General features: G+C 37.3%; 50 protein-coding genes and 1 tRNA gene (2 of these 51 cut by a window edge). 33 read left to right on the top strand and 18 right to left on the bottom strand.

What is annotated here, in order from left to right:
• The 6 genes from rho to ACFIQE_RS00455 form a co-directional block, all read left to right on the top strand.
• A protein-coding gene (gene rho, locus ACFIQE_RS00480) for a transcription termination factor Rho (RefSeq protein WP_015857121.1) crosses the window boundary here: on the top strand, positions 1-905 show its 3' portion. 361 nt of this gene lie to the left of the window's left edge; only the last 905 of its 1,266 coding nucleotides appear in the window; its start codon lies off the left edge, out of view; the stop codon is at positions 903-905.
• A 31-nt stretch (positions 906-936) separates the two neighbouring features.
• Positions 937-2,244, top strand: coding sequence for a tRNA uridine-5-carboxymethylaminomethyl(34) synthesis GTPase MnmE (gene mnmE / locus ACFIQE_RS00475; RefSeq protein ID WP_375707184.1), 1,308 nt, complete (start codon positions 937-939; stop codon positions 2,242-2,244).
• Between the two features lie 106 nt (positions 2,245-2,350).
• Positions 2,351-4,219, top strand: a complete 1,869-nt coding sequence (gene mnmG, locus ACFIQE_RS00470; protein ID WP_375707183.1) for a tRNA uridine-5-carboxymethylaminomethyl(34) synthesis enzyme MnmG — start codon at positions 2,351-2,353, stop codon at positions 4,217-4,219.
• On the top strand, positions 4,219-4,866 hold the full coding sequence (gene rsmG, locus ACFIQE_RS00465) for a 16S rRNA (guanine(527)-N(7))-methyltransferase RsmG (RefSeq protein ID WP_375707182.1): 648 nt from the start codon (positions 4,219-4,221) through the stop codon (positions 4,864-4,866). Before mnmG ends, rsmG begins: the two co-directional genes overlap by 1 nt.
• Positions 4,867-4,872: 6 nt before the next feature.
• Positions 4,873-5,670, top strand: coding sequence for a ParA family protein (locus ACFIQE_RS00460; protein WP_273790170.1), 798 nt, complete (start codon positions 4,873-4,875; stop codon positions 5,668-5,670).
• A 41-nt stretch (positions 5,671-5,711) separates the two neighbouring features.
• A complete protein-coding gene (locus tag ACFIQE_RS00455) occupies positions 5,712-6,608 on the top strand; it encodes a ParB/RepB/Spo0J family partition protein (RefSeq protein WP_375707181.1) in 897 nt (298 codons plus the stop codon).
• A gap of 21 nt (positions 6,609-6,629) precedes the next feature.
• On the opposite strand, the gene ACFIQE_RS00450 is transcribed toward ACFIQE_RS00455, so the two are convergent.
• The 7 genes from ACFIQE_RS00450 to dapF form a co-directional block, all read right to left on the bottom strand.
• Complete coding sequence (locus tag ACFIQE_RS00450; RefSeq protein ID WP_375707180.1) at positions 6,630-7,097, bottom strand: hypothetical protein; 468 nt, start codon at positions 7,095-7,097, stop codon at positions 6,630-6,632.
• A 196-nt stretch (positions 7,098-7,293) separates the two neighbouring features.
• Positions 7,294-7,791, bottom strand: coding sequence for a hypothetical protein (locus tag ACFIQE_RS00445; RefSeq protein ID WP_375629108.1), 498 nt, complete (start codon positions 7,789-7,791; stop codon positions 7,294-7,296).
• Positions 7,792-7,793: 2 nt separating this feature from the next.
• The gene (gene gloB / locus ACFIQE_RS00440; protein WP_375707179.1) at positions 7,794-8,555 is read right to left on the bottom strand and encodes a hydroxyacylglutathione hydrolase; all 762 of its coding nucleotides are present in this window, start codon (positions 8,553-8,555) and stop codon (positions 7,794-7,796) included.
• Between the two features lie 62 nt (positions 8,556-8,617).
• Complete coding sequence (locus ACFIQE_RS00435) at positions 8,618-9,304, bottom strand: septation protein A (RefSeq protein WP_375629102.1); 687 nt, start codon at positions 9,302-9,304, stop codon at positions 8,618-8,620.
• Positions 9,301-10,554, bottom strand: coding sequence for a signal recognition particle-docking protein FtsY (gene ftsY, locus ACFIQE_RS00430; RefSeq protein ID WP_375707178.1), 1,254 nt, complete (start codon positions 10,552-10,554; stop codon positions 9,301-9,303). Before ftsY ends, ACFIQE_RS00435 begins: the two co-directional genes overlap by 4 nt.
• Positions 10,555-10,568: 14 nt before the next feature.
• On the bottom strand, positions 10,569-11,852 hold the full coding sequence (gene mtaB / locus ACFIQE_RS00425) for a tRNA (N(6)-L-threonylcarbamoyladenosine(37)-C(2))-methylthiotransferase MtaB (protein ID WP_375620902.1): 1,284 nt from the start codon (positions 11,850-11,852) through the stop codon (positions 10,569-10,571).
• Positions 11,852-12,703: a diaminopimelate epimerase gene (gene dapF / locus ACFIQE_RS00420; protein ID WP_375620903.1), complete on the bottom strand. Its 852-nt coding sequence runs from the start codon at positions 12,701-12,703 to the stop codon at positions 11,852-11,854. The genes mtaB and dapF overlap by 1 nt, the downstream gene beginning before the upstream one ends.
• Positions 12,704-12,927: 224 nt before the next feature.
• Here dapF and ACFIQE_RS00415 point away from each other — a divergent pair, with 224 nt between their 5' ends.
• The 8 genes from ACFIQE_RS00415 (at position 12,928) to lpdA (ending at position 24,055) form a co-directional block, all read left to right on the top strand.
• Complete coding sequence (locus ACFIQE_RS00415; RefSeq protein WP_375620904.1) at positions 12,928-13,473, top strand: AprI/Inh family metalloprotease inhibitor; 546 nt, start codon at positions 12,928-12,930, stop codon at positions 13,471-13,473.
• A 98-nt stretch (positions 13,474-13,571) separates the two neighbouring features.
• On the top strand, positions 13,572-14,771 hold the full coding sequence (gene zapE, locus ACFIQE_RS00410; RefSeq protein ID WP_375620905.1) for a cell division protein ZapE: 1,200 nt from the start codon (positions 13,572-13,574) through the stop codon (positions 14,769-14,771).
• Positions 14,772-15,059: 288 nt separating this feature from the next.
• Entirely contained in the window at positions 15,060-16,022 is a 963-nt protein-coding gene (gene mdh / locus ACFIQE_RS00405) for a malate dehydrogenase (RefSeq protein WP_375611328.1), read from the top strand.
• Between the two features lie 86 nt (positions 16,023-16,108).
• Positions 16,109-17,305 carry an ADP-forming succinate--CoA ligase subunit beta gene (gene sucC / locus ACFIQE_RS00400; protein WP_375707177.1) on the top strand — a complete coding sequence of 399 codons (1,197 nt, stop codon included), beginning with the start codon at positions 16,109-16,111 and terminating at the stop codon, positions 17,303-17,305.
• Between the two features lie 3 nt (positions 17,306-17,308).
• Complete coding sequence (gene sucD, locus ACFIQE_RS00395) at positions 17,309-18,211, top strand: succinate--CoA ligase subunit alpha (RefSeq protein ID WP_375620907.1); 903 nt, start codon at positions 17,309-17,311, stop codon at positions 18,209-18,211.
• A gap of 162 nt (positions 18,212-18,373) precedes the next feature.
• Entirely contained in the window at positions 18,374-21,373 is a 3,000-nt protein-coding gene (locus ACFIQE_RS00390) for a 2-oxoglutarate dehydrogenase E1 component (protein WP_375707176.1), read from the top strand.
• Positions 21,374-21,405: 32 nt separating this feature from the next.
• Positions 21,406-22,617: a 2-oxoglutarate dehydrogenase complex dihydrolipoyllysine-residue succinyltransferase gene (odhB, locus tag ACFIQE_RS00385; RefSeq protein ID WP_375611324.1), complete on the top strand. Its 1,212-nt coding sequence runs from the start codon at positions 21,406-21,408 to the stop codon at positions 22,615-22,617.
• A gap of 31 nt (positions 22,618-22,648) precedes the next feature.
• Positions 22,649-24,055 carry a dihydrolipoyl dehydrogenase gene (lpdA, locus tag ACFIQE_RS00380; protein ID WP_375673660.1) on the top strand — a complete coding sequence of 469 codons (1,407 nt, stop codon included), beginning with the start codon at positions 22,649-22,651 and terminating at the stop codon, positions 24,053-24,055.
• Positions 24,056-25,055: 1,000 nt separating this feature from the next.
• On the opposite strand, the gene ACFIQE_RS00375 is transcribed toward lpdA, so the two are convergent.
• Both ACFIQE_RS00375 and ACFIQE_RS00370 read right to left on the bottom strand, forming a co-directional pair.
• The gene (locus ACFIQE_RS00375; RefSeq protein ID WP_375620911.1) at positions 25,056-26,294 is read right to left on the bottom strand and encodes a saccharopine dehydrogenase NADP-binding domain-containing protein; all 1,239 of its coding nucleotides are present in this window, start codon (positions 26,292-26,294) and stop codon (positions 25,056-25,058) included.
• 54 nt (positions 26,295-26,348) lie between these two features.
• The gene (locus ACFIQE_RS00370) at positions 26,349-27,446 is read right to left on the bottom strand and encodes a carboxynorspermidine decarboxylase (protein WP_375620959.1); all 1,098 of its coding nucleotides are present in this window, start codon (positions 27,444-27,446) and stop codon (positions 26,349-26,351) included.
• Positions 27,447-27,613: 167 nt separating this feature from the next.
• Here ACFIQE_RS00370 and ACFIQE_RS00365 point away from each other — a divergent pair, with 167 nt between their 5' ends.
• The 7 genes from ACFIQE_RS00365 to mnhG all read left to right on the top strand — a co-directional run bounded on the left by ACFIQE_RS00365 (position 27,614) and on the right by mnhG (position 34,391).
• Entirely contained in the window at positions 27,614-28,111 is a 498-nt protein-coding gene (locus ACFIQE_RS00365; protein WP_375620912.1) for a BA14K family protein, read from the top strand.
• A 228-nt stretch (positions 28,112-28,339) separates the two neighbouring features.
• Positions 28,340-31,261, top strand: a complete 2,922-nt coding sequence (locus tag ACFIQE_RS00360) for a monovalent cation/H+ antiporter subunit A (protein ID WP_375620913.1) — start codon at positions 28,340-28,342, stop codon at positions 31,259-31,261.
• On the top strand, positions 31,261-31,602 hold the full coding sequence (locus ACFIQE_RS00355; RefSeq protein ID WP_273790150.1) for a Na+/H+ antiporter subunit C: 342 nt from the start codon (positions 31,261-31,263) through the stop codon (positions 31,600-31,602). Before ACFIQE_RS00360 ends, ACFIQE_RS00355 begins: the two co-directional genes overlap by 1 nt.
• Positions 31,602-33,224, top strand: a complete 1,623-nt coding sequence (locus ACFIQE_RS00350) for a monovalent cation/H+ antiporter subunit D (protein ID WP_375620914.1) — start codon at positions 31,602-31,604, stop codon at positions 33,222-33,224. Before ACFIQE_RS00355 ends, ACFIQE_RS00350 begins: the two co-directional genes overlap by 1 nt.
• Complete coding sequence (locus tag ACFIQE_RS00345; protein ID WP_375611318.1) at positions 33,221-33,706, top strand: Na+/H+ antiporter subunit E; 486 nt, start codon at positions 33,221-33,223, stop codon at positions 33,704-33,706. Before ACFIQE_RS00350 ends, ACFIQE_RS00345 begins: the two co-directional genes overlap by 4 nt.
• Positions 33,703-33,984, top strand: a complete 282-nt coding sequence (locus tag ACFIQE_RS00340) for a K+/H+ antiporter subunit F (protein WP_375620915.1) — start codon at positions 33,703-33,705, stop codon at positions 33,982-33,984. Before ACFIQE_RS00345 ends, ACFIQE_RS00340 begins: the two co-directional genes overlap by 4 nt.
• A complete protein-coding gene (mnhG, locus tag ACFIQE_RS00335; RefSeq protein WP_375620916.1) occupies positions 33,981-34,391 on the top strand; it encodes a monovalent cation/H(+) antiporter subunit G in 411 nt (136 codons plus the stop codon). The genes ACFIQE_RS00340 and mnhG overlap by 4 nt, the downstream gene beginning before the upstream one ends.
• Positions 34,392-34,407: 16 nt before the next feature.
• Here mnhG and ACFIQE_RS00330 read toward each other — a convergent pair whose 3' ends face one another.
• From ACFIQE_RS00330 to ACFIQE_RS00315, 4 genes are all read right to left on the bottom strand, one after another.
• The gene (locus ACFIQE_RS00330; protein ID WP_375611316.1) at positions 34,408-34,800 is read right to left on the bottom strand and encodes an MliC family protein; all 393 of its coding nucleotides are present in this window, start codon (positions 34,798-34,800) and stop codon (positions 34,408-34,410) included.
• Between the two features lie 17 nt (positions 34,801-34,817).
• A complete protein-coding gene (locus tag ACFIQE_RS00325) occupies positions 34,818-35,213 on the bottom strand; it encodes an MliC family protein (RefSeq protein WP_375707175.1) in 396 nt (131 codons plus the stop codon).
• A gap of 415 nt (positions 35,214-35,628) precedes the next feature.
• Positions 35,629-36,762 (bottom strand): 3-dehydroquinate synthase, encoded by a 1,134-nt coding sequence (gene aroB / locus ACFIQE_RS00320; protein WP_375707174.1) that lies wholly within the window; start codon positions 36,760-36,762, stop codon positions 35,629-35,631.
• Positions 36,737-37,369, bottom strand: a complete 633-nt coding sequence (locus tag ACFIQE_RS00315) for a shikimate kinase (RefSeq protein ID WP_375606223.1) — start codon at positions 37,367-37,369, stop codon at positions 36,737-36,739. The genes aroB and ACFIQE_RS00315 overlap by 26 nt, the downstream gene beginning before the upstream one ends.
• Positions 37,370-37,629: 260 nt before the next feature.
• Here ACFIQE_RS00315 and ACFIQE_RS00310 point away from each other — a divergent pair, with 260 nt between their 5' ends.
• The 3 genes from ACFIQE_RS00310 to ACFIQE_RS00300 all read left to right on the top strand — a co-directional run bounded on the left by ACFIQE_RS00310 (position 37,630) and on the right by ACFIQE_RS00300 (position 40,393).
• A complete protein-coding gene (locus ACFIQE_RS00310; protein WP_375611313.1) occupies positions 37,630-38,568 on the top strand; it encodes a site-specific tyrosine recombinase XerD in 939 nt (312 codons plus the stop codon).
• Between the two features lie 78 nt (positions 38,569-38,646).
• A complete protein-coding gene (locus ACFIQE_RS00305; RefSeq protein WP_375611312.1) occupies positions 38,647-39,603 on the top strand; it encodes an acetyl-CoA carboxylase carboxyltransferase subunit alpha in 957 nt (318 codons plus the stop codon).
• Between the two features lie 40 nt (positions 39,604-39,643).
• Complete coding sequence (locus ACFIQE_RS00300; protein ID WP_375620918.1) at positions 39,644-40,393, top strand: L,D-transpeptidase family protein; 750 nt, start codon at positions 39,644-39,646, stop codon at positions 40,391-40,393.
• A gap of 892 nt (positions 40,394-41,285) precedes the next feature.
• On the opposite strand, the gene ACFIQE_RS00295 is transcribed toward ACFIQE_RS00300, so the two are convergent.
• From ACFIQE_RS00295 to ACFIQE_RS00285, 3 genes are all read right to left on the bottom strand, one after another.
• The gene (locus ACFIQE_RS00295) at positions 41,286-42,347 is read right to left on the bottom strand and encodes a CobW family GTP-binding protein (RefSeq protein ID WP_375620919.1); all 1,062 of its coding nucleotides are present in this window, start codon (positions 42,345-42,347) and stop codon (positions 41,286-41,288) included.
• Positions 42,348-42,752: 405 nt separating this feature from the next.
• Entirely contained in the window at positions 42,753-43,850 is a 1,098-nt protein-coding gene (locus ACFIQE_RS00290; RefSeq protein WP_375611309.1) for a D-alanyl-D-alanine carboxypeptidase family protein, read from the bottom strand.
• Between the two features lie 692 nt (positions 43,851-44,542).
• Positions 44,543-45,349 carry a lysophospholipid acyltransferase family protein gene (locus ACFIQE_RS00285; RefSeq protein WP_375620921.1) on the bottom strand — a complete coding sequence of 269 codons (807 nt, stop codon included), beginning with the start codon at positions 45,347-45,349 and terminating at the stop codon, positions 44,543-44,545.
• A gap of 130 nt (positions 45,350-45,479) precedes the next feature.
• On the opposite strand from ACFIQE_RS00285, the gene thiD reads away from it, so the two are divergent.
• Positions 45,480-46,334 carry a bifunctional hydroxymethylpyrimidine kinase/phosphomethylpyrimidine kinase gene (thiD, locus tag ACFIQE_RS00280; RefSeq protein ID WP_375620922.1) on the top strand — a complete coding sequence of 285 codons (855 nt, stop codon included), beginning with the start codon at positions 45,480-45,482 and terminating at the stop codon, positions 46,332-46,334.
• A gap of 1,750 nt (positions 46,335-48,084) precedes the next feature.
• On the opposite strand, the gene ACFIQE_RS00275 is transcribed toward thiD, so the two are convergent.
• A tRNA-Gly gene (locus tag ACFIQE_RS00275) sits at positions 48,085-48,159 on the bottom strand.
• A gap of 186 nt (positions 48,160-48,345) precedes the next feature.
• Between ACFIQE_RS00275 and ACFIQE_RS00270 the strand changes: the two genes are divergently transcribed.
• The 7 genes from ACFIQE_RS00270 to ACFIQE_RS00240 all read left to right on the top strand — a co-directional run bounded on the left by ACFIQE_RS00270 (position 48,346) and on the right by ACFIQE_RS00240 (position 56,773).
• Complete coding sequence (locus ACFIQE_RS00270; protein ID WP_375620923.1) at positions 48,346-49,323, top strand: ABC transporter substrate-binding protein; 978 nt, start codon at positions 48,346-48,348, stop codon at positions 49,321-49,323.
• 63 nt (positions 49,324-49,386) lie between these two features.
• Positions 49,387-50,283 carry an ABC transporter permease gene (locus tag ACFIQE_RS00265; RefSeq protein ID WP_375620924.1) on the top strand — a complete coding sequence of 299 codons (897 nt, stop codon included), beginning with the start codon at positions 49,387-49,389 and terminating at the stop codon, positions 50,281-50,283.
• On the top strand, positions 50,276-51,070 hold the full coding sequence (locus ACFIQE_RS00260; protein ID WP_375620925.1) for an ABC transporter ATP-binding protein: 795 nt from the start codon (positions 50,276-50,278) through the stop codon (positions 51,068-51,070). The genes ACFIQE_RS00265 and ACFIQE_RS00260 overlap by 8 nt, the downstream gene beginning before the upstream one ends.
• Before the next feature lie 4 nt (positions 51,071-51,074).
• Positions 51,075-52,115, top strand: coding sequence for a DNA polymerase III subunit delta (holA, locus tag ACFIQE_RS00255; protein ID WP_375620926.1), 1,041 nt, complete (start codon positions 51,075-51,077; stop codon positions 52,113-52,115).
• Positions 52,116-54,070: 1,955 nt separating this feature from the next.
• Positions 54,071-55,000 (top strand): prephenate/arogenate dehydrogenase family protein, encoded by a 930-nt coding sequence (locus ACFIQE_RS00250; protein WP_375620927.1) that lies wholly within the window; start codon positions 54,071-54,073, stop codon positions 54,998-55,000.
• Between the two features lie 411 nt (positions 55,001-55,411).
• Positions 55,412-56,266, top strand: coding sequence for a YihY/virulence factor BrkB family protein (locus ACFIQE_RS00245; protein ID WP_375612213.1), 855 nt, complete (start codon positions 55,412-55,414; stop codon positions 56,264-56,266).
• A gap of 30 nt (positions 56,267-56,296) precedes the next feature.
• Positions 56,297-56,773: a YaiI/YqxD family protein gene (locus ACFIQE_RS00240; protein ID WP_273790302.1), complete on the top strand. Its 477-nt coding sequence runs from the start codon at positions 56,297-56,299 to the stop codon at positions 56,771-56,773.
• Between the two features lie 2 nt (positions 56,774-56,775).
• Here the strand turns inward: ACFIQE_RS00240 and ACFIQE_RS00235 are convergent, their stop codons facing one another.
• Positions 56,776-57,471, bottom strand: a complete 696-nt coding sequence (locus ACFIQE_RS00235) for a TlpA disulfide reductase family protein (RefSeq protein WP_375620929.1) — start codon at positions 57,469-57,471, stop codon at positions 56,776-56,778.
• A gap of 32 nt (positions 57,472-57,503) precedes the next feature.
• Here ACFIQE_RS00235 and argH point away from each other — a divergent pair, with 32 nt between their 5' ends.
• Positions 57,504-57,671, top strand: the 5' end (the start) of a protein-coding gene (gene argH / locus ACFIQE_RS00230; RefSeq protein WP_375645309.1) for an argininosuccinate lyase. 1,233 nt of this gene lie beyond the right edge of the window; 168 of the gene's 1,401 nt are visible here — the first part of the coding sequence; it begins with the start codon at positions 57,504-57,506; its stop codon lies beyond the right edge, outside the window.

The raw sequence follows: 57,671 nt of genomic DNA, 5'->3' as shown, positions 1-57,671 counted from the left end.
CAATTAATTTCGAAAAACCTGAAAAGATTCGTTATAAAATCCACTTTGATAATCTTACTCCTCTTTATTCAAATGAACGTTTCCAAATGGAAATACAAGATCCTACAGAGAAAGATATGTCATCACGTGTGATTGATTTGATATCTCCATTGGGAAAAGGACAAAGAGGATTAATTGTAGCTCCTCCTCGGACGGGAAAAACAGTTTTACTTCAAAATATTGCTCATTCTATTACCACTAATCATCCTGAATGTTATCTCATTGTTCTTTTAATTGATGAACGACCAGAAGAAGTTACTGATATGCAGCGTTCAGTAAAAGGAGAAGTGGTTTCTTCTACTTTTGATGAACCTGCAATACGTCACGTACAAGTGGCAGAAATGGTTATTGAAAAAGCCAAACGTCTCGTTGAATATGGGCGTGATGTTGTTATTCTTCTCGATTCTATTACACGTCTTGGGCGTGCATATAATACAGTTGTTCCTTCTTCGGGTAAAGTTTTAACAGGTGGTGTGGATGCAAATGCCCTCCAGCGTCCAAAGCGTTTTTTTGGTGCAGCACGTAATATTGAAGAAGGCGGATCTTTAACCATTATTGCAACGGCTTTGATTGATACAGGAAGTCGTATGGATGAGGTTATTTTTGAAGAATTTAAAGGAACAGGTAATTCGGAAATTGTTCTTGATCGAAAAGTTGCTGATAAACGTATTTTCCCTGCTATGGATATTTTAAAGTCAGGAACGCGTAAGGAAGAACTGCTGGTAGAACGACAAGATTTACACAAAATTTTTGTTCTTCGTCGTATTTTAGCATCTATGAATGTAACAGATGCAATTGAATTTTTGATTGATAAATTAAAGCAAACAAAAAATAATAGTGAATTTTTTGATTCAATGAATACGTAAAGTCATTAAAGTTTTTATTAGGATAAAACCTGTGGATACAATCTTTGCTGTTTCGAGTGGATTGTTACCTTCAGGGGTTGCAGTCATTCGGCTTTCTGGTCCTCATGTTGTGGATATAGTTAAAACGCTTTGTGGTCGTTTACCTAAAGCACGTTTTATGCATTATGGAAATCTTACTGCTTGTGATGGTAGTTTTTTAGATTCTGGTTTAACTGTTTTTTTTCCTGCTCCTCATAGTTTTACGGGGGAAGATTGTGCAGAATTCCATTTACATGGAGGAAAAGCAGTCGTTAATCGTTTTCTCGATGAATTGTCGACATTTTCTGGATGCCGTATTGCAGAAGCAGGTGAATTTTCACGTCGTGCTTTTATGGAAGGAAAATTAGATCTTGTTCAAGCAGAAGGTCTTGCTGATTTAATAGAAGCAGAAACGGAAAGCCAACGGCGTTTAGCTGTTATGGGTACAAGTGGACATTTAACGACGCTTTATCGTGATTGGCGTCATAAGCTTATGAAGGCGCGTGCTTTTATTGAGGCAGAACTTGATTTTGTTGATGAAGCAGATATTCCCAACGCAATATCTGATAAAGTTTGGAAAGATGTTGAGGATCTTTGTACTTCTATTCGGGAATATATTACTGAAGGAGAACGTGCAAGTATTTTACGTGATGGATTAAAAATTGTTATTGCTGGTGCTCCAAATTCTGGAAAATCAAGCATTATGAATCGTCTTTCAGGAAGATCTGTTGCTATTGTAACGGAAGAAGCAGGAACAACCCGTGATGCTTTAGAAATGAGAATTATTCTTGGTGGTTTACCTATTTTTTTAACCGATACTGCTGGTTTTAGAAAAACAGAAAATAAAATAGAACAGATGGGAATAGAAATTGCTAAACAGCATGTTAGGGAAGCTGATTTGGTTATTTTGGTTTATGATATAGGAAATCCTAAGCAAGTTGATTTACCAGAAACATCGGCTGAAATATGGTGTGTTGGCAATAAACTTGATCTTTATGAAAAAAATGATCAGCGTTGGTCTATACAATTTTCCGCATTAACTGGTTTAAATTTTGATTATTTTATAAAAGAACTTGAATTATTTTGTCATCATCGTGCTTCTGAAATTGGAAATATTGTTCCAGCACGTAAAAGGCAACTTCAATTATTAAAGCAGGCTGTTAAAGAGATTGAATTTTCTCTTAGTTATCATTCTCTTGATCTCAGTTTACGTGCAGAACATCTCCGTTGTGCAAGTGATTTTCTTGGGAAAATTACAGGAGATATTGATGTTGAAGATTTGCTTGATATTATTTTTTCAGAATTTTGTGTTGGTAAATAATGATTCACGTGAAACATTGATTATTTCATAGACAGATTATAAAGATTATGTAATTTATATACTGTTTCACGTGAAACCTTAGAATATTTTCTACGGAATGAATTAAATGCAATCATATGATGTTGTTATTGTTGGTGGTGGTCATGCTGGCTGTGAAGCGGCTTCAGCTTCAGCACGTGTAGGAGCCAAAACAGCGCTTGTTACATATAAAATATCAGCACTGGGAACAATGTCGTGTAATCCTGCTATTGGTGGACTTGGAAAAGGGCATCTAGTTCGTGAAATAGATGCGTTAGATGGTCTTATGGGAAGAGCAGCGGATGCTTCTGGAATTCAGTTTAGACTACTTAATAGACGTAAAGGACCGGCAGTAAGAGGACCACGGACACAGGCAGATAGACAACTTTATAAAAAAGCAATTCAAAAATTATTAAAAGAACAAGAAAATCTTACTCTTATTGAGGATGAAGTTATTGATCTGGTTGTTAAAGATAATTGTGTATCAGGTGTTATTTTAAAAAAACAAGGAACAATTTTTTCTGGTGCTGTTGTTTTAACAACAGGTACGTTTTTAAATGGCTTTATTCATATTGGTAATAAAACATGGGCTGCTGGTCGTATGGGAGATCAGTCAAGTGTAAAACTTGCTGAACATTTGAAAAAATATCATATAAAACTTGGACGATTAAAAACAGGAACCCCTGCTCGTTTGAGTAAAAAAACAATTGCTTGGGAAGCTCTCCAAAAACAACAAGCAGATGAAAATCCCATACCCTTTTCTCTTTTAACAGAGAAAATTGAACAACCACAAATTGAATGTGCAATAACACGTACAAATGAGAAAACACATCAAATTATTCGCGAGAATATTTATCGCTCTGCTTTATATTCTGGAAATATTGAAGGGTTAGGACCACGTTATTGTCCTTCTGTTGAAGATAAAATTGTGAAATTTGGAGAACGTGATGGGCATCAGATCTTTCTGGAACCAGAAGGATTAAATGATGATACTGTTTATCCAAATGGTCTTTCTACTTCTCTTCCTGAAAATGTACAAATTTCTCTATTGAAAACCATTGAAGGATTGGAAAATGCTATAGTTTTGCAACCTGGTTATGCTATTGAATATGATTTTGTTAATCCACAACAATTAACGAGAAGCTTAGAATTACGCTCTTTACCAGGTTTATTTTTAGCAGGCCAAATTAATGGTACAACAGGATATGAGGAAGCAGCAGCACAAGGACTTTTAGCTGGATTAAATGCTGCATGTAAAGTAGGTAAATTAGATGAAATACTTATAAGTCGTTCTACTGCTTATATTGGTGTTATGATTGATGATTTGGTTTCACGTGGTGTTTGTGAACCTTATAGGATGTTTACATCACGTGCTGAATTTCGTTTATCTTTACGATCTGATAATGCTGATACGCGTTTAACACCTTTGGCACAAAAATGGGGTATTGTAAGTAAAATACGTTGGGAATGTTATCAGAAAAAACAACAACGGCTTGATCAAGCACGATCAATATGTCAAAATCTTTTTTTAACACCCAATGAAGCTTCTGCTCATGGATTACATGTTAATCATGATGGAATTCGGCGTTCGGCTTATGATTTTCTTGCTTATCCTTATATGACCTTAGAACGTCTTTCAGATTTTTGGCCACAATTACAAACAATTGATTCTAAAACAGCAGAATCTTTAGAAATTGAAGCACAATATGCCGTTTATTTAGATAAACAAGCACAAGATATTGCCTCTCTTCAGAGAGATGAGCGTTTAGAAATTCCTTCTTCTCTTGATGTTCAGTCAATTTCAGGTCTTTCAAATGAACTTAAATCAAAAATTCAAGAAGTGTCGCCGCGTTCAATTGCTGATGCACAAAAAATTGATGGTATGACACCCGCCGCGTTATCGCTTATTATTACACATATTCAACGTCAACGACGTGAAAAGGCTAAAACAGCTTAATGAATTTTTCTACAGAAAAAAAATATCAACAATTATTAAATATTATTCCTTCTGTTTCACGTGAAACGATGGAAAATTTAATTCAGTTTGAGTCTTTAATACTTCAGTGGAATGCACATATTAATTTGATATCTGCTACAACTATACCAGATCTATGGACACGACATATTCTAGATTCAGCACAAATTTTTCCTTTGTATGCTCATTCTTTACATTGGTGTGATTTAGGATCAGGAGGAGGTTTTCCTGCAATTGTGATTGCTATCTTTTTGAAAGAAAAAAAAGCAGGACATATTAATCTTGTTGAAAGTAATGGGAAAAAAGTTGCTTTTTTGCGAACAGTTATTGCTCAACTTAATCTTCCAGCAACGGTTTATCACGCTAGAATTGAAGATATATATCAAAAAATTCCCATATCTGATATTATAACGGCACGGGGATTAGCGCCGCTTGATACTCTTTTACAACTCATTTTTCCTTTATTAACAGAAAAAACAATAGCTCTTTTGCAAAAAGGTCGGGATTACGCTACAGAAATAAAAAATGCCTCTGCCAATTGGCACTTTGATCTGTTAAAACATAAAAGTAAAGTTGATGAAAATTCTGTTATTTTGGAAATTTCTCATATTCGATCATATAGAGGGTAGAGCAAAATGAGCGAAACACGAATTATCGCTATTGCAAACCAAAAGGGTGGAGTCGGAAAAACAACCACAGCAATTAATCTTGCTACAGCTTTAGCGGCTATTGGTGAAAATGTCCTTATTATGGATGTTGATCCACAAGGTAATGCTAGTACAGGTTTAGGGATTGATCGTAATAGCCGTCCTTTATCTTCTTATGATGTTTTGGTTTCGGGCGTTTCAATTACACAGGCGGCTTTAAAAACAGCCGTACCCAATCTTTATATAGTTCCCTCTACACTTGATCTCTTAGGTGTGGAAATGGAAATTTCTTCATCAAAAGATCGCATACAACGCTTACGTAAAGCTCTCTATGATGATCCGGAAATGGAAAAAAAATTCAATTATATTTTAATTGATTGTCCTCCCTCCCTTAATCTTTTAACACTTAATGCTATGGGGGCTGCGGATTCTGTTTTAGTGCCTATGCAGTGTGAATTTTTAGCACTTGAAGGTTTAAGTCAATTACTTGAAACAGTAAAACAAGTGCGATCCGTACTTAATCCATCTTTAGAAATCCAAGGTATTGTTTTAACAATGTATGATGGACGTAATAACCTTTCAAATCAAGTTGTTGAAGATGTACGTTCTTTTATGGGAGATAAAGTTTATCGTACTGTTATTCCACGAAATGTAAGAGTATCAGAAGCGCCTTCTTTTGGTAAACCTGTATTGCTTTATGATCTTAAATGTGCTGGGAGCCAAGCTTATTTGCGTCTAGCATCAGAAATGATTCAACGTGAAAAACAAGCACGTGCTGCTGCTTAAAAATGTAAAAATTTTTGTAAGAAAACTCAAAGAGCAAAATTATGAACGATGATCTATCAAAAAAAAGACTAGGACGTGGATTAGCGGCATTGATTGGAGATATCAATTTAAACAACAATATTGCACGTTCATCAAGCTTTGATAAATTAAATGAATCCGGTAGTCTTTCTGAGCGATTTATTTCTATTGAATCTATTTCATGTAATCCTCACAATCCTCGGCGTCATTTTACTGAAACAGAGCTTGATAATTTGACACAATCAATTCGTCAACACGGTGTGGTTCAACCGGTTATTGTGAGGCCTTTAAGAGATCATCCTCATCAGTTTGAATTGATTGCGGGTGAACGGCGCTGGCGTGCAGCAAAACGTGCAAATTTAAGTCAATTACCCGTTATTATTCGTGATGTGGACGATAAAACGGCTTTGGAATTGGCAATTATTGAAAATGTTCAACGTGCAGATCTTAATCCTATCGAAGAAGCAAAGGGATATGATATGCTTCTAAATGAACATGATTATACGCAAGTAGATTTAGCGCAAGTTATAGGAAAAAGTCGTAGTCATGTTGCAAATACGCTTCGTTTGTTAAAACTTCCAGAAAAAGTACAACAATTCTTAACTGATGGACAACTTTCTGCAGGTCATGCACGTTGTCTTATAACCGTTGATGACCCACAAAATTTAGCTGAGAAAATTATTCGTGAAGGGCTTTCTGTACGTCAAACAGAAATACTTGCATATGAGCAAGCTAATCCTAAAACTAAAAAACGTACCAATTTGGAGAAAGATGCTGAAACAAAATCTTTAGAAAAATTACTTGCAGATGTGATAGGAATGAAAGTTATTATTCGACATGGTAAAAAAGGTGGAGATTTAAAAATACATTACTCTTCATTAGAACAATTAGATGAAATTTGTCGGCGTTTACAAAGTTAATCAATTGTTCTAAAAAGTTTTTTAACAGTTATCTTTTAAAATTTTTATTATTCTATACATATGCTCTTTAGCAAATTCTATATTGCTTGAAGGTAAAAATTTTTTTTCATAAGTAGAATTTTCTTCATCAGTAAGTACATACAATGTCGCTTGAAGTGCTAGGTGAGCAATAACAAACTCTTTCGGTGTTATATTATTTTCTTTTAAAATATTCACAAGTTTTGGATTATTAGAAATATAGGCAGCGTATTTTTCAATATTATCATTATAATTATTGAAATCACTTTTTTTATTTATTTGTTCTGGTTCTGAAGATAAATTTTTACATTCTATTTTGATTTTTTCCAGCTTTAAAAGAAGATCTTCTGTTAAGGGATAATTTGCAATGAAAGGCGGTATAAAAGAAAGATCATCTATTTCTTGTTTTTTTTCTTGAGCGTATGATGCAAAAGGAAAAATGAAGAAAAAGCACAAAAGAAGTTTAAACATGACTAAAAATTATCCTTTCTTTTTTGAATTTCAATAAATATTTTTTCGTCTGTTATTCTTTATTTTTATAAAAACATTTGTTAAATATAGTCGAAATAAACACAATTATTAGGAATGATAAAAACACGGTGATTTTTTAATGCACGGACTTTTTTATTAGATTAATGGGATGATATTTTTAATGTGTCATAGCTGATTAGTTGCTCAAAATGAGTTTTTCACAGCTATCTAAAAGAATTGTCGCTTTAAAAAAATGTTTTTTAACAAATTCAAGATTGTTTAGAAATATAGTATTTTTCTCAGTAGAATATTCCTTTTCAGGTACAAATATGAGAAGCGTTGATATTTCTTTAAGAGCTAAGGTTCCTGAAGCAAAATCTTTCGATGTTATATTATTTTCTTTTAAAATATTTACAAGTTTTGGTTTACTAGAAATATAGGTAGTGTAATTTTCAATACTAGAGTGGATACTAGAATCATAAGTTATAAGATTATTTTTTGTTTCTGGAAGTAAGTTTTTACATTCTTTTTCAATTTTTTCCAGCTTTAAAAGAAAATCTTCTGTTAAGGGATAATTTGCAATGAGAGATGATATAAGAGAAGAATTATCTGTTTCCTTTTCCTCTGCCCTTGTTAGTTGAATATGTATCACGAAAAGAAAAAGGAGGAACAAACGTAATACGAACTTAAGCATGGTTAAAAATTATCCTTTCTTCTTCGAATTTCAGCAAAGACTTCTTCATCTGTTTCTTCTTCCATTACAAGGTTTCTTCGCAATACACTATCATCCCAGCGGAGAAAGGGATTGGTGGCTTTTTCTTGCCCTAAGGTTACTGGTAAAGTCATAGCGTTTTTTGCACGTAGCAAAAAAACTTCCTCTATTCTTTGGTGGAGTTTTTTATTATGTGGGTCAATTGTTAGTGCGAAAAGAGCGTTATTTTTTGTATATTCATGTCCACAATAAAGAAGTGTTTCATCAGGAAGTTTACGAAGTTTTTTTAAAGAATTCAGCATTTGTGCTGGTGTTCCTTCGAAAAGACGTCCACAGCCCAATGAAAAAAGTGTATCTCCAGCAAAGAGTAAATTCTTTTCAGGAAAATAGTAAGATAATGCGCCTAGAGTATGACCAGGTGTTGAAAGAGCTAAAAGAAGGTGTGAGCCAAAAGAAAAACTTTCATCAGGTTGAAGTGTTTTATCAAGATGATCAATCTTTTCTTTTTCTGCTTCTGGTCCGATAACCGTAGTGTTGTAAACTTGTTTTAATTCTGATAGGGCTTCTACATGGTCGTGATGATGATGAGTTACAAAAATAGTGTTAAGTGTCCAATTGTGGCGCTTTAAGGCGTTGTGAATCGCTTTGCCTTCAGGAGCATCTATTGCAGCTGTCATATCACTTTTTTCATCATGAAGGAGTACACCGAAATTGTTTTCTCGACAAATAAACTGTTCAATCAACATATTTTTTCTCCCGAACAGTGTTTGGCGATGAATCTATAAAATAATCGGTAGTGATGATTTTTTTAAGAATCAGATTTGTCCTCTTCTGTAAAAAGTCCTTTTGAATGTTTTATAATTATAGGCATTTGGGTAAGCATGAAAAGGACTGTTATAGGCATGACGCCAAATACTTTGAAACTTGTCCAGAAATTATCGCTAAAATTACGCCAAATTATTTCATTCAAAATGGCAAGAAAAATGAAAAAAAACGCCCAACGATAGGTAAGTTTTTGCCAACCTAAATCATCAAGTTTTAAGGTAGAATCAAGAGCATAACGTAAAAGTGGTTTTTTAAAAAACATCCCACCAAAAAGTATAAAAGCAAATAAGCTATTAATGATTGTTGGTTTCATTTTTATGAAAGTTTCATTATGAAGCCAGAGAGTTAGAAAGCCAAAAACTAAAACAAATATTCCTGAAATAAGAGGCATAATAGGAATTTGTCTTGCAAGGATCCATGATAAGTTTAGGGAAATAATAATAGCTACCATAAAAATAGCTGTTGCAGGGAAAATAGGCTTACTAAAATTTTGAAAAAATCCAATGTTTTTTATCAGCCATTCTCCCTTATAATTGGCAAAAAAGAAGGCAACCAATGGACCCATTTCCAAAAGAAACTTAAGTGTTGGTGAGAGAGAATTTTTTTTATTGTTATTCATCTTTTTTTCAGAATTATTGTGTAAATTAGGATTAGATAAAGGCTGTTTCATGCGTGTTTTCCTGCAATAGTTTCGGCAAAGTCAGAAGCAGAAAAGGGTTGAAGGTCTTCAATATCTTCTCCTATACCGATAAAATAAACGGGTAATTTATATTTTGCTGCGATAGCGACAAGAATTCCTCCTCGTGCAGTTCCATCTAGCTTTGTCATAACTAAACCATTAACACCAGCAATATCACGGAAAATGTCCACTTGGTTGAGTGCATTTTGTCCGGTTGTTGCATCAAGAGTTTGAAGGATTGTGTGGGGTGCTTGGGGGGTGTGTTTTTTTAAAACACGAATAATTTTTGCCAACTCATCCATTAATTCAGATTTATTTTGTAAACGCCCTGCTGTATCAATAATTAATACATCACTGTTTGTTTTTTTTGCTTTTTCATAAGCATCAAATGCTAAGCTGGCGGCATCTGCACCCAATTTTGTCGAAATAACAGGAGAATTGGTACGTTCACCCCAAATGTGTAGTTGCTCAATAGCAGCGGCTCGGAAAGTATCACCTGCTGCCAGCATAACTTTTAATCCCCCTTCTGTTAATTTGGCTGAAAGTTTTCCAATAGTTGTCGTTTTTCCAGTGCCATTTACACCTACCAGCAAAATAACATGAGGTTTATGGCTGAGATCAAGTTCTAATGGTATTGCAACAGGTTCCAGAACTTTTTTGACCTCATCAGCTACAATAGTATGAATATCATCTGGGGAGAGGTTTTTTCCGTAACGACTGGAAGCTAAAGTATTTGTGATGCGTGTTGCCGTCTCTACACCTATGTCAGCTTGGATAAGAATATCTTCGAGCTCTTGCAATGTATCTTCATCAAGTTTTCTTTTAACAAAGAGATCGGCAATTGATCCGCTTAGGCGTTGTGAAGAAAGGGATAGGCCTTTTTTAAGGCGCCCAAACCACGCTGTTTTTTTTTGTTCAACAGAAGGTTCAGATAAAATTTCTTCATTCTTTTTTTCACGGATGTTGTCTGTGACAATAATTTTACCAGAAAAGGGAATTTTATCAGAATGGGATTCTAGAAATGGAGATTTTTCATCATATTTTGTAAGTATTGACTCTGGATTTTTTGTTTGTTCTTCTTTTTCTGTGTTTATAGAGATTTGATTATTTTTTGTCTTTTCATTTTTGTCTTTATTTTCTTCTATTATATCGCTTTTATCAGGAATAGAAATCTGTTGTTCAATTTCTTCCTCTTGAGATTTGTTAAAAGAGAATATTTTTTTTATAAAAGATTTAGTCATAAGAATTCTCCTGCTCAAGCAGCGTTTAATTTTGGAGGGACAGCAATCAATTTATCGCCATCATGATCAACGATAAGGGCTTGAACAATTGTTCCTGCTTTTGCACCTTTAACTTGTACAAGAGTATAATCTTCTGTTCGTCCGATTTCATCTTTTTCAACGAGAATTGTTTGTAGACTGTTTTGTAAATGAGCAAGATGCTTTTTGTAAGCCATATCACCTGCTTTACGCAATTTTTCAGCACGCAGCTTAATTATTTTACGGTTGATTTGTGGCATACGTGCGGCAGGTGTTCCTTCTCTTGGACTAAAGGGGAAGACATGGAGATGGGTTAAATTACAATCTTTGATTAAGGCAAGACTATTTTGAAACATCTCTTCTGTTTCTGTAGGAAAACCAGCAATTAAGTCGGCACCATAAACCATTGTAGAACGTTTGGCACGCAATTCTTGGCAAAATTGAATGGCATGTTCGCGCAGATGACGCCGTTTCATCCGTTTTAAAATCATATTATCACCTGCTTGCAAAGATAAATGCAAATGGGGCATGATTCTTGTTTCATAAGCTAAAAGATTTATGAGTTCTTCGTCTGCTTCAATAGAGTCAATAGATGAGAGGCGTAATCGGGCTAAGTCAGGGACATGATGCAAAATAGCTGAAGTTAATTTTCCTAGAGTAGCTTTTCCAGGAAGATCGTGGCCATAACTTGTAAGGTCAACACCTGTAAGGACCACTTCTTGGATACCCCCACCTATCAGCTTTTTAATTTGTTCTATGACAGCACCCATGGGAACTGAACGAGATGGTCCTCGTCCATAAGGAATAATGCAAAATGTACAGCGGTGATCGCATCCGTTTTGTACCTGTACAAAAGCGCGGGTGCGCTCTTGCATTGCACTGACCATATGTGGAGCAATTTTTTGTACTTCCATAATGTCATTGATATGCACCTTTTCAGAATGATTAATACCAAAATCAGGAAGTTGACGATAAGAATGAGCGTGAAGTTTATCTTCGTTTCCTAAAACAAGATCTACTTCTGTCATTGAGGCAAAATTTTGTGCTTCTGTTTGGGCTGCACACCCTGTTACAATGATATGCGCATGAGGATTTTCACGCCTTGCTTTGCGGATAGCTTGTTTTGCTTGTCGTACGGCTTCGGCAGTGACAGCACAGGTATTAAAGATAATAGCACCATCTTTAAGTTGATCTAGCCCTGAAGAAGTACTTTCTTTGCGAATGATTTCCGATTCGTAGCTATTAAGTCGACAACCAAAAGTTACAATTTCTATTGCCATCAGGAGTGATCCTTTTTGTAGCACCCTGTTAAAGGGCTTAAAAAACCACTAAAGTGATATTTAATTGGTCCTGTCATGATAATATGATCGTCTTCTCGGTAAAAAATATTAAGTGTTCCCTTTGGTAAATTTACATCAACATGGCGCTCTGTAAGTCCACGACGATAAGCAGCCACTGCACTTGCACAAGCAGCACTCCCACATGCTTGTGTTAATCCTGCCCCTCGCTCCCATGTACGTAAATTTAGACTTTTCTTTGACGTTATGCAAGCAATGGAAATATTGCACCGTTCGGGAAACAGGGGATCATGTTCAAGTTTTGGCCCATATTTTTCTAATGGAATATGTTGAATATCATTTTCAACAAAAAAGATAGCATGGAGATTGCCAATGGATATGAGACAAGCGTCTTTTAGGGGACCAGCCATAATTTCTACGTGATTGGTATCAACTATTTCACGTGAAACAGGCATCTCTTTTGCATTGAAATTTGGGCATCCCATATCAACAGAAATGAGATTATCGGTTTGGTATTTTCCTTCAATAATTCCAGCGGGAGTTTCTAAATGAAATTTTTCACCAAAATTGTGATCTTTAAGCCATGCGATGACACAGCGGGTACCATTGCCACAAGCTTTAGCTATTGATCCGTCGGCATTCCATATTTCTATGCGGAAGTCGGTTTTTTTCTGAGTTGGTGTGTGGATAGCCATGATTTGATCAAAATGCATTTCAGGATCTGCCGACAAAGCAAGGATTGCTTGTGGTGTAAGAGCGTATGTGCTTTCACGCATATCAACAACAATAATTTGATTTCCAAGACCGTCCATTTTGCTAAATGGCGTTTTCATGAAACTTCTCTATTTCTAATGTTACTTGTAAAAAGATATATGGCTGAAAATATTATAAATTTCTAGTGTTTAATAAATATAAAATTGGGTACATAAATTATTTCTTTTAAAATAAGTGATTTTAACCTGTTTTTTTTAATTTGTTAATTTATCTTTGTAACTATAACAAATATTCGCTTAATTTTTTTGTGAACTTATTTATTGTCGTGGGAGAGAGTACAGACATGGCGTTTTCAAAAGTTTCGTTTTTCGTTGCACTATCAACTGTAATGTTTTTAGGGGGATGTTCAACAACACGGTTTGATGGTAATGACGATGGTAACGCATTAGAAGTTTTTTATCCATCTCAACAAATGACAATATTAGAAGCGTCTGATCTGTCGTCTACTTCTTCGTCGATATCTGAAGATGCAAACGCTCCGATGTATGAAAAAGGAGATTCTCAGAGCGATGGACGAATGGCTAGTCTCGAATTGCCAAGTAATGCCACTGATTTATTTCCTGCAAGTGTTGCTGGGGTATGGAATCTTTCTATGGGAGGAAAAGTTTGCCGGATTGCAACTCCACAAACAAAGTTTGGACAAGGGTACCGTGCTGGTCCTTTACACTGTCCAGGAATTGCTTCCCAAGTGAGATCGTGGGCTGTTAAAGGAAAAAGATTATATTTTTATAATAACTCTGGACGTGTTATCCTCGTTCTTTATTCTTCAAATGTTGATCGTTTTGAGGGACGTACACTTGATGATCATCCCGTTATTTTAAGTCGTTAAATCATTTTTGATCGTTTATGATAAACTAAACTAGACGGACAGATTCTTGAAAAGTATTTGTATTTTTCATTGAGATCAGTTTGAAAAAGGTTTTTTGGATGATTCTCGTTTCAACACGTTATAAGGAGCTTGTCGCTAAAGGAGAGGTTTGTTTTGATCCCGCTCAATTAGCTATAACAGAATATTTTGATCATTTATTAAAAAAAATTGCGGAACAAAATATCTCTCATCCTTTGCCTTGGATATTTTGCTCTTTCTTTAACAGAATATTTAAAAGGAAAAAACAAAATATTTCTTGCGTTGTAAAACAAGGAGATGAAACAGGTTTTTTTCAGGGACTGTATATTTATGGTGAAGTAGGACGGGGCAAAACCATGCTGATGGATTTGTTCTTTTCTTGTTTGCCTAAAGGTCATAAAAAGCGTGCCCATTTTAATGATTTTATGGCTGATGTGCATGAGCGTATTAATTCTTATCGTCAAGCATCTGGGTGTACAAAATTTAAACAAGATAATCCTATTTTAGCTGTTGCTGAAGATCTTGTACGAGAAGCAAAAGTACTTTGTTTTGATGAGTTTAGTGTAACGGATATTGCTGATGCTATGGTATTGGGGCGGCTTATTTCTGCTCTGTTTGATAAAGGAATTTTCTTTATTGCGACTTCAAATGTGGCGCCGGATAACCTTTATTGTAACGGTTTGAATCGTGAGCTCTTTTTGCCTTTTATTCAAGTTTTGAAAGCATATGTTCGTGTTGTTAATCTTGATGCAAAAACAGATTATCGCCTTGAAAAATCAAATCTACAACAGATGTATGTATCGCCGTTGGGGGTCCAAGCAAATGAATATATGGATCAAGCATGGGCACTTGTATTGCAAGGACATAAGGAGATGTCTGATGAGCTTTCTATAAAAGGGCGCTTTATTCCTATTCCGCGCTTTGGTGCAGGATGTGCTCGTTTTGATTATGGGGATTTATGTGCAAAGCCTTTGGCCGCGGCTGAATATTTGTTATTAGGAGAGCATTATCATACGATTTTTATTGATAATGTACCGGTCATGGATGATACATGTCGCAATGAAACAAAACGGTTTATTTTGCTTATTGATATTCTTTATGAGCGGCATATACGGTTGTTTATGTCGGCAGCCGCAGGGATAGGGGATTTGTATAAAGGGCATGCGCAGATTACGGAAACATTTGAATTTCAAAGAACACAATCACGTCTTTTCGAAATGCAAAGCTACGATTATTTAAAACTTTGGGAAGAACATTTTCTTTTGAAGAAGAAGCATTGATTATACTTTTACCTTTACGTAAACTGTCAAAACAATAACTTTTTGAAATTAAAGAAATATAATAATTCTGTTGTATTTTTTTTAAATTCACTTTATCGATACATCGTGATAATTTTCTAATAGTTGTTTCAGCGGAGGGTTGTTGTTTCTGTAAGGAGATAAATTTGTAAATTTCATTTCTTTACTCCTTTTTATGATATTGTTTGAATATGGTTGAAGTCAAAATATTCAGTATACGGACGTTGATTGGGTGTGCGCTGAATTATCTAAAAGTTAGGAAAAAATAAAATGGCACGGAAAAAAATAGCTCTCATTGGTTCAGGTATGATTGGTGGTACTTTAGCACATATTATTGGGCTTAAAGAGCTTGCTGATGTGGTCTTATTTGATATTACAGAAGGTGTGCCACAAGGTAAGGCTCTAGATATAGCCGAATCTTCTCCCGTTGATGGTTTTGATATCAGTCTAAAAGGTGCTAATGCTTATGAAGCAATTGAAGGTGCTGATGTTGTTATTGTAACAGCAGGCGTTGCGCGAAAACCTGGTATGAGCCGTGATGAACTTTTGGGCATTAATTTAAAGGTTATGGAACAAGTTGGAGCTGGAATTAAAAAATACGCTTCTTCAGCGTTTGTTATTTGTATTACCAATCCCCTTGATGCGATGGTGTGGGCATTGCAGAAATTTTCAGGTCTCCCTACACATAAAGTGGTTGGGATGGCTGGTGTTCTTGATTCAGCGCGTTTTCGTCATTTCTTATCTGAGGAATTTAAGGTCTCTATTAAAGATGTGACAGCGTTTGTTTTAGGGGGCCACGGTGATACAATGGTTCCTCTCGTGCGTTATTCAACGGTTGGTGGTATTTCTTTGCCTGATCTTGTAAAGATGGGCTGGACAACACAGGAAAGAATTGATCAAATTATCCAGCGTACCCGTGATGGCGGTGCAGAAATTGTTGGTTTGTTAAAAACAGGTTCTGCTTATTATGCACCAGCAGCTTCTGCTGTTTCTATGGCTGAGGCTTATCTAAAGGACACTAAGCGTGTTGTGCCTGTTGCAGCTTATCTTTCAGGAGAATATGGGGTTAATGATACCTACGTTGGTGTTCCTGTTGTACTTGGTGCAGGTGGTGTTGAACGAGTCATTGAAATTGATCTTGATAAGGAAGAAAGAGGTGCTTTTGATCATTCAGTAAATGCGGTTAAAAAGCTTTGTGAAGCTTGTATTGCTCTTGTACCTAGTCTCAAGTAAATTGAACAAGGTTTAATTCATTAAAATAAGTATAGAATATTAAAACTTTAGGATTAATAAGATCCATAAAAGAAAAGGACAAATGCATGAATATCCATGAGTATCAGGCCAAACGTCTGCTTCATGAATATGGAGCACCAATTGCAAATGGTGTTGCTGTTTATTCTGTAGAGCAAGCTGAAAAATGGGCGGAAAAATTGCCCGGACCTCTCTATGTGGTTAAAAGTCAGATACACGCTGGTGGTCGTGGTAAGGGTAAGTTTAAAGAACTTGGTCCTGATGCAAAGGGTGGTGTTCGGCTTGCACAATCTGTTGAAGAAGTTGTTGCAAATGTTCAAGAAATGCTTGGAAAAACTTTGGTAACCAAACAAACTGGTCCAGAGGGTAAGCAGGTCAACCGCCTTTATATTGAAGATGGTGCCGATATTGAACGGGAGCTTTATCTTTCACTTTTGGTTGATCGTAGCGTTGGTCGAATTGCTTTTGTTGTTTCAACAGAAGGTGGAATGGATATTGAAACGGTTGCTGAAGAGACACCAGAAAAAATATTCACGCTTCCCATTGATGCTGTAGAGGGTGTTACTTCTGCTGATTGTGCAAGACTTTGTGATGCGTTGAAACTACAAAGTAGTGCGCGAGAAGATGGTGAAAAGCTTTTTCCGATTTTCTATAAGGCATTTTGTGAAAAAGATATGAGCCTTTTAGAAATCAATCCGCTTGTTGTGATGAAAGATGGTCACTTGCGTGTTCTTGATGCGAAAGTTTCTTTTGATAATAATGCTCTGTTTCGTCATCCAGATATTTTAGAATTGCGCGATCTTTCAGAGGAAGATCCAAAGGAAATAGAAGCATCAAAGCATGATCTTGCTTATGTTGCTCTTGAGGGTACGATTGGTTGCATGGTTAATGGTGCTGGGCTTGCTATGGCAACAATGGATATCATTAAGCTTTATGGAGCAGAGCCAGCGAATTTTTTGGATGTTGGTGGTGGAGCATCAAAAGAAAAGGTGACAGCTGCTTTTAAGATTATTACGGCCGATCCAAATGTTAAGGGCATTTTGGTTAACATTTTTGGTGGTATTATGCGTTGTGATGTCATTGCTGAAGGTGTGGTTGCTGCTGTTCGTGAGGTTGGTTTAAAGGTTCCCTTGGTTGTTCGTCTTGAAGGTACTAATGTTGAGCAAGGTAAAGCAATTATCAATGAGAGTGGTTTGAATGTTATTCCTGCTGATGATTTAGATGATGCTGCCCAAAAAATTGTTGCAGCCGTGAAGGGAGCTTAAGCTATGTCAATTCTTGTGAATAAAGAGACAAAAGTTCTCGTTCAAGGGCTTACAGGAAAAACAGGAACATTTCATACAGAACAGGCGCTTGCTTATCATGGTACGCAAATGGTTGGTGGCGTTAATCCTAAAAAGGGTGGAGAAACATGGGAAGGTTCAAAAGGCGAAACTCTTCCTATTTTCGCTAATGTTGCAGAAGCAAAAGAAAAAACAGGCGCGGATGCTTCCGTTATTTATGTTCCTCCAGCAGGGGCTGCGGCAGCTATTATAGAGGCTATTGAAGCTGAAATTTGTTTAATTATCTGTATTACGGAAGGTATTCCCGTTATGGATATGGTTAAAGTGAAGGCGCGATTAGAAAACTCAAAGTCTCGTCTTATTGGTCCTAATTGTCCCGGTATTCTTACACCAAATGAATGTAAAATTGGTATTATGCCTGGTTCTATTTTTAGAAAAGGTTCTGTTGGGGTTGTCTCGAGGTCGGGAACTTTAACTTATGAAGCCGTTTTTCAAACGAGTCAGGAAGGTCTCGGACAAACGACTGCTATAGGGATTGGTGGCGATCCTGTTAAGGGCACTGAATTTATTGATGTGTTGGAAATGTTTTTAGCGGATGATGAAACCGAGTCTATTGTTATGATTGGTGAGATTGGTGGTTCTGCTGAAGAAGAAGCAGCACAGTTTTTGCAAGATGAAGCAAGAAAAGGTCGTAAAAAGCCAGTTGTTGGCTTTATTGCTGGCCGTACGGCTCCTCCAGGACGTACAATGGGACATGCTGGTGCTGTTATTTCTGGTGGTAAAGGTGGAGCAGAAGATAAAATTGCGGCAATGGAATCAGCTGGGATTCGTGTGTCTTCTTCGCCATCACAGATAGGTAAGACTTTGATGTCAGTTTTGAAAGGCTAAAAGAAAGTTTCACCTGAATAAGAAAAGGTTCTTAGATTCAGGTGAAAAAACTTGAGTATAAAAAGGTAAAACTTTTTTGAATGTTCAAATTACTGCTTGTTTGTAAGCATTTAAAGGTCAAAAGAGATATAAGGAGACGGAATAGATGTTCCGGAGAGGTATATGGCAAGGCAGGACGAAATAAATAGCCTTTTTGCACAGACATCATTTCTTTATGGTGGGAATGCGGATTATATAGATCAACTTTATGCTCAATATGAAAAAGATCCTACCAGTGTTGATTCACAGTGGCGTGCTTTTTTTGAAGGACTTCATGATAATAAAGAAGATGTTCTTAAAAATGCTGAAGGAGCAACATGGCAGCGTGATCATTGGCCATTAAAAGCAGAGGGTGAATTGGTTTCTGCTCTTGATGGTGATTGGTCTTCTCTTGAAAAATATCTTGGCGATAAATTAAAGGAAAAAGCAATAACAGGTGCTGCACAAAAGGGAAAAACTTCCAGTAAACAAGATATTATTCGTGCAACACGTGATTCCATTCATGCAATTATGATGATTCGTGCGTTTCGAGAACGGGGACATCTTCATGCGCAGCTTGACCCTCTTCAATTGGCCGAAAAACAAGAAGATTATAAGGAACTTTCTCCAGAAGCTTATGGTTTTACTCCAGCTGATTACGAGCGTCCCATTTTTATTGATAATGTTTTAGGGTTGGAATATGCAACTATTCCGCAAATGCTTGAGATTCTCAATCGTACCTATTGTTCAACAATCGGTGTGGAATATATGCATGTTTCTGATCCGGTTCAGAAAGTATGGCTTCAAGAACGTATTGAAGGGCGAGATAAAAAAAATTCTTTCACACAACAAGACAAGAAAGCTATTCTGAATAAGCTTATTCAGGCGGAGGGATTCGAACAGTTTTTAGACACTAAATATAAAGGTACAAAGCGTTTTGGACTCGATGGTGGTGAGGCGCTGATTCCCGCTCTTGAACAGATTATCAAATGTGGTAGTGCTTTGGGGGTGCAGGAAGTTATTTTAGGAATGGCGCATCGTGGTCGTTTAAATGTTCTTTCACAAGTTCTTGCCAAACCGCATAGGGCTATTTTTCATGAATTCAAAGGGGGATCTTACAAGCCTGATGATGTGGAGGGATCCGGTGATGTTAAATATCATTTGGGAACTACCGCTGATCTGGACTTTGATGGTAAAAAAGTTCATTTATCACTGTTGGCCAATCCATCTCATCTTGAGATTGTTGATCCGGTTGTTATGGGAAAAGCACGTGCTAAACAAGATCAACTTATGGGACCTGCGCATACTGATTTACTCCCATTAAGTGAGCGTTCAAAAGTGATGCCATTGCTTATTCATGGTGATGCCGCTTTTGCAGGACAAGGCGTTATCCAAGAAACTTTTGGTCTTTCAGGTCTTAAAGGTTATCGTGTTGCAGGCTCACTTCATGTTATTATCAATAACCAGATTGGTTTTACAACATCTCCACGTTTTTCACGTTCTTCGCCTTATCCATCAGATGTCGCAAAAATGATTGACGCACCAATTTTCCATGTGAATGGTGATGATCCTGAGGCAGTTGTTTTTGTTGCCAAAATAGCAACAGAGTTTCGCCAAATTTTCCATAAACCAGTGGTTATTGATATGTTTTGTTATCGCCGTTATGGGCATAATGAAGGTGATGAACCTTCCTTTACGCAGCCGCTTATGTATAAAGCAATACGTAATCATAAAACAACACTTCAACTTTATAGTGACCAATTAGTAGCAGAAGGAATGGTTACTTCAGAAGAAATTGAGCAACAAAAAAAATTATGGCGCGATAAGCTTGAAGGTGAACTTGAAGCAAGTGCTTCTTATAAACCTAATAAGGCTGATTGGCTTGATGGAAGCTGGACGGGACTCAAAGCTTTTAGTAGTTCTGATGAGCAGCATTCTAGAACAACCGGTGTTGAATTAAAAACTTTAAAGGAAATTGGTCAGAAAATTGTTGAAATTCCGGCGAATTTTCACGTTCACAAAACCATTCAACGTTTTTTAAATAATCGTGCTAAAATTTTTGAAACCGGTGAGGGGGTTGATTGGGCAACCGCTGAAGCTTTAGCTTTTGGTTCACTTTGTTTGGAAGGAGCGCCGGTTCGTCTTTCCGGTGAAGATGTTGAACGGGGAACTTTTTCACAACGTCATTCAGTTCTTTATGACCAAGAAAATGAGGCGCGTTATATTCCTTTGAATCATTTACAAAAGGGGCAAGCGCTTTATGACGTTGTTAATTCTATGCTTTCTGAAGAAGCTGTTCTTGGTTTTGAATATGGATATTCTCTTGCTGAACCACGAGGATTAACACTTTGGGAAGCACAATTTGGTGATTTCTCTAATGGTGCACAGGTCATTTTTGATCAATTTATTTCATCTGCAGAGCGTAAGTGGCTTCGTATGTCTGGTCTTGTGTGTTTATTGCCTCATGGTTTTGAAGGGCAAGGGCCGGAGCATTCTTCTGCACGTTTAGAACGGTTTCTTCAACTTTGTGCGGAAGATAATATGCAGGTTGCTAATTGTACAACCCCTGCAAATTATTTTCATATTTTGCGTCGACAAATTAAGCGTGATTTCCGTAAGCCATTGATTTTGATGACACCGAAATCACTTTTACGTCATAAGCGAGCTGTTTCTCTTCTCAATGAAATGGGGCCAGAAACAAGTTTCTGTCGTGTGTTGCTTGATGATGCAGAATGTCTCAAAGATTCTGTCATTAAGTTGCAAAAAGATAATAAGATTCGCCGTGTCGTTCTTTGTACTGGTAAGGTTTATTACGATCTTTATGAAGAACGTGAAAAAAAGGGTATTGATGATGTTTACCTCCTTCGTATTGAACAGCTTTATCCTTTCCCTGCAAAAGTTTTGGTGAATGTGTTATCGCGCTTTTTGCAGGCGGAAGTTTTTTGGTGCCAAGAGGAACCAAAAAACATGGGGGCTTGGTCATTTATTGAGCCTTATTTGGAATGGGTTTTGACGCATATTAATGCGCAATATTCACGTGCTCGTTATGCAGGACGTCCTGCGAGTGCGTCACCGGCCTCTGGGTTGATGGTGAAACACCTTGAACAACTGGCTGCGTTTCTTAAAGACGCGTTAGGTTCTTAATTTATTACTACTCTGATGTATGGAAAAATATTATGACTACTGAAATTCGTGTTCCTACTTTGGGCGAATCGGTTACCGAAGCAACGGTTGGCAAATGGTTTAAAAAACTTGGCGAAGCTGTCGCTATGGATGAGCCTTTGGTTGAATTAGAAACTGATAAGGTAACTGTTGAAGTTCCTTCTCCTGTTGCTGGGAAATTATCTGAAATCATTGCAAAAGAAGGCGATACGGTTGAAGTAAATGCTCTTTTAGGAGTGGTGAAAGCTGGAGAAGCTGGTATCTCCCAATCACTTTCACCTTCTGCTACACTTGTTCCAGCGGCTTCATCTGAATCGGAGAAGCCTGCTTTGAGTAGTGCAATGCCTCCTTCTCCTTCAGCAGCAAAATTGATGGCTGAAAATAATGTTGCAAAAAGCGATATTTCAGGTTCTGGAAAACGTGGACAAATTCTTAAAGAAGATGTTCTTGGTGGATTAAAACAAAGTACAAATGCCCCTACACCCTCTTCTTCTGCGGCGAGTTCTTCGGCACCTCCTGTCCAAGAAACACGTGAAGAGCGGGTTCGTATGACGAAATTGCGTCAAACAATTGCTCGCCGTCTTAAAGATGCACAAAATGTAGCAGCAATGTTAACCACATTTAATGAGGTTGATATGTCAGCGGTGATGGATTTGCGCAAGCGTTATAAGGATCTTTTTGAAAAGAAACATGGCGTTAAGCTTGGTTTTATGGGTTTTTTTACCAAGGCTGTTTGTCATGCATTAAAAGAACTTCCTGCTGTTAATGCAGAGATTGATGGGACAGATATTGTTTATAAAAACTATGTCAATGTTGGAATTGCTGTTGGAACGGATAAAGGGCTTGTTGTTCCAGTGGTGCGAGATGCAGATCAAATGTCATTGGCAGAGATTGAAAAAGAGATTGGTCGTTTGGGGCGTCTTGCGCGTGATGGAAAATTAGCCGTTTCTGATATGCAGGGCGGAACTTTTACCATTACCAATGGTGGTGTGTATGGATCGTTGATGTCAACACCGATTTTGAATGCACCACAATCTGGTATTTTGGGAATGCATGCGATTAAAGAGCGAGCAATGGTTGTTGAGGGTCAAGTTGTGATCCGCCCCATGATGTATTTAGCGCTTTCTTATGATCACCGTATTGTGGATGGGCAAGAAGCTGTGACTTTCCTTGTGCGTGTTAAGGAAAGCTTAGAAGATCCGGAACGCCTTGTTCTTGATTTGTAAAATACAGTTTTCAGGATGAAAGGAGAAACGGATGTCTTATGATGTGGCTGTGATCGGAGCGGGTCCAGGTGGTTATGTAGCAGCAATAAAAGCGGCGCAACTGGGACTTAAAGTAGCAATTATTGAAAAGCGTACAACATTAGGAGGAACATGTCTCAACGTTGGTTGTATTCCTTCTAAAGCGTTGTTGCATGCTTCAGAAGTGTTTTCTGAAACCCAGCATGGTTTTGAAACGCTTGGTATTTCTATTGGTAAATCTAAGCTTAATCTTGAACAAATGATGGTTCATAAGAAAGCTGTGGTGACAGCCAATACGAGTGGTGTTTCTTTTTTGATGAAAAAAAATAAAGTTGATACTTTTTTTGGGACAGCCAAAATTTTGAATGCGGATCATGTGGAAGTTGTTGCCAGAGATGGTAATAAACAAACAATTGAGACAAAAAATATTATTATTGCTACCGGTTCAGAGAATTCAGGCATTCCAGGGGTGAATGTTGAAATTGATGAAAAGACTATTGTTTCTTCTACGGGAGCTCTTTCGCTTGAAAAAGTACCAACGCATATGATTGTAGTAGGTGCTGGTGTCATTGGTTCAGAACTTGGATCAGTTTGGAGCCGTTTAGGTGCTAAGGTGACCATTATTGAGTATCTTAATAAAGTTTTGGGCTCAATGGATGGTGAAGTTTCACGGCAATTTCAGAAATTAATGGAAAAACAGGGAATTGAATATAAAACGGGTGCAAAGGTAACAGCTGTTACACAATCTGACTCAACTGCTCAGGTGAGCTTTGAATCTGTCAAAGGTGGTGAATCTGAAACTTTAGAGGCTGATGTTGTGCTTATTGCTACTGGACGTTCTCCTTATACAGAGGGGCTTGGCTTACAAGAGGCTGGTGTTCAGTTAGATGAACGCGGATTTATTGCAATTGATGCCCATTGGCAGACGAATGTTCCAGGAATTTATGCAATTGGTGATGTCGTAAAAGGGCCAATGTTAGCACATAAAGCAGAGGAAGAAGGCATTGCTGTGGCAGAGATTTTGGCAGGTCAAAAAGGGCATGTTAATTTTGATGTTATTCCTAGTGTTGTTTATACACAGCCGGAAATTGCGAGTGTAGGAAGAACAGAAGAAGAGCTAAAAACTGCTGGTATTGAATATAATGTTGGCAAATTTCCTTTTATGGCCAATGGTCGTGCACGTGCAATGCAAAAGAGTGATGGGTTCGTTAAAATCCTTTCTGATAAAAAAACAGATAGGGTATTAGGAGGACATATTCTTGGATTTGGTGCTGGTGAAATGATCCATGAAATTGCAGTTTTAATGGAATTTGGTGGTTCATCAGAAGATCTGGGACGTTGTTGCCATGCACATCCTACCTTATCAGAAGCCGTGCGTGAGGCAGCTTTGGCAACATTTGCTAAACCACTTCATATTTAAAAAGCTTTTAAAAAGTACATTTTAAAAGGCACATGAGGCAGAAAATATTAGTGAAGCATGCAACAACATTTTAAAACTTTAAAAAGGAATATAACCAATTGTATTAAAATGTTCCATTTGTTGTATGCTTTTCGATAATTACTGTTTTAGATATCTGTTGTGCAGTTTTGATTGATTATTCTGTTGTGCACTATCGTTTAGAGCGGTGGTGTTTCGTCTATGTAAAGTTTTATATATGGGGTAGTTTTTATACTGTTATAAAATATTTAAGATAGGATTCCGAGCTTATCTGCGTGTTTTGTGTTAAGCAAACATCTCTCAAAATGCTCAAATCTACTTCGCGATGGTGGCTCGTGAATGGTATAACTGTAAAGTTCCTCTTGAAATATATGAAATTCATTCAAACTGTTACAAGACCTATTGTGCACCATCATCTTTATGTTTAGTAAAAGTACACACTGACATTATAATACACTTTTTCAGTTTTCAATATTGCTAAAGCTCTTTATTATTTGAGCGTTTTCATAAGAGAAATTTGTCATTTTTTACTCATACGCTTGCTTTGTTTGTGATGTGCAGACAAAAGATTTTAATTGCTTCAATGTGAGAGAGTTTGTGATTAAGATAATCTTATAGTATTCAGCGTAACGTTATATATGAAGAGGGAAGGGATTGAATATTCTAAAAAATACCGCTCTTATTTAAAAGAGCAGTATTTTTATATCTTTTGTTTATGACACTATCTTTTTGATGATAAGACAAGTCATACAGTGTGATTAAATTAGTTTTTGCTTCTCTGTTTATCTTGATCATTGCTTGCTATGTCTTAAAAAGATGATATGTCTCTTCTTTAAGGTTGTTAAGAAATCGCAATGTTGCCAAAATATAACGAATAGCTAAAATTTTTTTGAAAACCATAATTACACGAGAATATTAAGTTTGTTTTCATTGAGCAGTTTTGTGATAACTTAAAAAATTAAGCATATGCTTTCTATAAGTATTAAAATTGTAATTTTTTATCCTCTTGTTGTTCTCTTATAAAAGTGGGAAGCCCCATATGATCAAGATATTTAAGGAAAGGGTGGGGTGGTAATTCTTCTACATTGACCATAGTTTTAACATCCCATTCGCCTGTGGCAATAAGAAGAGCTGTTGCGGCTGCTGGTACGCCAGCTGTATAGGAAATGCCTTGTGCCCCAGTTTCATGAAAAGCTTGTTTGTGATCGGCTATATTATAGATAAAAATTTCTCTCGGGTTTCCATCTTTTTCGCCTTTAATAAGACCCCCAATACAGGTTTTTCCTGTGTAGTCTGGGGCGAGAGAGGAAGGGTCGGGTAAGACGGCCTTCACGACTTTCAAGGGCACAACTTCTTGACCTTCTGCCGTTTTAATTGGTTGTTCGGATAAGAGTCCGAGGTTTTTTAGAACCGTAAAAACAGTGATATAACGATCACTAAATCCCATCCAGAAACGGACATTCTCTACATCAAGATTTTTGGAAAGTGAATGAATTTCATCATGTCCTGTCATATAGGCTTTTTGTTTTCCCACAACGGGAAGATCCCATTCATGGCTGATTTCAAACATTTTATTGGAAGTCCATTTTTTATTTTGCCATGACCATACTTGTCCTGTAAATTCACGGAAGTTAATTTCTGGATCAAAATTTGTAGCAAACCAACGCCCATGATTTCCGGCATTAATATCAATAATATCAATATCTGTGATTTTATCAAAATAATCATCGCGCGCTAATGCAGCATAAGAATTCACTACACCTGGGTCAAAACCTGCTCCTAAAATAGCGGTTATACCAGCTTTTTCACATTCTTGACGTCGAGGCCATTCATAATTGCCATACCAAGGAGGTGTTTCACAAATTTTCAATGGGTCTTCATGAATTGCGGTATCGATATAAGCGCATTTGGTTTCAATACAAGCTGAAAGAACAGACATATTAAGAAAGGCAGAACCAACATTAATGACAATTTCGCATTTGGTCTTTTGGATGAGCTTTATAGTTTCTTCTACATTCATGGCATTGAGCGAATGGCTTTTGAAAACACCCTGTTCTTTCATTGTGTTTTTTTCTTTAATAGAAGCAATGATGGCCTCACATTTTTTGAGTGTTCGTGAAGCAATATGAATTTCACCAAGAATATCGTTGTTTTGAGCGCATTTATGCGCAACAACTTGTGCAACACCTCCGGCACCAATAATGAGAACATTTTTTTTCATTGTAGGTCCATCTCCTTTTTAATACTGTTGTATGACGTTTTTTATGGTTTATCTTTATGAAAGGCTTTCCTGATAGTCGTTATAGCTGAATTGGCGTTGAAGTGTTAATGTACCATCGCACTCTTTGAGAACAATAGCAGGCATTGTAACGCCATTAAACCAGTTTTTCTTGACCATTGTATAACCTGCTGCATCCTGAAAAGACAGTCTATCGCCTATTTTAAGAGGTTTTTGAAATTGAAATGTTCCAAAAATATCGCCGGCAAGACAAGACTTTCCACAAATCATAATTTCGTGTGGACCTTGATTGGGTTCTAATTTGGCATTCTCACGATAAATGAGAAGATCAAGCATATGTGCTTCAATTGAGCTATCAACGATGGCTAGATTCTTTTCATTATACAATGTGTCAAGAACACTGACTTCTAAAGTGGTGCTTTTGGTAATAGCAGCTTCTCCTGGTTCTAGAAAAAGAGTGACACCATGAGTTTTAGAAAATTGTTTTAAGCGTTTTGCGAAAGCTTCTAGAGGATAATTTTCAGCCGTAAAATGGATTCCGCCGCCAAGGCTTATCCAGTCAACAGCAGAAAAAAGTTCTGCAAATTTTTCTTCCATATACCCAAGCATTTGGTTAAAAAGATTAAAGTCAGCATTTTCACAATTGTTATGGATCATCAATCCGTTGATAAGAGGCAGAACTTCTTTGATAGCGCTTTGGTTTGTTTCTCCTAAGCGGCTAAAAGGGCGAGAGGGGTTGGCAAGATCAAAATTTGATGCGCTCATTCCTGGGTTTAACCTTAAACCTCTTTGAATGGTTTTTGTTGCATCAGAAAAGCGTTGAAGCTGTTGGATGGAATTAAAGATGATTTTATCTGCATAACCACAGGCTTCATCAATTTCATCATCTGCCCAAGCCACTGAATAAGCATGGGTTTCTTTGCCAAATTTTTCTCTTCCTAAACGCAGTTCATAAAGGGATGATGATGTGGTTCCATCCATGAACTCAGACATTAAATCAAAAACACTCCATGTGGCAAAACATTTCAAAGCAAGTAAAATTTTAGCTCCGGACATTTCCCGTAAACGAGAAATTGTTTGCATGTTTTTGATGAGTTTCGATTTGTCTATAAGATAGTAGGGGGTTTTTATCATCATTTATTCATTCTTTTTTGTAGGATCTTATTGCCAAGATCAACGTTTAGTACAAAGAGTAACAGAATGTCTCAAGAAAAAAGAATCTTAAGAAAAGAATCTGTTTCTGTCCAGCAAGAGAAAGGCTTTCTGTAATTACTGTTGTTTATTATGTTGAGTTTTTTGTTATGAGTATGAAAAAAAAATTATATTATGCTTTAGCTTTTGTATTTGTTAGCAGTTTTTTCATTATAACAACCACTCTTATTAATTGGGGGCAAAATAGGAGTGATGCTAAAGCCAAACTGGTTACTCAGACTTCTCTCCAAGATATTTCGGTGCCTTTGATTTTTACGGGGCGTAGAGAACTTAATGGTTTTAAAGGTTATCGTCATTATCGGCGTGGTTATCGTAAATACAGTGATAATTGGTGGTATCCTGAAGTGGCATTTATTACATCACCGCACTTAAGCACAAAAGGCGCATCATTAAAAGTTGTACCAGATGCTAAAAAAGTGTTTTTAACGTCTTCTTCGGAAAAATTAGAAAAAAAAGAGCCATGGATGCTTAAACAACATATTGAATCTTGCCTTGCGCGTTATCGCTCTTATAATAAAAATGATAATAGTTTTCAGCCTTTTCATGGGGGGCGTAGGCAGTGTTTATCACGCTTTTTTAAAGGATAGAAATTAAATAAAATTTTAATTGCTTCTTGTCGTGAGCGTTATTGTTCTTACAATAAAGAGAAGACTTGTGTGGTGCGCAGTATTTTCATGCAAGCATTGTTTTTTTAAAAATTTTAAATGCTTTTAAGTTTTATTAAATCTTATTATCATTAAGTGTGGAATGGGGGTGAGAATATAAGTTTTTGTTTTGTCGATGACAAAATATTAAGGTAAAATGGAGTTTAAAGAATGACAACACGGGAAGCAATGTTGGTATTGCTCGTTTTGCTTCCCTTTGGTGGAAGTGCTGTCATTGGCTTTTTTCGTTCGACAGCAAAAAATAATGAAGCGTGGTTTGCTGGGGTTGTCGCACTTTTCTGTCTTATTTTTGCAATAATGCTTTATCCGGAAGTTCGCGGAAACCACATAGTGCGTTTAGATATTTCTTGGCTTCCAGAATGGGGAAGCGATTTGATTCTCCGCATAGATGGTTTGTCGTGGCTTTTTTGCTTGCTTATTACAGGGATTGGGCTGCTTGTTGTCATTTATTCACGTTATTACATAGATCCAGCGGATTCTGTACCGCGTTTTTTTTCCTTTTTTTTGGCCTTTATGGGATCAATGATAGGAATAGTTTTATCAGGTAATCTCGTCTTTTTGGTTGTTTTCTGGGAACTTACCAGTATTTTTTCTTTTTTGCTGATCGGCTATTGGTACCATAATGCAAGTGCGCGTGAGGGTGCGCGTATGGCTCTAACGATCACAGGTTTTGGCGGCTTTGCTCTTTTTATTGGAGTTTTATTGATTGGGTATACTGTTGGCAGTTTTGATTTGGATAAGGTGCTACAGTCTGGAGATATGATCCGGTCAAGTTCTCTTTATAGTCCTATCCTTATTTGTATTTTATTGGGAGGGTTAACAAAAAGCGCGCAATTTCCCTTTCATTTTTGGCTACCTAACGCGATGGCTGCTCCAACTCCCGTATCGGCTTATTTGCATTCGGCAACAATGGTAAAAGCGGGATTGTTTTTGCTTGTTCGTTTATGGCCTGTGCTCTCTGGAACAGAATCTTGGTTTTGGCTGGTTGGCTTTTCAGGACTCTCAACTCTTCTTCTAGGTGCCTATTTTTCCATGTTTCAGCAAGACTTGAAAGGACTGCTTGCTTACTCGACTATTAGTCATCTTGGATTAATTACAACACTTTTAAGTCTTGGTAGTCCACTTGCATGTGTTGCGGCGATCTTTCATATGGCCAATCATGCTACTTTTAAAGCTTCTTTATTTATGGCTGCTGGCATTATTGATCACGAGACGGGAACACGTGATATGCGTAAACTGTCAGGGCTTTATCGTTCTATGCCTATCACAGCAACTCTTGCTTTAGTTGCGAGTGCAGCGATGGCTGGGGTTCCTTTGTTGAATGGTTTTTTATCGAAAGAGATGTTTTTTGCTGAAGCTGTTGAAACGCATATGGAATCATGGCTCGATTGGATTGCGCCTTATGTGGCAACGCTAGCTAGTCTGTTTAGTGTGACCTATTCTATACGCTTTATTCATGGCGTTTTTTTAGGACCAAAGCCTGACAATTTACCCAAGACTCCCCATGAACCACCGCATTTCATGCGTTTACCAATGGAGCTTTTGGTGTTTATTTGTTTAGCGGTTGGTATTTTTCCTAATTTAACAATAGGACCTATTTTAGATAATGCGGTCGTGTCTGTTTTAGGACCAATGACAATTCCTTATAGTTTGGCTGTTTGGCATGGGTTTAACACTCCATTAGTGATGAGCTTTGTTGCATTATTAGGGGGCGGATTGCTCTATGCTGTTGGGCATCGTTATTTTTTATCCTGTGATGATGGGGCTCCTTTTTTCCGTCACTTAAAAGGACCGCGTATTTTTGAACGCATTCTCGTAATTATTTCTTGGAAATGGGCCCGTGCGGTGGAGTCTGCTTTGTCAACACGCCGTTTGCAGATCCAATTGCATTGGATTTTTTGGGTCTGTTTTGCCTTTGTTGGTCTTTTACTTTGGTGCGATGGTTTCATTCCAGTGGGGACATTACCGCTTTTTCCACTTGATATTCCTTTTCTCGCTCTTTGGCTGGTTGGCGGATTATGTGCGCTTTTAGTTGCTTGGCGAGCAAAGTTTCATCGTCTTGCTTCACTTATGCTTTTAGGGGGAGCTGGTTTGATGACTTGTGCAACCTTTTTATGGCTTTCTGCTCCTGATTTAGCAATAACACAATTGGTTGTTGAGGTTGTTACAGTCGTTTTATTATTGCTTGGTTTACGGTGGTTGCCTAAACGTTTGCATGACCCTAGGCCAGCTGCTGTTCATTTTTGGGTTCGCTTGCGTCGTTTCCGTGATTTCATCATATCCCTTGTAGGAGGTGCTGGTGTAGCATGGCTTTCTTTTGCAGTGATGACACGTCCCCAAGGTACAACGATTTCTGATTTTTTTCTAACGCATGCTTACTCAGATGCTGGTGGTCGCAATGTTGTGAATGTGTTATTGGTTGATTTCCGTGGTTTTGATACCATGGGAGAAATTGTGGTTTTGGGTGTTGTTTCCCTTACTGTTTTTGCACTCTTACGACGTTTTCGTCCTGCGCCTGAGAGTATTGATGCGCCTTTTCAACAACGTATCCAGAAAGCCTTTGATATAGCTCAGCCTAATCGAAATGTGGGAGATACAGTATTGAATTATTTAGCTGTTCCTGCTGTTATTATGGGTTGGCTCTTTCCAATTATTATCGCTTTTGCTATTTATTTATTCATGCGAGGGCATGATCTGCCAGGAGGTGGATTTGTCGGTGGTATTACTTTGGCTATAGGATTTATTTTACAATATCTTGCACGCGATATTCGGTGGGTGGAAACGCATTTGAGAGTTTTACCTTTGCGTTGGATAGGCTTTGGTTTATTATTGTCAGTCGTAACGGGGATGGGCTCTTGGTTTTTTGGATATCCTTTTTTAACATCCTTTTTTCGATATATTCATCTTCCGTTAATTGGGAAAGTTACCATGGCATCTGCTTTTTTGTTTGATTTTGGTGTGCTTTCTCTTGTGTTAGGAGCAACTGTTCTCATTTTAATTGCACTTGCACACCAGTCAATTAGGAGTTACCGAATCGGTAAGAAACCTATTTTAAAAGAGAAGGAAAATTAATGGAAATTGTTCTTTCTTTGGGTATCGGTGTTTTTGTCGGATCAGGTATTTGGCTTGTTTTGCGTCCACGTACTTTTCAAGTCATTCTTGGTTTGTCCTTGATCTCCTATGGTGTTAATCTTTTTATATTTTCAATGAGTAGACCGCGTAGTAATGCTGCTCCAATTGTTGATCCTACCACTGTTATTAATCCAGCTAATTATGTCGATCCTCTTCCACAAGCCTTGGTTTTAACTGCGATTGTGATTGGTTTTGCAACAACAGCTTTATTTTTAGTTATCTTGTTGGTTTCACGTGGTTTAACGGGTTCTGATCACGTTGATGGACGTGAGGTGCAATAATGGAAATAGGAGTGCATCATCTCCTTATTTTGCCTATTCTTTTGCCGTTAATCACTGGAGCACTTCTTCTTTTTTATGATGAACGTCGTGCAAGACTTAAATCATTCATCAGTCTTTCTTCTGCGGGACTGTTGGTCGTTACTGCCATTTTATTGATTATACGTACTCTTGAAATAGCACCGGCTTGCGATGTTTATCGACTTGGTAATTGGCCGTCTTCTTTTGGAATTGTTTTAGTCCTTGATCGCTTAAGCGCTATGATGCTTTTACTTTCCAGCTTGTTGGTGACTAGCGTGTTGGTTTTTGCGCGGGCTCATTGGTACAAAGCTGGTTCTCATTTTCAGTCACTAATGCAATTTTTTATGGTGGGGATAAATGGTGCTTTTTTGACTGGCGATTTATTTAATTTATTTGTGTTTTTTGAAGTTATGTTAACGGCTTCCTATGGGCTTGCTTTGCATGGTTCTGGTCAGACACGCGTGCGCGCAGGATTGCATTATGTTGTGGTTAATCTTGTTGCTTCATTATTTTTTTTAGTTGGTATAGCGCTCATTTATGGAGTCGTTGGTACTCTTAATATGGCCGATTTGGCTGTTAAAATAAAATATATATCTTCTACAGATATTGTTTTGTTCGAAATAGGTGTTGCACTTTTAGGTATTGCTTTTTTGCTTAAAGCGGGTATGTGGCCGCTTAATTTTTGGTTGGTGCCAACTTACAGTGCAGCAGCAGCGCCTGTTGGAGCTTCTTTTGCACTTTTGAGCAAGGTTGGTATTTATATTATTTTACGTTTAACGTTGCTATGGTTTGGTCCTGAAAGTGAATATTTTAACCATTTTGGTCATACGGTTTTGTTTTATGGTGGGCTTGCCACTATGATTGTTGGTTTTATTGGGGTATTGGCGAGCCAAGTTTTGGTGCGTTTGGCAGCTTATAGCGTTCTTGTCTCTTCTGGTACATTGTTGGCTGCGATCGGGATAGGCAATACAGCACTGACAGCAGGCGCACTTTTTTATATTGTTTCTTCAACTTTAGCACTGGGAGCTTTTTTTCTTTTGGTAGAGTTAGTTGAACGCTGTCAAGATGTGGCTGCTAATGTTCTTGCTGTCACAATGGAGGTGTATGGTGACGATGAAGAGGAGGAAGAAGATGAAGTTGGCATCTATTTTCCAGTAACCTTGGCAATTCTTGGAGCTTGTTTTGGTATCTGTGCCATTTTGATTATTGGATTGCCGCCTTTTTCTGGTTTTGTTGCTAAATTTATGATGTTCATGGCAATTTTAAACCACAGTAGAGAGGATTTTTCTGCTTCTCTTCCGGTTTACCAAGATTGGCTTTTTGTAATTTTTGTCACTCTCTCTGGTTTTGCGGCTTTGATTGCATTGACACGAACGGGTATCCGAACTTTTTGGGTTTCTCTTGAAGGGCGTATTCCTCGTGTGCAAGTGATAGAATTTGCGCCTATTGCCGTTCTCCTTGCTTTGTGTTTTCTTATAACAATTGTAGCCAGTCCTGTTAGTCATTATATGTCTGAAACTGCTAAGACTTTGTATGAACCTCAAAACTATATTGGGAGCGTTTTAACGGATTTTTCTCTCGAAAATAGGGAGATAAGTAAATGAATTGTTTTTGTCCTTCCCCTTTTTTCAGTGGTGTCATTGTCCTTATGTGGCTTATTTTAAATGGTTTTAGTTTAGGGCAATTGCTTTTAGGGATTTTAACCGCTTTGTTTTGTGGTTGGATGATACGGCTTCTGGAGCCGGAGAAGGTTGTTATTAAAAGCTGGAGTGCGGTTTTTCGTCTCGTTTTTCGAGTATTTATAGATTCTATATTCTCAAATGTTTCGGTGGCTTGGTTTGTTTTAACAAAAAGGTCTCGAGTGCAGAAATCTGGTTTTATTGTAGTACCTCTTCTGCTTCATAATCGCACTGCTTTGGCTATTTTAGCATGCATCCTTTCGGCAACCCCTGGAACTGCTTGGGTTGCCTATAATAGTAAAAAGGGTGAACTTTTGCTTCATGTCTTAAATTTAAAAAATGGATATGATTACAAACAGTTGATCAAACAACGGTATGAGCAATTGCTTTTGGAGATTTTTTTATGAGTATGGTGATTCTTTATTGGGGGCTTTTCTTTTCACAGTTTTTTTTAAGTTTAGCGGTGATTTTCGCGCTGTTTCGGTTGATTCGTGGTCCACGGGCGCAGGATAGAATTGTTGGTTTGGATGCCCTTTATATAACCACTATTCTTTTGTTTCTTACATTCGATATTCGTTCAGAAACAACCACTTATTTTGTCGCAGCTCTCATTATTGGATTGTTGGGATCTGTCTCAAGCATCGCTTTGGCGAAATTTCTTATGCGGGGGGAGATTATTGAATGAAAGATGATATATCGCTTGTGGTTGCTATTGCTATCACAGTTTTCTTAATATTAGGGTCTGGATTGACATTGATCGCAACGATAGGTTTGGTGCGTTTTTCCAATTTTTATAAGCGTTTGCATATGCTTTCAGTATGTACGAGTTGGGGCGTTGGTAGTATTCTTATTTCTTCATTTCTTTATTCAATATTTGTGGACCATTATTTTGTTTTTCATGAAGTGTTGCTGATGTTTTTTTTGTTTTTAACAGCACCGGTAGCTTCTATGTTGCTTTCACATACAGCAGCTTATCGACATCATTCAGAAAAACAATCAGAAAAACCGCTGGCTCTTTTATTACACCAAACGGAGGAAAAGCTACCCACATCAGAAGGAACATCACGAGATGAGAGCCAGCGCGATTCTTGAAATGTAAGAATCTTCCTTATTCTGTGCTTTTTTCTTCTACACAGTGGATGGGCTTTTCTTCTTTTGGATCATTAATAAGATCGTAAAATATGGCTTCATTTTTAGTTATCCACCAAATGTATTGTCCACCCACATATTTTCCTCCAGAAGCGGCAATTACATTAGAACCAACGATGCGCTTACCGTTCCATTTTAAATCAACAAGCGCAATATTGCCAGCATTATAGTAAGTTGCTTCAACATACTCTTTGCTTGTTCCCATATCGCATTGATAGGAGACGGTCTCTGTTGTTGGTTCTGGATCATCTGGTACTTCAATGACTAAAGAACTTGCTAATGCATTAATTGAACCGAGGAGGAGCACACTTAAAGTAATGAAAAATTGTTTAGTAAAAGAAATTTTTTTCATAATATTTCCCGTGTTATTTAAAATAATAATGTTGACTCATCTTTACAGAGGATAGGTTTTTTTTCTTCTGGATCCTGAGCAAGGTCATAAAGCGTGACTTCTTTGTTCTTCTCCCACCAGATATACTGAGCTCCTGCAAATTTTGCTCCTGTTGCCGCGATGACATTAGCAGCAATGACACGGTCACCATTCCATTTGAAATCAACCAACGAAATATTATCAGCATTAAGATAGACTGCCTCAATGCGCTCTTTACCTGCTCCAGTTTCACACTGATAGGTAATGGTCTCTGTTTTGGGCTCTGGATTGTCTGGTACTTCAATGATTAAAGAACCAGCTAAGCTATTGTTTGAGTTGAAGAGTGATAAACTTAAAGCGGTGAAAAATCCTAAAATGTGTAAAGTTTTTTTCATGATGCTTCCCTATATTCCTAATATTGTGCACAAAGAATAATTTGACTGATACGATGGTGTCTACGGCAGGATTCGAACCTGCGACCCCAGGATTCATACCACTTCGATTTTCACCGCCAGCCTTATCGGCTGTTTGTGGTCTGGACTGTCTCTTCACCTTGAAGCTTTTGCTCTTTAGGTGCTGCCCGTTCAGTCTCTACACCTTTCTCTCATTTGAAAAGAGACTTGGCTCGGGATTGGCATATAGTCGCCCATGAAGCTTTCCCCGAATTTGAGCAGATTCACTTTGAGGATTTCTTCTCAAAGTGCCCAATTTCTTTAGGAATCCTGTGCTCTATCCTACTGAGCTACGCAGACATCATCATGTTAATCTTTAATAGAAGTATAAAAACGAATCAATTATATTCAATATGAATTAACGAATTTCTGTTAATTTTTGTTCCAAAAAGGATAAAACGGCATCTGGTGAAACATTTTTTGCAATAAATGATTGGCCAAGTCCGCGTGTTAAGATGAAAGTCAAATTGTTTTGCGAAACTTTTTTATCTTGGGCAATGAGAGTCATTAAAGTTTCAGCATCTGGTAGACATCCTGGGATATCCTTTAATTGTGTAGGCAATCCTATAGATTTGAAGTGCGCTTCAATGCGTTGTGTAAGCGTGGGGCTTATTAAATTTAATTGAGCAGAGAATTGATGAGCTAGAATCATCCCAATTGCTACACTTTCGCCATGGATTAAACGGTTGGAGTCATAAGCGGTTGCTGTTTCAAGCATGTGTCCAAATGTATGGCCGAGATTTAAGAGTGCGCGCTCTCCTTTCTCATGTTCGTCACGTGCTACAATGGCAGCTTTAAATTGGCATGAGCGAACAATGGCCTCTGTTCGCATAGGGCCATTAGAGAAAATTTTCTGCCCATTTTTTTCAAGCCACTCAAAAAAGTCAGGTTGGTTAATGAGACCGTATTTTACTATTTCTGCGTAGCCAGCGCGAAATTCGCGCGGTGGCAGGGTATCAAGAAGACACGTGTCAGCAATAACGCATTGTGGTTGATAAAAGGCACCAATAAGATTTTTGCCATATTGGCTATTGATTCCCGTTTTTCCACCAACAGAAGAATCAATTTGTGCAAGAAGCGTTGTGGGCATTTGAATGAAGTTCATGCCACGGCGGATTATACTTGCCGCAAATCCTGCTAGATCACCAATGACACCACCGCCAAAAGCAATAACACAGTCGCCTCTTTCTAAACGCGCAGCAAGAATTTGATCGATGACAACTTGCAGGGTTGAAAATGATTTTGATTGTTCTCCTGCTTCTACAATAATAGGGACAGTATGAATTTTATTTTTTGTTAATTCTGCTTGCAATATCTCCAAATGAAGGGAAGCAACATTTGTATCTGTAACAAGTGCCAAGCGCGTTTGATGAGGATCTTTTTTATTAAGAGCATGTTTAATTTGTGAAGCAGCTTGTGTAATCAGACTCGGACCAATGATGATATCGTAACAGTGTTTGTCCAGTTTAACAGTGACGGTTTTGGTTTGCATGCTGGTTATCCCTATTGTTAATTTCTGTGTATAGGTAGTGCTGTACGGATCGTATAACATTTTGTGCTACGGTATGACGGCTTTCTTTATGACTGTTAATTGTTAAGTTTGCCTTTGCATAGATAGGATAACGCTGTTCCATGAGTTTTTGCATGGTTTCTTTAGGATTGGCTGTTTGAAGCAGGGGACGTGTTGGGTGCTTTGAGACACGTTGCATGAGGATATCAAGATCGACTTTTAGCCATATGGATATACCATTTTGGTGAATGGCTTTTCGGATATTTTCATTTATGTAGGCACCACCACCTGTTGCTAAAACAAGGGGACTTTTTTTCATGAGGTTTAGAATAACACGCTGTTCAAGAGCACGAAATTCGGATTCACCATAAATTTCAAAGAGTTCCGTGATTGTCATTTGTGCAGCTTTTTCAATTTCTTGGTCAGAATCATAAAAAGGTAAACGAAGCATGGTGGCGACGCGTTTTCCGATCACTGATTTGCCTGCCCCCATAAGACCAACAAGGACAAGTGCTCTTTTATCAAGGGACGATAAGAGCTGATTCTTTATTTGTGTTATGGGGACGCGTTTTTGTCGATTGCTTTTCATAACTTTATTTCGGCATTTATCCATCTTAAAGTCAATTCCTGTTAATCTTTGTGAGGCATAATACGAGATAGAATATTTTTGGGTAGGTTATTGTCTTATGCCAACATTGACTAGATTTTTGATGATTCTTTTCATTTTGCTTTCTGTTCTTTTCATTATAATGGGTGCTCTTGTGGTTTGGGTTGAACCAGTAACTGTGGATATGTACATTGATGTTCCCTTGGATTCATGGAATCTTTCTACGGAAGCGAATCAATGAAATGAAAAGTGGTGCTGTGATAGATCATTTTCTTGAGATGATGAGTGCGGAGAGAGGGGCTTCGTCTCATACGCTTGCGGCTTATCAGCATGATTTGCAGTGGGCACAAGACGAATTGTCTTCACACTCTGTTTCGCTTTTTTCAGCACAAAAAGAAGATTTAATTACTCTTTTGTCACTTATGCATACTTTTGGTTTTGCGGCATCGTCGCAAGCGCGCCGTTTATCAACTTTGCGTCAGTTTTATCAATTCCTTTATGCTGAAGGGTTGAGAGCAGATGATCCCTCTCATGATATTGATGCACCTCGTCAGAGGCGTCCTTTGCCCAAAATCATGAGTGAAGATGCAGTGATAAAATTGCTTGATTTTGCGGAGTTAGAAGTCAATCAAGCAGACTATGGGTCCAAAGGTTATTTCCGTGCACTGCGTCTTCAGCTATTGATTGAAATGCTTTATGCAACAGGGTTACGTATTAGTGAGTTGGTGAGTCTGCCGGTTCAGTCTGTTCGAAGGAATGAATACAGCGTTTTGGTTCGTGGTAAGGGCAAAAAAGAACGAATGGTGCTGTTATCAAAAAAAGCATGCCAAGTTCTTTCACAGTGGTTAAATTTGCGTGATCAGGGAAAGGACGCTACGAGTTCTTATCTTTTTCCTGCGCATTCCGAGACAGGATATATTGCTCGTCAAGTCGTTGCACGAGAGTTGAAAAATCTCGCTAGAAGAGCAGGGATAGGAAGTGATAGCTTTTCTCCCCATGTGTTGCGTCATGCTTTTGCTAGTCATCTTTTGCAAAATGGTGCTGATTTGCGTGCCGTTCAACATTTGTTAGGTCATTCTGATATTGCTACCACTCAGATTTATACCCATGTGTTGGAAGAGGGACTTTATCGTTTAGTCAATGAGCATCATCCACTTGCCGATGAGCAAAAGGCTCGTTAAAGAAAAGGTGATGTTTTTGAAAAAGACTTTATAAAGCAAATTATAAGTGTATAAGTGACACTGAATGAGTTGACACAAATGTATAATTATCTTGATTTTGAAAAACCAGTTGCTGATCTTGATGGGAAAATTCTTGAATTAAAAAAAATTTCTCAGGAAAAAGGCAGTCTTGATATGAGTGACGAGATTGCTCGTCTTGAAACGCGTTCCCAAACAGCGTTGCGCGATATTTATAAAAAATTATCGCCGTGGCAAAAAACACAAGTCGCTCGTCATCCGGATCGTCCCCATTTTATGGACTATTCTAAACGCCTATTGAGTGACGTTACGCCTTTGGCCGGAGATCGCAAGTTTGCTGAAGATGAGGCTATTCAAGCGGGGTTTGCACGCTTTAAAGGTGAGGCCGTTGCTTATATTGGTCAAGAGAAAGGTCACGATACGCAAACACGTTTGCGCTATAATTTTGGTTCTGCACGTCCAGAAGGCTATCGTAAAGCTGTACGTATTATGGAAATGGCTGACCGCTTTGGTTTGCCCCTCCTTACTTTTATTGATACAGCAGGTGCTTATCCTGGGGTAAGCGCTGAAGAACGTGGGCAAGCGGAAGCAATTGCTCAATCAACAGCTACAACTTTGCGTTTGAAAGTTCCTGTGGTTTCCGTTGTTATTGGAGAAGGCGGTTCTGGAGGGGCGATAGCAATCGCGGCTGCCAACAAAGTTTATATGTTGGAGCACGCAATTTACTCTGTTATTTCACCAGAAGGAGCAGCTTCTATCTTATGGCGTGATCCAGCTCGTGCAAAAGATGCTGCAATGAATATGCGTATTACCGCTCAAGATTTGTATCGCTTAAAGATTATTGATGGCATTATTTCGGAACCTTTAGGGGGAGCGCATCGTGGCAAAGAGATTGTCATTGATGCAACGGGTGATGTTATTTCAGAGGCTTTAAAAGCTATGGCTGGAAAAGATGGTCAAGTGCTTAAACAAGAGCGAAGGGAAAAATACCTTCAAATTGGTCGGTCTCTAACATAGGTTATTTTTTGTGAGGGGTGTTGGATTGGAGTTTTATTCGATGACATTTAGCAGATTCCTCGCTGTGTGTGTGTTGTTTGTAATGGGACTATTGGCAGCATGTGAAGGAAGATTACCAGCCTCTATTCGCGCTAAAGTTGAACAGCCGTTGCCGCAAGAAATCAAAAATAGAATGGTTCTGTATGATATAGATCCCTATGCACCGATTATGATGCGGTTTTTTAAGGAAGAAAATCTTGCTGAAGTTTGGAAGCAATCTCGTTCAGGACCTTTTATCTTGGTTGCTCGCTATGGCATTTGCAAATGGTCTGGTAAGCTTGGACCTAAATATAAAGAAGGGGATCTTCAGACACCAGAGGGTTTTTATACTATTAGCGCAAACCAAATGAATCCTTATTCAAAATATTATCTCTCTTTTAATATAGGATTTCCTAACCTTTATGATCAGGAAAATGGTCGCACAGGAAGCAATCTTATGGTGCATGGTTCTTGCTTTTCCGCAGGTTGTTATTCTATGAGTGATAAGAACATGGCTCAGATTTATGCGTTTGCACGGGATGCTTTTAAAGGAGGACAAAGAGAGTTTCAGTTGCAGGCTTTTCCTTTCCGCATGACCGAGGTTAATATGTCACGTCATAGCAAGAATCCTCATTATCAATTCTGGGTTATGCTTAAGAAAGGTTATGATTTTTTTGAAAAAAATCGTCAACCTCCAACTGTTGAGGTTTATGAAAAACGTTACGTTTTTAATCGCGATACTGATAAAACTTCAGTTTCTCTAATGCAGTAAGTGTTATTGTATCTTACAGCACCGTAAACACTATCACTTAATAATGGCGATACAGGATATGCAAAAACTTTGCACACAAGGTGTTTAAGTGAGTGGTCAATAGTCTTAAAGTGCAGAGTTTTTTCATAGAGCCTTAATGTAAGTAAATCATATGAAGTGGGAAGCCAAGAGGAATTTTCTCAAAGAAGTTGGATTGTTTGCACATCGGCACTGGTGTCAATCTTCATTTTTAGTGAAGAGTAAGTTAACATAAAATGCACCTCTCTTTTTATTTCTTTCAAAGAGTTTTATTCTTTTATGCTGTAAAATATTGTCTTGTCGTGCTGTTATATAAGATACATTCACATATTTTAAAATGCAATATTGCCTCTGTCTGATTTTGGTTTTTTTCTTAACAGGGATTTTGATTTCAATTAGCTTGAATAAATATAGAGTTGAGCAGAATATTTTAGAACCAAGAATTTGGTCAATCTGTCTGTGAAATGAATCACATGAAGTGGTTTGCAGATGAAGCGCATTTAGAGAGAAAACAATCTGTTTGCAGATTGATGGATATTAAATTTTTTATCATAACAATTTTATTTATAATGATAATTTAGTGTTATTCAAGTTAAATTAGAACCCTGAATACCGTAAGATTCTCTCATTTCAAAGCTGTTCCATGTTGAATAAATTAAAACCATTTGCTTGCACGTTACAAGCAGGGATAACCGCGTGGGTGAAACTGTGTAAGAAAGACTAAAATGCTTTTTACAAACCATCTAAAGTACCAAGGGCTTGTTTCAACATTGGGAATTAGCAAAGTGTGTAATGGTGCCGGTTTGCTCCTTTAAAAGCATAAAGATGGTGGTGCTAATGAATTTAATGTTATATCATTGAAGGGGAGAAAAAATTAAAATTTTATTCCTGGAATGACTAGAGGATTTTCTAAGAGAGCTGTTTTGTCTGCAGTATCTATTGCTGGTTTATTAAAAAAAGCATTGAGAAGCTTTTGTATTGCGTCTTTTTCAACACCATCGGCAATGATGACGAAACGTGTTTGTTTTATTCCTTTTGGCCATGCTGGTAATCTTATGGGAGGATGAAAAAATGTTTGTACGCCATGTAATACAAGTGGGCGATAAGGGTCATCACGTAATGCGATAATTGCTTTAATACGTAATAATTTTGTACCATAACGCTCTTGTAGGAGATCTAAAAAAGCTTCAATTGTGGCGTAATCAACATGACCCTCACAGTTTAGTGAAAAGGTACGAATGGTTTTATGGGGGGGATGATCATGTGGGGTAGTCGTAAGATTTTGTTTAAGTTTTGTATTTTCTACTTTTTCATCCCATAATGTGTTATTTATTAATAGATTTGAACAGAAATCTTTAGAATGGGCGTCAATGATTTGTGCTGTAGGATTCATTGTTTTAAGTGTGCTAAGGAGTGCATCTGAAAGCGTTTGTGGGTCTCTAAGATCTGTTTTGGTGAGAATGATTTTATCAGCAAATATTAATTGTTTATATATTTCAGGATAGCGCTTACATATGGAAAGTGGACTTAATGTATCAAATGTTGCAAGAACAGCATTTATGGACAATGTTTGAATAAACAATGGGTGGCTTAAAAGTATTTTTAAAATAGGGGCGGGATCAGCCATCCCTGTGGTTTCAATGATAATATGATGGAGTTGTTTGATCTGTCCTGTCTGAACGCGATTTATTAAATCAATTAATGTGTCGATGAGATCACTGCGTAAATTACAGCATAAGCAACCATTGGCAAGCTCAATAATTCCTTCTGTTGTTTTTTCAACCAGAAGGTGGTCAATACTGATTTCGCCGAATTCATTGATGATAACAGCACATTCTGTTAGAAGAGGGTCTTGTAGCATACGGTTGAGCAAAGTTGTTTTGCCAGAGCCTAAAAAACCCGTAATAAGCGTGAGAGGGATGCGCTTTATTTTCATGTTAATCATCAATCATAGTTTTGTTTTTAAAAAATATATCTCAGTATGTCTAACCAATTTATAATGATGTCCGTGAGGGATGTAATGGCTAATCCCTCATGAGATCCATTGTACCACTATCTTTACGCTTATAAAGGTAGGTGCATGTGGGTATATTATACACTTTTAGCGTCAATGTTATGATAATTTTTGGTTCTTGAAAGGACTTATAGGAAGGATTTTTATTCCTTGTTTTAATTATTTTATCTACATGTTCATCCACCTTGTGGCGCGCAAGAGACTGGTTTTATTGATTCAACAAATACAGATTTGAAATGAGAGAATCTTACAATACTTGTGGTTTTGACATAAGGTACAAAATAATTAATTATCATTATAAATCAAAGTATTATAATTAATTGTAGATTATGATTTATGGCTTTTTATAGAATGGTTTGCGTGCCTTTTATACGGAATATAGGGTTTTCTTAGTGGTTTTACTGTCATTTTAGGTGTTTGTGGCGTACGAATGAGGTGTACTGATAAAGGATGAGAAAAAGAAGGTGGAGCAGTGATAAAAGGTGAGGTGAGAATAATATTTCCTTGATCATCATATGAATTTGCATGCATTTTTATGGCTTCAGGTGTGCATGTTTGTTGTCTCATATTGTTGGCTTGTGTTATGTTGCTCCCATAAGGTTTTAATGTTGCTAGTGTTAATTGGGGGCTTCCTTGGTGCAAAAATCCTATTTCAAGAAGTTGTGCAGCTTTTTCTTCTCTTTCACTTATGTTGTTAGCACCTAGAATGACAGCAATAATTGTACGTTTATTGCGGGTGGCTGAGGCAACAAGATTAAAACCAGAGGCACAAATAAAGCCTGTTTTCATACCGTCTATCCCATAAAAACGGCCAATGAGGTTGTTTGAGTTATGTTGGATTTTTCGATTATTACCAAAATCAATGGCTGGAATAGAAAAATAATGAGCATATTGTGGAAATTCTCGACGTATTTGAACGGCTAAAAGAGCAATATCGCGTGCCGTGGAGTAGTTTTGAGGATCTGGTAAACCACTTGCGTTCGCAAAATGGGTGCCAAACATGCCTAAACGTTTAGCTTCGCTATTCATTTTACGTACAAAATCTTTCTGTGAACCCGCAACAGCTTCACTCATGGCAATGGCTAAATCATTGGTAGATTTAACCATGGTGATACTTAAGGCTGTATCAAGTGTGAGTACAGAACCAGCTTTATAGCCTGAACGATATGAGGGAGCTTTTGCGGCGTATTCGCTGATGGTGATATGTTTGTTTGGTGAAACTTCCCCTCGGCTCATGGCACGAAAAATAACATAAGCGGTCATTAATTTTGTCAAGGAAGCAGGATACCAACGCTCAAAAGCTTGATTATGTTTTAAGATACGCCTCGTTGTAACATCAACAGAAATAAAAGGCTGCGCTAGAGCAACAGCGCTGGATAAACTCAAAATCACAGAAAAAAATAAATTATAGAAGAGACGTCGCATTAATTTAAATCTAGTTCCCTCTTATTCGTTATTTAGAATTGTTTTAATGTAGCACACAAAGCATTTAAGTCTAGGATAGGAAGGAAAGATGGTTAATTGCTGTATCCGTTGTGTCTGTGGGATAAAAACCAATTCTCATTTTTATTTTCCCCTTGAATTTGGTTTGATGACTTAAGTATCTCAAGAAATACTTTTTAAATAATGAAGATTGTACAAGATTTCAGGTTCTTGGAGGGATTGAATTTCTCAGAAAGGAATGAATCTGCATAATCATGCATTTTTCTTGCTCTCCTGTTAGGATAGCCCTTGGCACTTGAGACGGTTCGTAAAAAGCATTTTAATCTTTTCTTGTATCGTTTTATTCACACAGATATCCCCGCTTGTAATGTGTAAGAAAATGATTCTAATTGATTCAACCTAGAATAGATTTGAAATGAGAAAATCTTACGGTATTCAGGGTTCTCATTCAAGTTGAATAACGCTAAAACATCCTTATAAATCAATGAGATGTATGTTATTTAAATGATTTTAAAGAGAGGAAGAATTCTTTTTCAAAAAAATTTACACATTGATCATTTCTTATCATGTACAAGTGTTTTACAATTTTGAATTAGAAAGTTTGAAGTATCTTTCTTATATTTTTGTTCCCTATACTCCGCTCAATATACAAAGTTATGCATTATTCTTATCAATCAGTGCATTGTTTCATGATGATTTAGTTTTTGAAGTTTCTGAACAGCGTATGGTGGCATAGGAGGAGGGGTAGGATCTTGAGCTGCTAAGAGAAGCAGTTCATCACACGCTTTTTCAGTTTTTTGGACAAGTTGATCTAGAAAATCACGTTTGCTTAAACCCGCTTCTATCGGGGGAAGAATACGGACACGAATTGTTCCGGGATAGCGGCGAAAATTATTGCGTGGCCAATATAAACCCGCATTGTGTGCAATAGGGACAACTTGAAGTCCTAATTCATTATAGAGCGCGACAATTCCTGACTTATAATCTGGTTCTTGACCGGGTTGTCGGCGTGTTCCTTCGGGAAAAATCAAGATTTGGCGCCCTTGTTTTACTTTCTCTTTTGCTTTTTGTATAATCATTTTTAAGGCTTTGATGGGTGTTGTGCGGTTAATGGGGATAATTTGCGTTTTTGCCATATACCAGCCAAACAATGGAATCCACATCAATTCACGTTTTAAAATGAGAGTGGGATCATCAAAATAAGGAACAAGACTGAAAGTTTCCCAAGCCGATTGATGCTTTGGAGCAATGATATAGGGTCCTTTGGGAAGATTTTCTAAACCTTCAATCTCATAATTTGTGCCTGCGATGTATTTTTGCAAAAAGAGTGTAACGCGTGCCCATGTTTTAGGGACAATCCATGCCTTTTTGCGGGGCATTAAAAAATAAACGGGAGCGTAAAGAATCATTTGTATGAAAGTTGTTGTATAAAAAGCGAACGTAAAAAGAATAGAACGAAGGATAAGCACTACATTTTCCATTTTATATCTATAAGAAGACTTCATATATAATATAATTCACATGAGAAAACATCTTCTTTATGTTTTCTCAAGCATCTATTTTTTCGGTAACTCATTTTTCGATATTTAAAAACAGAAGGGAAAGAGGTTAATGGAATTACAAAAAGATAAACTTTTTATTCCACGGATTTTATCTATTGCGGGAACAGATCCTTCTGGTGGCGCTGGAATGCAGGCGGATTTGAAGGTTTTTTCAGCTATGAAAACTTATGGTATGAGTGTGGTTACAGCTGTTGTTGCACAAAATACTCAGGGTGTGCGTTCTTTTCAGGCATTAGATGCTTCTTTTGTTGCAGATCAAATTGATTCTGTTTTTGAGGATATCCATGTTGATGCCGTTAAAATTGGTATGGTTGCAAATGCTCAGATTGCACAGGTTATTGCAGAACGTCTTGCTTATCATAAAGCGCGTTTCATTGTTTTTGATCCGGTTATGGTTGCAAAAAGTGGTGATGTTCTTTTAAAGTCTGATGCAATTGAAATTATGCGTGATGTTCTTGTGCCGATGTCAACTTTGATCACGCCAAATTTGCCTGAAGCTGCATTGTTATTGGGATGTGAAGTGCAATGGTCTTTAGAGACTATGTATCAATATGCTCCACGACTCTTGGCGCTAGGGTGTCATGCAGTTTTGTTAAAAGGGGGACATTTGAATACGCTTACCAAAAATAGTACAGAAAATTACGATTGTTCTAGTCCAGATCTTTATTGTGATTGTGAAAACCTTTTTATACTTGAAGCTTCTCGTCTTTCAACCACTCATGATCATGGGACAGGGTGTACCATTTCTGCTGCCATTGCAGCTCTGTTACCTACTCAACCTTTGGATTGCGCTGTTAAACAAGCAAAAGATTATTTGCATGGCGCTTTAACTGCCTCAGATGCTTTAAAAGTAGGGAAAGGGCGAGGGCCGCTTCATCATTTTTATGCATTATGGAAAGATTAATACAACGGTTGATAGTGAAAAATCTTCACTCTATGAATTTATTTCGTCATTATATGATGTTTTGGACTTGTGACTGATAAGTGTTAGCGCATTGTAGATTAACAGTTATTTTGTATTAAGAAGGATAAGAAAAAATGTTATAATTTGTTTCTTTTATATATTTTTTACGATTAATCTATCCTGTTTCAGAGGCAATTTTGAGTATAAAAAAGAGAGCAAGGAATTGTAAAATCAGGATTTGATAGCAAAAAGAGTAGAGGGAAAGACCTTTTACAAGGCGATATTAAAGCTGGCGGATCCACTATATTCGCTGTTTCTTATATTGGTGGTAAAACAGGATGAGCCAAAATCGTCATCAAAATTATTATATATCTAACATTTACATAGTTTTTGTCGGCATGGATAGGGTTTTCTAAATAGAAATTGATACTTCCTGATGGAATTATCAATGATCTTTCAGGTGATGTGGTAAATTTTTTTCGGATATTACAACGTCATTATCCTTTTTTATGGAACTGCTTTATGAAATTATTGGCGTTTCAGATGAGTAGCCATGAGGAGTTTCAACATTTAATACAGCAAGATCTAGAAACTTTTACGAATTTAGAGCGGACTTTAAGGTTTTTATATTTATAGTGATTAAGCTTTAGCGAGAAGGTAGTCGATTGCACAATCGGATTTTCAATAGACCTGTAGCATATGGTTTAATCTTTTCAAAATTGAATTTTCATTCTGTTGTTTAGCAGAGGTTACCATTAAACATTTAAAATGGTCTGATTTTATTGTGCGCTATGATGGTTTCAATACTTTATGTTACCTTATTTTGATTTGAAGTTATGCTCCTCATGTAAAATAGAATGCATTTATATTGTTAATTCACATGTCTATTTTAAAGAGATTTCGCTCAAAGTGTGTCATATCCATTTTATAATAACGTTCGTGAATGGTCTAAAGCCTCTATGAAGTGTATAAAGCTATTATGCTCCCCATTTTTACGTTTTCAAGGTGAAAGGGGTACTCCTCTATACTATTTTAGCTCCCAATTTTGCGATAATCTTTGGTATTTCAGAGTTTTCAGAAGAAGAGTTTTTATTCCTTTCTTCAAGTGAATTTTATTGATGCCTCAATTTTTCCTGTTATGCGTGAGCAGATGATTGTGAGTGATTTTAATGTATAGAGATTTGAAATGAGATAATCCTATGATATTTTAGACGCTTGCTCAATATGAATAATTATAAATTATCTTTATAAACCAAGTTATTAATTTATTTTTGTATTGAAGATTATTCTGGATAAGAATTTGTTCAAGAAAGAGGATTATCAAATGATGTCCACGCTGTTTGCACAAGTACAAGGGAACATTTCTTTTGTCTTTCAAATGATGTGCCAGAAATCCCAAAAACTTAATTTACTCTAAATAATAGGTGAAAACAGTTTATTTCGTTTGAAAATAATTACAATTAGCGTGAGAGATTTTTCATCATCGACTGCGATATAGAAAAAGTAACAATACACATAAAAGACCTTTAAATGATCTTTGAAAGGTCCTTGAAGACCCTTTGAGAACCCCTTAAAAACTCTTTGAAAAAAATAAATTGGTACAAAACCTAGTGGCAAAACATACAAAACCTGCTGGCAAGCTACAGTGGAAATATATATATAAAACCTGCTGGCAAGCTACATACATACAGCTACAACAACCGATGACAAGCTATAACTCCACACAAGAACGAATAAATACAAAATTCAATGGAGCGGGCGATGGGATTCGAACCCACGACCCCAACCTTGGCAAGGTTGTGCTCTACCCCTGAGCTACACCCGCTTACCGATTCGATATATGTCTTGTCTGTATGGCGTAGGCTTCTATGAATTGCAACAAAAAAATATCATTTTAGTTTGATTTATTTTGTCCATGTTTCGATAAAATGAAATAAAGATTGATTTTAGAAAATTCTTCAGTCATAAATTATTCCTTTTTTAATTTTTGCATGGAGAGGGGTGGAATATAATGTTGAAGAGAATAAATATATTAGGGATTATCATTGCAACTGTTTTTATGATGAACAGTGTTGCAAAGGCCGATGACCAAGTTAAACACGTTAAAGTTGCAATAACGCAAATTATGGTCCATCCTGCTGCGGATGCTGTTCGTAAAGGTGTGGAAGATGTGCTTGCAGCAAATGGTTATAAGCAAGGTGAAAATTTTCAACTTACCTTTTTATCAGCGCAGGGTAATATTTCAACAGCAACGCAAATTGCGCGTAAATTTGTTGGTGATAAACCCGATGTTATTGTAGCAATTACCACGCCTTCAGCACAAACGATGCTTGCGGCAACAAAAACAATTCCTATCGTCTTTGCAGCAATTTCTGATCCTATCGGAGCTAAAATAGTTTCTTCGCTTACCAAACCTGGCGGTAATATGACGGGGAGTTCTGATCGTATAGATGTTGCAGAAAGTGTTAGACTTTTACAAGAAGTAAAACCAGATTTGAAAAAAATTGGTTATCTTTATAATGCTTCTGAGGCAAATTCTGTTTCGACACTTAAAACGTTAAAGGATGTAGCAAAAAAAGCTGGAATTGAAATTATTCCCTCATCGGCACCAAAGCCTTCAGATGTTCAGGCAGCAACACGCGCTTTAATCGGTAAGGTCGATATTATTTTTGTTCCTGCTGATAATACGATTTTATCTGTTTTAGAAGGTGCAATAAAGGTCTCAGAGGAAGCCAATATGCCTGTATTTACTGTTGATGCTAATACTATCGGGCGCGGGCCTTTTATGACGCAAGGTGTGAATTTCTATGATGTAGGGGTTGATGCTGGGAAATTGGTTGTGCGTATTCTAAAGGGTGAAAAGCCTGGTGATATTGATGTTGTGCAGGCGGCTAATAATGACATTCGAATTGATTTGAAAGCAGCCCAAAAAGCAGGGATTATTATTCCGCAGGCAGTTATTGACCGTGCAACAAAAGTGATTCAATAACTTTTATTGATAGAGTGTTGATACAATAAAAATACGTTAAGTTTTCATGGGGATTGTCTTTACATGAATATATTTGCGTTTTCTGGTGCTGTGGAATTAGGCCTTATTTATGCGTTTGTTGCTATAGGGGTTTATCTTTCATTTCGGGTTTTAGATTTTCCTGATTTAACGGTTGATGGATCGTTTCTTCTTGGATCCTGTGTCTGTGGTGTTTTGATTCTCTTGGGTTTCAATGCATGGATAGCTATGGCATGCGCTTTTTGTGCAGGTATGGTGGCTGGTTTATTAACAGCTATGTTGAATTTGCGTTTTGGCATTTTGAATCTTTTAGCTTCTATTTTAACAATGTCGGCACTTTATACGGTTAATCTTCGTATTATGGGAATTATGGGAGGGTCTAATGTTAATTTAGCTCTTGCTGATACGGCGTTAACGCCCTTTTATAATCTGTTTGGTTTGTCTGATATTTTTGTGCGTCCTCTTTTCGTTGGTATTGTGTTGCTCGTTATGGCGTTTTTGATTTGGCGCTTTTTGGAAAGTGAAATTGGTCTTGCTATGCGTGCAATGGGAGCTAATCCACGCATGGCGACGGCGCAAGGTGTTCATACATCAGCATTGATATATTTTGGAATGGGGCTTTCCAATGCGTGTGTGGCACTTGGTGGTTCTCTTTATATTCAAACTGCGATTGCAACAGATATTACCGGTGGAATTGGAACAATTGTTTTTGGATTGGCAGCCGTGATTATCGGTGAAACTCTCTTTCGTACGCGCAATATTTTTTGGATTATAATCAGCTGTATTGTAGGGTCTGTGCTTTATCGTGTGGCGGTGCAATTTGCATTTGAAGCAAATGGCATTGGTATTGATACGTCGACAGATCTTCAGTTGATTACTTCACTGTTGGTTATTTTAACCCTTATTGTGCCACGCTATTGGAGGAGGCATAAACGTGATTGAGTTTTTTCATGTTGGGGTCACATTTAAACCGCAAACACCTTTGGAAAAACAGGCTTTAATTGATATTAACCTGAAAATTGATCAGGGTAGTTTTGTTACGGTTATTGGTTCAAATGGTGCTGGTAAATCAACTTTGCTCAGTGTTTTAGCGGGTGCAACGCTTCCTTCAACAGGGAAAGTGGTTATCAATGGACAAAATGTTTCTAGGCAATCAGTCAGTGAACGCGCTGGAAAAATTGCTTGTGTTTTTCAAGATTCGTTAGAGGGAAGTTGTGGTTCTTTAACAATTGAAGAAAATTTGGCTCTTGCTGCTCTTCGAGGAAGTCGTCGTGGTTTGCGTGCGGCTTTAAATCATGAGAAACGGCAATTTTTTCGAGAGAAAATTGCTCAATTAGGCATTGGTCTTGAAACATATATTCATAATCCTATGGATAGTTTATCAGGTGGGCAACGCCAAGCAGTTTGTCTTGTGATGGCAACATTAGCACATGCGGATGTTTTATTGCTTGATGAACATACCTCAGCGCTTGATCCTGGAATGGCTGATTTTGTGATGCGGTTGACTGAAAAAATCGTTGAAGAGAAAAAATTAACAACTATCATGGTGACTCATTCTATGCGTCAAGCTCTTGATTATGGCGATCGTACCTTGATGTTGCATGGTGGAAAAGTGATTTTGGATGTCTGTCATGAAGAGCGGAAGGGCTTGGATGTCAATGATTTAATTGGCATGTTTCAGAAAGTTCGCGGGGAAGTTCTTGATGATGATGAACTATTAATGGATTAATAGTGTGGCTCAGAAAAAAGCACATGAAGTTGATCAGTTTCTAATGCGTTTTTCACGTGCTTTTCCTATTGTTCTCATTTATGGGCCAGATCGTGGTCTTATTTGTGAGCGTGCACAATGTTTTGCAAAACTTACACGGGTAGCAATAGAAGATCCATTTTCGACAATTCGTTTGGATGCTGCTGAAATTGATAAAGATCCTGCACGTTTAGAAAATGAAGCGCGTACGTTATCTCTTTTTGGAGGAGATCGTTTGATATGGATCTCTAATGCTGCTAACCAAAAAGGTTTTCTTGCTGCTTTAAAACTTTTAATTGAGAAGCCACCAGAAGCTTGTTTTATTCTCATTGAGGCAGGGGATTTAAAAAAAGGAACAGGGTTGCGCAATGCTGTTGAAACGGCATCAAAAGCGATGGCTTTGCCCTGTTTTGCCGATGATATGCGTTCTCTTGACGGTTTGATTGATGAGGTTTTAGGACAGTTTAAGAAGACTCTTTCTTTAGATGCACGTAGATGGTTGCATGAATGTTTAGGGGCGGATCGCCTTGTATCACGAGGTGAATTAGAAAAGCTTTGTCTTTACGCTGCAAATGTTCATATTACTCTTGAAGATGTGAAAGCTGTTGTAAGTGATGTAAGTGTTCTTTCTCAAGATGAAGTCATTGATGCTCTTTTATTGGGCGATATATCAGGCTTTGAAGCGCATTTTAACCGACATGCAGCAGTGCAGGGGGCACTTTTTTTAATTTTGAGTACAGCTCAAAGGCATTTTCAGCAATTACAGCTATTGCGTTATCAGGTAGAGGTTGAAGGAAAATCGTCTTTTACGGTGGTTTCTGAAGCTCGTCCTCCCATTTTTTTTCAACGGAAAAAGATCGTTGAACAAGCTTTAAAATATTGGAAGTTAGAACAAATTTCTTATGCAATGGAAAGAATTCAGAGTGCTGTTTTAGACAGTCGTAAAAATCCACTTTTGGGCGAAGCTATCATTCGTCAAGTTTTGTTAGGGCTTACAATTATTGCACGACGCCAGATGGCAGCTTAACAGCTTAGAAATATAATGATTTTTTATTTTTGGTATACCACAGAGGTATTTTCAGCAATTAAAACTGTTATGCTATCAAGTAGAGGTTGGTGGAACTTGTATTTTTGAAGATGCATTTTAGGAGCTTGAAAGCTTGATAGAAATTTTTCTTCAAAAGAAATAGTTTATTTTCAAAAGGCCATTTTGAAACAGTTTTATTATTTTGTTGTGTCGTAAAATACTGTTTTTTAGAGTAGTGATACGAGGCTCATATCAAATTTTATGTGTTCGATGTTTTTTTGTGTGGGTATTTGGTGAATATTAGGTTGGTTCATAGAGTCTTAATGGAGTAACATCCCCATGTAAAACAGAGTATCTCAAACAACAGAAGACACTTGTATGGTAGATTCATACGCTTTCTTAGAAATATTTTTCAATGCGCGTCATATCTATTTCGCGGCGGTGTTTATGAATGGTGTAGAAGTAAAGTTCCTTGTGAAGAATATAAAACCCATAGAGCCACTCTATCTTTACGCTTAATAAAAGTGAAAGTCGACACTCATTATATACTTTGCTAGCCTCTAATGTTGCTACAGTTTTTAACATTAGAGAGCGTTTTTCATCATTTTTTCTCACGTGTCTTCTTGTGACGTGTAGACAAGAGATTTTAATTGATAAGAGGGTTTGTGATGGAAGAATTTTACAGTATTCGAAGTTATAATTCAAATTGAAAAAAATTGTTATTTTTATAAATCAATGTATTATAGATTAATTGAATCACATAAAATAGTGAGCTAGAGGAATCTTTTAGACAAGAAAGTGAATGGTGTGCAGATCTGTATGAATTAAGAATCTTCGTGGGATGAGGAGAAGGTCAAAATAGATTATGATGAAAACGACAGCACTTATGGGGAAACTTTTATGTTTGATACAGAGATGATTATCTTAGCAATGAATGTGTCTCATAAACAGAGCTAGCCATTGTTTATTATTAATAATTTATTATTTTTCATATTAAATCAATCAGAACAATGTCTTTTGCACGTCATAAGTGGGGGGCGTGTGGATAAAAGCTGTACAAGAAAGCACTAAAAATGCCTCTTATGAATGCTCTCAAATTCCAAGGTTTTTTGCAGCATTGGGGGTAGGAAAATATAATGATAGTGTTTTATTAAGTGTGAAGAGGGTCGTGCTTAATAGATTTATAGTTATAACATTTACGAACACTGTCGTGAGATAGGCTAGGGAGCGAGATGCCTTTTAAAACAAACCCATGAATTTGTAATCCAAATTTATTCTGTTGAGGGCGTTCTGTTTTACGTAAGGGGTGTGATTCCATTAAAGGGATATTCGGTGTTTTTGTTATCAAACTTTTTCTTTATTGAGAGGGCGTGTTTTTCTCATATTTATTTGATTTACGGTATCCGGAATCGGGAGAGGAAAATGTTTTTAATGGTATATTTTGGTATGCGTTGTTTTACGGTGTTTTCAATATTCGCGAAACTTATGTTGATGTTGTAGGTGGAGACGCAATACGTTTTATATAGGTCTAATGTACAAATTAATGAACGTATCGGGATAATTGGAGAAGAGTTAGTGTCTGCTTACGCTTTTGATGTGTTTTTTTGTGAGTAAATTAGTAAGATAAAGTAAACTGATGGGATTTTATGTAGAGTCGTTGTTATCCTAATTGAGAGTGCATTTTATTTTGTTTCGGTGATGCGCTTTGATCAGTAATTAAGAGGGAGTTTTAGAGCGTGATTTTAGATTTCTCGTCATTTATTTTTTATGTGTTTTCTAGGTAAAGTGATCTGTTGTCAGCTTGCGCAGGTGATAATTGGTAAACTGCGTTATTCTTTATTCCCTAGTTGTCATTTTTTAATGTTTTACGCATAACTCTTGAACAAACAAACAAGAAAATTGTGATTTTACAATTGTCTTTATTGCCATTTGCAAAGAATCTTTGAAGGTGAAAGATGCTCCATATCCAGTTTGAAAAAATAGCACTCATTGGGATCGGTCTGATTGGGTCTTCTTTAGCAAGAGTGATTAAAAAGAAAAATCTTACGGCTCAGATTTCTATTGCAACACGTCGTCCAGAAACCCTGAAAAGAGCGCGTGAATTGGAGCTTGGGGACTTTTATACGACAGATAATGCAAAAGCTGTTGAAGGAGCAGATTTGGTTATTCTTTCTGTTCCTGTTGGGGCTAGTGCAGAAGTGGCAAAAACCATTCGTGATCATTTAAAACTTGGAGCGATTGTGAGTGATGTTGGTTCTACGAAAGCGTTGGTTATTGCGGAAATGGCACCTTTATTGCCAAAAACGGTTCATTTTATTCCAGGGCATCCAATTGCTGGAACGGAATATTCAGGACCGGATGCTGGTTTTGCTGATTTATTTATGAATCGTTGGTGTATTTTAACGCCTTTTGCGGATAGCGATGCTGCTGCTGTCGCACAATTAACAGCGTTTTGGGAAGCTTGTGGTGCGCGTGTCGAAAAGATGGAACCTAAGCATCATGATCTTGTTTTGGCTATTGTTTCACATTTACCCCATTTGATTGCGTATAATACTGTTGGGACAGCGAGTGATTTAGAAAAAGTAACAAATTCGGAAGTGATTGCTTATTCCGCTTCCGGTTTTCGTGATTTTACGCGTTTGGCCTCTTCTGATCCCGTTATGTGGCGGGATATTTGTTTGCATAATAAAGATGCTATTTTAGAAATGTTGGGTCGTTTTAGTGAAGGGCTTGCTTTTTTAGAACGGGCAATTCATTTAGGAGATGGTGAGACACTGTTTAACTTTTTTACACGTACGCGTGCTGTACGTCGCAATATTATTGATGCTGGACAGGAAATTGATGCTCCTGATTTTGGACGTCAGAGTGTTTCTAAAAAAGGGTAAATAAAAGCAAGGGGGGGGTTGTTGAATTTCGTTGGTTTTTTCTAGAAATCGATAAGAAGTTTTTTCTTTATTCAGTCATAGATTGCAATAAAAAAGAGTGGTGATTGCTTCGATACAGATAACCATGACTTCAAAAGGTTTTATGTGTGCACGATCATCTTGCTTAGTTCTCTATAGGGCATATGATGCACAGAAGAGGTTACTGATCTGTAGAAGTAACAAAAAAATGAAGTCGTTGTAGAACTTCATAGAGTGGGTTATTGTTTTTGTTTTGGTATAAAGTCGGGCTTGACCGTATTGATTATTGACCGTTATATTGCAACATTGCAAAATGTTTATTTGCAGAGTTTTGATGATTTTTATAAAACTTGAAATAGACTGAGGAAGAGTTTTACCAGAAAGTATTGAGTTTTGTTAAAAAATATCTTTTGGTATAGCTATCGTATTTTTGGTGACGCAGTAAGTCATTATTGGCGTGATAGTGGGAGTGCTTTTGCAAGCCATGTTGCGCTATCGGGGCTTTTAGCATTTTTCCCTTTTTTTATTTTTGGAACATCGTTTGCTCGTTTTCTAGGTGCTTTTACCTATACACCGCAGAAAATTAAAGCACTGGTGCAGTTATTGCCTGATGTTATTGCAGAGCCGTTATCTCAGGAAATTGTCAATGTTTTAACCATTCATCGAGGAGGTGTGTTGACGCTTTCTGTCATTGGAACGGCTTATTTTGCTTCTAATGGGATAGAGGCTTTGCGTACGGCTTTAAATAAAGCTTACCGTGTTACTGATCGACGGAGTTTGTTATTTTGTCGTTTTCAAAGTCTGTTTTTTGTAATCCTTGGAGCTGTTGGTCTTGTTGTGATTAGTTTTTTATTGATTCTGGCGCCTTTGTTGATCAAAATTATGCAAAATCATTCTTTTTTTATGACTGAATATATTGCTGTTATTCGTGTATGGCGTTATACAGTTGCAATCGTTATTTTGTTTATCAGTCTTTTGATTGTTCATAAATGGCTTCCAGCAGGGCGGCGGAAAATTATAGATATTTTACCAGGAATAGTGGTGACAATGTTTATATGGTTTATGGCTTCTATCGCTTTTGCGCAATATTTAACGATGTTTGATTATATTTCTACCTATGCAGGGTTGGCATCTATTATGGTTGCTATTATTTTTCTCTACATATTGAGTGCAATTTTTATTTTGGGAGGAGAAATAAACGCGGCGATAATGTTTTATCGCAAGGATTTGCAACATTCAGATGAATGAAAGAGTTTATTATTGCTTGAAAGCCAAGGTATGAATATCCCAATAAAGCCTGCTATCACTTTGTTGATTGATGCGGATGCTTGTCCTGTAAAAGATGAAGTTTATCGTGTGATGAATCGTTATCAGCTTAAGACATTTGTTGTGGCAAATCGTTCTTTGTCTCTTCCAGATGAAGCACTCATTGAAAGAGTGGTCGTTGCTGGTGAATTCAATGGTGCTGATGATTGGATTGTAGAACATGTGCATGAGGCAAGTATCGTTATTACCAGTGATATTCCTTTAGCAGCACGGGTTGTGCAAGCTGGGGGTTTTTGTCTTTCGCCAACGGGGCGTATTTTTGATGTAAATTCAATTGGTCAGGCTTTGGCGATGCGCAATTTGATGGAAGATTTGCGTGGACAGGGCAGTATAATAGGTGGTCCCCGTCCTTTTTCTCGTAAAGACCGTTCTGCTTTTTTGTCAGCACTGGATCTTGTTATACAACGTTTAAAAAGACGCGGTTATTAAAGTTATAGGGCTTCTTTAATGACTGCTTTTATAAGTGCTTTGGCATCGTCATTGGCCCACGGAGCTGCACCATTGAAAGAAGCAATGAGATATCCATCTTTATCAATGAGTAATGTAATGGGGAGTCCTAAAGCGAGCCCCTGTTTTCTAACATTGTTGAAAATATCCATTGTTTCATCGCGATAGTAAAGCAAATTATCTGAATGAATATTCTGTAAAAATTGCTGAATTTTTTCAGGAGAAGCAGTTTTATCGATATTAATAGCTATGACATCAAAGTTTTCTCCACCTAATTCACGTTTTAATTGCGCAAGTTCAGGCATTTCTGTGCGGCAAGGTGCACACCAAATAGCCCATAGATTGACCAGCATTGGTTTTCCAGTAAATTCGCTGAGTGTGTGCTCTTTTCCTAGAATATCCTTGAAAGAGAGTTTATTCATATCTGAGGGCGTATCAGCAAATCGTATGTGGCTAAAAAAGCCTTTTGCTGCTTTTCGTATCGCCATCATTTTTTCTGCTCGTGCTTTATCAGTATTTATTTCTTGTGCTTGTGCTGCTGAAATGAAATTGAAAAGAAAAAACTCTCTTTTGGTATCGTAGTTTATGGTTGCGTATAAACTCAATGCAATGATAAAGAATGCAAGGGAGAGTTGCCTTTTTTTATTGTTTTTTTCGCTGATGAAAATTTGAAAAATCATAATTTTGTCCTTTGGATGGGTGTTTTCAGAATATGACAGATGAGAAGTTAAAGAACCAAATGTGGGGTGGTCGGTTTGCGGCAGGCCCTGCTGCAATTATGGAAGAAATTAATGCTTCTATTGATTTTGATCAAAAACTTTATCGACAAGATATTGAAGGTTCTCTTTCTCATGTGGCTATGTTAGCGCAAACGAAAATC

Origin of the sequence: Bartonella sp. AA1HLJMS (assembly GCF_042197445.1) — a bacterium.
Taxonomy (GTDB): domain Bacteria; phylum Pseudomonadota; class Alphaproteobacteria; order Rhizobiales; family Rhizobiaceae; genus Bartonella.
Note: the sequence above shows the minus strand (reverse complement) of the source record. Positions and strands in the feature narration are given on the sequence as shown.

Excerpts from the sequence above, each read along its gene's own strand:
- mnmG (WP_375707183.1), top strand. The coding sequence starts at position 2,351 with ATGCAATCATATGATGTTGTTATTGTTGGTGGTGGTCATGCTGGCTGT.
- rsmG (WP_375707182.1), top strand. The coding sequence starts at position 4,219 with ATGAATTTTTCTACAGAAAAAAAATATCAACAATTATTAAATATTATT.
- ACFIQE_RS00460 (WP_273790170.1), top strand. The coding sequence starts at position 4,873 with ATGAGCGAAACACGAATTATCGCTATTGCAAACCAAAAGGGTGGAGTC.
- ACFIQE_RS00455 (WP_375707181.1), top strand. The coding sequence starts at position 5,712 with ATGAACGATGATCTATCAAAAAAAAGACTAGGACGTGGATTAGCGGCA.
- ACFIQE_RS00450 (WP_375707180.1), bottom strand. The coding sequence starts at position 7,097 with ATGTTTAAACTTCTTTTGTGCTTTTTCTTCATTTTTCCTTTTGCATCA.
- ACFIQE_RS00445 (WP_375629108.1), bottom strand. The coding sequence starts at position 7,791 with ATGCTTAAGTTCGTATTACGTTTGTTCCTCCTTTTTCTTTTCGTGATA.
- gloB (WP_375707179.1), bottom strand. The coding sequence starts at position 8,555 with ATGTTGATTGAACAGTTTATTTGTCGAGAAAACAATTTCGGTGTACTC.
- ACFIQE_RS00435 (WP_375629102.1), bottom strand. The coding sequence starts at position 9,304 with ATGAAACAGCCTTTATCTAATCCTAATTTACACAATAATTCTGAAAAA.
- ftsY (WP_375707178.1), bottom strand. The coding sequence starts at position 10,554 with ATGACTAAATCTTTTATAAAAAAAATATTCTCTTTTAACAAATCTCAA.
- mtaB (WP_375620902.1), bottom strand. The coding sequence starts at position 11,852 with ATGGCAATAGAAATTGTAACTTTTGGTTGTCGACTTAATAGCTACGAA.
- dapF (WP_375620903.1), bottom strand. The coding sequence starts at position 12,703 with ATGAAAACGCCATTTAGCAAAATGGACGGTCTTGGAAATCAAATTATT.
- ACFIQE_RS00415 (WP_375620904.1), top strand. The coding sequence starts at position 12,928 with ATGGCGTTTTCAAAAGTTTCGTTTTTCGTTGCACTATCAACTGTAATG.
- zapE (WP_375620905.1), top strand. The coding sequence starts at position 13,572 with ATGATTCTCGTTTCAACACGTTATAAGGAGCTTGTCGCTAAAGGAGAG.
- mdh (WP_375611328.1), top strand. The coding sequence starts at position 15,060 with ATGGCACGGAAAAAAATAGCTCTCATTGGTTCAGGTATGATTGGTGGT.
- sucC (WP_375707177.1), top strand. The coding sequence starts at position 16,109 with ATGAATATCCATGAGTATCAGGCCAAACGTCTGCTTCATGAATATGGA.
- sucD (WP_375620907.1), top strand. The coding sequence starts at position 17,309 with ATGTCAATTCTTGTGAATAAAGAGACAAAAGTTCTCGTTCAAGGGCTT.
- ACFIQE_RS00390 (WP_375707176.1), top strand. The coding sequence starts at position 18,374 with ATGGCAAGGCAGGACGAAATAAATAGCCTTTTTGCACAGACATCATTT.
- odhB (WP_375611324.1), top strand. The coding sequence starts at position 21,406 with ATGACTACTGAAATTCGTGTTCCTACTTTGGGCGAATCGGTTACCGAA.
- lpdA (WP_375673660.1), top strand. The coding sequence starts at position 22,649 with ATGTCTTATGATGTGGCTGTGATCGGAGCGGGTCCAGGTGGTTATGTA.
- ACFIQE_RS00375 (WP_375620911.1), bottom strand. The coding sequence starts at position 26,294 with ATGAAAAAAAATGTTCTCATTATTGGTGCCGGAGGTGTTGCACAAGTT.
- ACFIQE_RS00370 (WP_375620959.1), bottom strand. The coding sequence starts at position 27,446 with ATGATAAAAACCCCCTACTATCTTATAGACAAATCGAAACTCATCAAA.
- ACFIQE_RS00365 (WP_375620912.1), top strand. The coding sequence starts at position 27,614 with ATGAGTATGAAAAAAAAATTATATTATGCTTTAGCTTTTGTATTTGTT.
- ACFIQE_RS00360 (WP_375620913.1), top strand. The coding sequence starts at position 28,340 with ATGACAACACGGGAAGCAATGTTGGTATTGCTCGTTTTGCTTCCCTTT.
- ACFIQE_RS00355 (WP_273790150.1), top strand. The coding sequence starts at position 31,261 with ATGGAAATTGTTCTTTCTTTGGGTATCGGTGTTTTTGTCGGATCAGGT.
- ACFIQE_RS00350 (WP_375620914.1), top strand. The coding sequence starts at position 31,602 with ATGGAAATAGGAGTGCATCATCTCCTTATTTTGCCTATTCTTTTGCCG.
- ACFIQE_RS00345 (WP_375611318.1), top strand. The coding sequence starts at position 33,221 with ATGAATTGTTTTTGTCCTTCCCCTTTTTTCAGTGGTGTCATTGTCCTT.
- ACFIQE_RS00340 (WP_375620915.1), top strand. The coding sequence starts at position 33,703 with ATGAGTATGGTGATTCTTTATTGGGGGCTTTTCTTTTCACAGTTTTTT.
- mnhG (WP_375620916.1), top strand. The coding sequence starts at position 33,981 with ATGAAAGATGATATATCGCTTGTGGTTGCTATTGCTATCACAGTTTTC.
- ACFIQE_RS00330 (WP_375611316.1), bottom strand. The coding sequence starts at position 34,800 with ATGAAAAAAATTTCTTTTACTAAACAATTTTTCATTACTTTAAGTGTG.
- ACFIQE_RS00325 (WP_375707175.1), bottom strand. The coding sequence starts at position 35,213 with ATGAAAAAAACTTTACACATTTTAGGATTTTTCACCGCTTTAAGTTTA.
- aroB (WP_375707174.1), bottom strand. The coding sequence starts at position 36,762 with ATGCAAACCAAAACCGTCACTGTTAAACTGGACAAACACTGTTACGAT.
- ACFIQE_RS00315 (WP_375606223.1), bottom strand. The coding sequence starts at position 37,369 with ATGAAAAGCAATCGACAAAAACGCGTCCCCATAACACAAATAAAGAAT.
- ACFIQE_RS00310 (WP_375611313.1), top strand. The coding sequence starts at position 37,630 with ATGAAAAGTGGTGCTGTGATAGATCATTTTCTTGAGATGATGAGTGCG.
- ACFIQE_RS00305 (WP_375611312.1), top strand. The coding sequence starts at position 38,647 with ATGTATAATTATCTTGATTTTGAAAAACCAGTTGCTGATCTTGATGGG.
- ACFIQE_RS00300 (WP_375620918.1), top strand. The coding sequence starts at position 39,644 with ATGACATTTAGCAGATTCCTCGCTGTGTGTGTGTTGTTTGTAATGGGA.
- ACFIQE_RS00295 (WP_375620919.1), bottom strand. The coding sequence starts at position 42,347 with ATGAAAATAAAGCGCATCCCTCTCACGCTTATTACGGGTTTTTTAGGC.
- ACFIQE_RS00290 (WP_375611309.1), bottom strand. The coding sequence starts at position 43,850 with ATGCGACGTCTCTTCTATAATTTATTTTTTTCTGTGATTTTGAGTTTA.
- ACFIQE_RS00285 (WP_375620921.1), bottom strand. The coding sequence starts at position 45,349 with ATGGAAAATGTAGTGCTTATCCTTCGTTCTATTCTTTTTACGTTCGCT.
- thiD (WP_375620922.1), top strand. The coding sequence starts at position 45,480 with ATGGAATTACAAAAAGATAAACTTTTTATTCCACGGATTTTATCTATT.
- ACFIQE_RS00270 (WP_375620923.1), top strand. The coding sequence starts at position 48,346 with ATGTTGAAGAGAATAAATATATTAGGGATTATCATTGCAACTGTTTTT.
- ACFIQE_RS00265 (WP_375620924.1), top strand. The coding sequence starts at position 49,387 with ATGAATATATTTGCGTTTTCTGGTGCTGTGGAATTAGGCCTTATTTAT.
- ACFIQE_RS00250 (WP_375620927.1), top strand. The coding sequence starts at position 54,071 with ATGCTCCATATCCAGTTTGAAAAAATAGCACTCATTGGGATCGGTCTG.
- ACFIQE_RS00240 (WP_273790302.1), top strand. The coding sequence starts at position 56,297 with ATGAATATCCCAATAAAGCCTGCTATCACTTTGTTGATTGATGCGGAT.
- ACFIQE_RS00235 (WP_375620929.1), bottom strand. The coding sequence starts at position 57,471 with ATGATTTTTCAAATTTTCATCAGCGAAAAAAACAATAAAAAAAGGCAA.